Origin of the sequence: Inquilinus sp. CA228 (assembly GCF_052078665.1) — a bacterium.
In the GTDB taxonomy this organism is placed as follows: domain Bacteria; phylum Pseudomonadota; class Alphaproteobacteria; order DSM-16000; family Inquilinaceae; genus Inquilinus.
Genome location: NZ_JBQJIK010000071.1, coordinates 1 through 44471 on the forward strand (window position 1 = coordinate 1; position 44471 = coordinate 44471).

Sequence of the window (44471 nt, forward strand, 5' to 3'; positions counted from 1 at the left end):
TGGCAGCGTCGCCCAGAGCCCGGTCGGGGCCGGCGCGGACCGGATCACCGATTTCAGCCGCGCCCAGGCGGACAGGATCGACCTGTCGGCGATCGACGCGAACACCGCGGCTGCCGGCAACCAGGCCTTCGGCTTCATCGGCGCCGCCCTCTACACCGGCATCGCCGGGCAGCTGCGCTGCGCCTTCACCCAGCCCGGCATCACCACCATCGCCGGCGACGTCAACGGCGACAAGGTCTCCGACTTCCACATCACCCTGACCGGCACCATCGGGCTGGCCGCCGCGGACTTCGTGCTGTAGGCCTCAGCTCAGCCGGCGCAGCAGCGCGATCAGGGTCGTCCGCTCGGCCTCGTCCAGCGGCGCGAGGGTCTCTTCGGTGATGCGGAGCGCGTTCAGCACCATGCGTTCGGCCAGGGCCTGGCCGGCGGGGCTCAGGGCCACCTCCAGCCGGCGGCCATCCTCCGGGTCCGGGCGGGTCTCGATCAGCCCGCGCTTGCCCAGCCGGTCGACCACGCCCTTGATCGTCGCCGCGTCCATCGCGGTGCGGCGGCCGAGGCGGTTCTGCGAGCAGGGGCCGCGCTCCAACAGCTTGGCCAGCACCGCCCATTGCGTCGCCGTGAGGTCCTGCTCGCCGATGCCGGAGGCGAAGATCGCGGCGTGGCGCTGGCTGACCTGGCGCAGGATGAAGCCGATCTGGTCGTCGAGGATGTAGGAGCCCTGTCCGGCCCCGGGCCCGCGCGCGGCGGATGCGGTGGTGGTCATGGCCGGTTCCTATCACACCGCGAGATAGGCGTCGCGGATCTCAGGCTGCGCCTCCAGCTCGGCCATCGTGCCGCCAAAGCGGATGCGGCCGGTCTCGATGATGTAGGCACGGTCGCTGATCAGCCGGGCGAAATGCAGGTTCTGCTCGGACAGCAGCACGCTCAGGCCCTCGCGCTTCATCGCCAGGATGGCGTCGGCCATCTGCTCGACGATCTTCGGCGCCAGCCCTTCCGACGGCTCGTCCAGCAGCACCAGCGACGGGTTGCCCATCAGGGTGCGGGCGATGGTCAGCATCTGCTGCTCGCCGCCGCTTATCCGGCCGCCGGGGCGCCGGCGCATCTCGGCCAGGTTGGGGAACAGGGCGTACAGCCGCTCCGGCGTCCAGGTCGGCGCACCCGGCCGCGGCGGCTGCAGGCCGACCGCCAGGTTCTCCTCCACCGTCAGGTCGGTGAAGATCCGCCGATCCTCCGGCACATAGCCCAGGCCGGAGCGGGCGATCTCATGCGTCGGCCGGGCGGCGATGTCGGCGCCGCGGAACAGGATCCGGCCCTCGCGCCGCGGCACCAGCCCCATCAGCGCGCGGAAGGTGGTGGACTTGCCGGCGCCGTTACGGCCGAGGAAGGCGACGACCTCGCCTTCGCCGACCTCGAAGCCGACATCGAACAGGATGTGGGCCGGGCCGTAATGGGCGTTGAGTCCGGAGACCGAGAGCGTCATGCGGGCACCTCCTGGCGATGCCGGGCATCGTAGACCAGGCCGTCGCCGAGATAGACCGCGCGCACCTGCGGGTCGCGGCGCACCGCCTCGGGCGATCCCTCGGCGATCAGCGCGCCGCGGTTCAGCACCATGATCCGGTCGGCATGCTCGAACACCACATCCATGTCGTGCTCGGTGAACAGGACGCCGATCCGCCGCTGCCGGGCCACCTCCGCGGTCAGGCGCATCAGCGCCGCCCGCTCCCTCGGCGCCATGCCGGCGGTCGGCTCGTCCATCAGCAGCAGCTTCGGCGCGTTGGCCAGGGCGATCGACAGCTCCAGCCGCTTGACGTCGCCATAGGCCAGCTCGCCGCAGGCCCGCTCCGCCGCGTCGCCCAGCCCGACGAGGCCGAGCAACGCGTCGGCCTCGGCCCGATAGGCACGGCCGGCGAAGCTGAGCCCGAACCGGCGGTGATGGGACAGCAGCGCCATCTGCACGTTCTCGCGCACCGTCATCGAGGCGAAGGTGGCGGCGATCTGGAAGGTGCGGCCGACGCCCAGGCGCCAGACCCGGCGCGGCGCCAGGCCGGTGATGTTGCGCCCCTGCAGCCGGACGCGGCCGGCATCAGGGCGGATCTGGCCGTTCAGCATGTTGAAGCAGGTGCTCTTGCCAGCGCCGTTCGGGCCGATCAGCGCGAGAATTCCGCCGGCCTCGAGCGTGAAGTCGACGCCGCGCACCGCCTGCACGCCGGCATAGGATTTGGCCAGGCCCTCGACCTGCAGCAGAGGGGGGCTCATTCCGCGGCCTCCGCAGGCGCGGCGGCGGCCGAGACCGAGGGCTTTGGCTTTCGTCGGCGGCCGCGCAGCTCCTCGACAAAGCCGACCAGGCCCTTGGGGAAGGCCACCACCAGCAGCACGATGATGCCGCCCAGCACCAGCTTCGACAGGTCGGTCTGGCTGACCAGCCAGATCGCCAGCGCCTTGTAGACGATGGCGCCGACCACGGCGCCCGACGCGGTCTCGATGCCGCCCAGCAGCACCATGACCAGGCCGTCGATCGACAGCGGGATGCCGAGATTGTCCGGGAAGACGCTGCCCTTGAGGAAGGCGAACAGCGCCCCGGCCAGCCCGGCCATGGTGCCGGCGACCAGGAAGGCGACCCATTGCACGCCGGCCCGGCCGATGCCGATCGCCTCGGCCCGCTGGGTCGAATCCCGCACCCCGCGCAGGGCGAAGCCGAAGGGCGAGAAGGTCAGGATTCGCAGCAGGGCGATGCCGGCCGTGGCCACGGCCAGCGCCAGCCAGTAGAAGCTGGCCGGGTTCGCCGCCCAGGACGAGGGCCAGATCCCCAGCATGCCGTTGTCGCCGCCGGTGACCTCGACCCATTGCGTCGCCACCGACCAGGCGATCTGGGCGAAGGCCAGGGTCAGCATGGCGAAATAGACGCCCGACAGCCGCACGCAGAAGGCGCCGAACAGCGCCGCGCCGAGCAGGCCGAACAATGGCCCGGCCAGCAGCGCCGCCTCCATCGGCAGGCCCAGCGCCTTGACCGCGAAGGCCGCGCCATAGGTGCCGAGGCCGAAATAGGCGGCATGGCCGAAGGAGGCCAGGCCGCCGGTGGTCATCAGGAACTGCAGGCTGGCGGCGAACAGGGCGAAGATCGCGATCTCGGACGCCACCGCCAGGGTGTAGCCGCCGGCCACCGTCGGCAGCAGTGCCGCGGCCACGAGCGCGGCCAGCAGGGCGATGCGCTCGCCCGGAGCGAAGGGCCGCCATGGGCGGATGGCGATGCCGATGGTCGGCCGCGCCGCCGCCTCCGGCTTGCCCAGCAGGCCCCAGGGCCGCACCACCAGGACGCAGGCCATCACCAGGAACACCAGCACCAGCGAGATGGTGGGGAAGACCAGGATGCCGAAGGCGTTCAGCTCCGACACCAGCACCGCGGCGATGAAGGCGCCGGGCACGCTGCCCAGCCCGCCGATCACCACCACGACGAAGACCTCGACGATGATGCGCAGATCCATGGTGTGGGTGACCGCGTCGCGCGGGATCTGCAGCGCCCCGCCCAGGCCGGCCAGGAACACGCCGAGCGCGAAGACGCTGGTGAACAGCCATTTCTGGTTCACGCCCAGCGCCGCGATCATGTCGCGGTCCTGGGTCGCCGCCCGCACCAGCACGCCCCAGCGGGTGCGCCGGAACAAGAGCCACAGCAGGCCGAGCACCACGGGGCCGAGCACGATCAGGAACAGATCGTACAGCGGCAGCCTCTGGCCCAGGATCTCGACCGCGCCGCGCAGCCCGGGCGCGCGGCGGCCGACCAGGTCCTCCGGCCCCCAGATCAGGACCACCAGGTCCGCGACCATCAGGGTGACGCCGAAGGTGGCGAGCAGCTGGAAAAGCTCCGGCGCCCGATAGATCCGGCGCAGCAGCACGATCTCCAAGAGGGCGCCGAGCGCGGCCACGATCAGGGCCGCGACCACCAGCCCGCCCCAGAAGCCGAGCGTGCCGGTGAAGCGCTCGGTCAGGGTGTAGGCCAGGTACGCGCCCAGCATGTAGAAGGCGCCGTGCGCGAAGTTCACGATCCGCGTCACGCCGAAGATGATCGACAGACCCGACGCCACCAGGAACAGCGAGGCGGCGCTGGCGAGTCCGGTCAGGAACTGGGCGACGAGGAAATCCAAATGGTGCTCCCAACTCGCGTAGGTTGGGTTCGCGGAAGCGAACCCAACAGGACGGACCACTGTTGGGTTCGCCAGGGCGAACCCAACCTACGAGGGCGTTATTCCGCCGGCCGCAGCTTGGCGACCTCGGCGTCGGTCGGCAGGTACTGGGCGCCGTCGCGATACTGGAAGTCGGTCATCACGCCCTTGCCGTCCTCGACCGTGGTCTTGCCGACGAAGGCGCCGAGGGTCGACTGGTGGTCGATCTTGCGGAAGGTGATGGGGCCGAAGGGGCTGTCGACGCCGATGCCCTCGGCCGCCGCGATCATCTTGTCGGGGTCGGCGGACCCGGCCTTGGCCAGGATCGCCGCGATCGACTTCATGGTGGTGTAGCCGACGATCGAGCCGAGCCGGGGATAGTCGCTGTACTTGGCCTGATAGGCCTTCAGGAAGGCGTCATGCTCGGGTGACTTGATCGCGTACCAGGGATAGCCGGTGACGATCCAGCCCTCCGGCGTCTCGTCCTTCAGCGGGTCGAGATACTCGGGCTCGCCGGTCAGGAAGCTGACCACGGACCGGTCCTCGAACAGGCCGCGGGTGTTGCCCTCGCGCACGAACTTCACCAGGTCGGCGCCGAAGGTGACGTTCAGGATCGCCTCGGGCTTCGCCGCGGCGAGGGCCTGCGCCACTGCGCCGGCGTCGATCTTGCCCTGCGGCGGCCATTGCTCGTTCACCCATTCGATGTCCGGCCGCTTGGCCGACAGCAGCTGCTTGAACACCGCCACGGCCGACTGGCCGTATTCGTAGTTCGGCGCCACCGTCGCCCAGCGCTTGGCCGGCAGCTTCGCCGCCTCCTCGGCCAGCATCGCCGCCTGCATGTAGTTCGACGGGCGCAGCCGGAAGGTGTAGCGGTTGCCGTTGGCCCAGGTGACGGCGTCGGTCAGGGGCTCCGCCGCCATGAAGAACACCTTCTTCTGCTTGGCGAAGTCCGACACGGCGAGGCCGATGTTGGAGAAGAAGGTGCCGGCCAGGATGGTGACGCCCTCGGACGACACCAGCTCGTTGGCGGCGGTCACGGCATCGGCCGGCTTGCCGCCATCATCCTTGGAGATGACGACCAGCTTCTGGCCGTTCACCCCGCCGGCGGCGTTGATCTCCTCGATCGCCAGCTGCCAGCCCTTGCGGTAGGGCTCGGTGAAGGCCGGCAGGCCGGAATAGCTGTTGATCTCCCCGATCTTGATCTCCTGCGCCCCGGCGGCTGCCGGGGTGCCGAGCGCGGCGGCCAGCGCCAGCGCCGCCGCGACGTGAAATCCTGCCTTCATCCCTGTCTCCTTCGTGTCCTTGTCGGTCGGGCTGCCTTGTGGTTTGCCCGATTCAGCGGAGGCCGTCCTCTCCCTTGATCTCGCTCGTCTTCAGCCCGCCGACCCGGGGCAGGGGGCGGCCGCTGTCGGTCACCGCCACGGCGACCACGATCTCGCCGGCGCGCGGCGCATCGGCGATGCGCACCTCCATGCCGTCGAAATGGCTGCGGACATAGGCGGCGTCCTTGTGGCCCAGCGGGATGTCCAGCGCCACGCCCGGGCCGCCCCGCTTCTTCGAGGACGGGATCAGCGCCGCGCCCTTGCCCAGGACCTTGCGCACCGGCGTGCCCAGCTTCGGGTGCAGGATGGCGGCGGCATGCTCCAGCTCGCCGTTCTCGCCCACCGCCGCGGCCTTGCCGTAGCTCTCGGCGCGGGATCCCTCGATGCCCAGCGCCGCCACCGCCTTCTCGGCCAGCAGCGCGCCCAGTTCCTCGCCGATCTCGAACAGCTCGGTCAGGTCCTCGACATAGCGGCCGGCAAAGGGGTTCTCGATCACCGCCACCGCGGCGGCGCGGCGGGTCGGCGGGGAGACCGGCCGGCCCATCTCGGTCACCGTCTCCTCGACCACGGTGACGATCTTGCGGATCTTCGCGCTCATCGCAGGCCGTCCTCGCCCTTGATCTCGCTGGCCTTCAGCCCGCCGACGCGGGCGTGGATGCGGGCGCCGGTGGTCATCACCAGCACCAGCGCGATCTCGTCCGCCTTCGGGCCGTCCGGCACGCCGACCTCCATCGCGTCGAAATGGCTGCGGACATAGGAGGCGTCGATATGGGTCACCGGCACGTCCAGCCGGGTGCCCGGGCCCCCGACCTTCTTGGCCGAGGCGACGATCGCCTTGGCGCCGCCCAGCGCCTCGCGCATGGCGTAGCCGCCGGGGACATGCCACAGCGCGCCGTGCTCCAGCTCGCCGGCGGCGCCGACGATGGCGCCCTTGCCATAGCCTTCGATGGCCTTCGGGTCGCCGCCCAGGGCCGCGATCAACTGCTGCGCCATGGCCAGACCCAGCGGCTTCAAATCGTCCATGAAGCCCGCGATCTCCTCGACATAGCGGCCGGCGAACGGGTTGCGGATCACGGCGATGATGGCGCCCCGCCGCAGCGGCGTCGCGGCCGGCGGCCCGCCCTCGTGGAAGATCTCCTCGACGATGACCAGGCGCTTGCGGATCTCGACCTCAGGCATGGATCAGGCTCTTTGCTTGCGAAGATGGTGGCGGACTGCCCAGCCCCGCCGTCCGCGTCTCGCCGGCCAGGTGCAGGGCGGCGGCGCGGATCAGGCCGCAGGCGATCAGGGTGTCGGCCTTGGCCACGCCGGCCTCAAGGGCGGCGTCGATTTCGGCCGGATGCAGCGGGCCGACGCCGCGGGTCACCGGGCGGTCGCCCAGGTCGCTGTCGGGCTGCACCTCGCGCGCCGGGACGCGCTGGATCTCGGGATGGCCGGGCAGGTCGACGGCGTTGGCCACCACCGTGGCCGCGGCGTCGGCATCGGCGGCGCCGACGGCCAGGATGGTGACCGCATCGGCGATGCCGAGCGAGAAGCTGCGGCCGCGCCAGCCGCTGGTGGCGATGCCGCGGATCTCGTCCCCGGCCGCCAGCACGGTGGTGCCGAACAGTCCGGGCTGGTCGGGCCGGTCGACCAGGCCGACGGTGAAGCTCTGCCCCGGCGCCAGGTGCAGGGCGATGTCGCCGCCATTGTTGACATAGGCGCGGTCCAGCGGCGCCGCCGCGGTCATCGCCGCCAGCACCGCCTCGGCAACCGCGCCGGCCACCGCGGCCATCGGGGTGATGAAGCTCTCGGCGGCATAGGGGGCCACCGCGTCATGCATCCGCCGGGCGATCGGGCCCTGCAGCGAACAGACGTCAAGCCGGGCCGGGGCACGCAGCAGGGGCAGCTCGTCGCACAGCTCGTCCAGCAGGCCGGTGAAACGCCGCGCCGCCGCCGCATAGGCCGCCCGTACCGCCTCCGCCGCCCCGCTCGCCTCGACGATCAGGTCGATCGGCCCGTCCTGCAGATGCAGGCGCCGCCCGTCGGGCAGCAGCGCGATCTGCGGCAGGCGGGCCATCGGCGGGCCTCAGCCGTGCGACCGCTTCGCGCCTTCGGGCGCGAAGGGCCAGGGGTTGTCGCGATGTCCCGGCACCTGCCGCCGCGCCATGTCGACGCCGAGGGAGGAGAGGGGGCGGACATGGTCCATATGCCCCTCCAGCGCCTCGTAGTCGGACAGGCGCAGGGTGAACTCGATCGGCGCCACCAGGGCCGGGGTCGGGACATAGCCGAAGGCGTTCTCCGGCACCCGGGTCACGTCCACCATGAAGGTGATCCCCCCGCCGGGCCAGACATAGACCGGGGCGCCGCCGCAGGTGACATAGGTCAGCGCCTGCTTCACCGAGCGGGTCAGCCGCACCGGGTTCTCGGTGACGCCGGAGCGCAGCGAGCCGCCGGCGCCGCCCATGAACAGGACGGTGCACAAGGCCGGCTCGCAATTCTCCTCGATCCGCGCGATCGATTGCTGCAGCGGCGCCGGCAGCTCGCGCTGCACCGGCTTCAGCTCGTCATCGAGCTCGTAATAGGCGAAATGCTCGCCGGTGGTGCTGACCATCAGCATGGTCAGGCCGGGCCGCGCCGCCTTCGGGTTGAACGGCCCCAGGATCGACAGCGGGTCGGAGATGTCGGTGCCGCCCCAGCCGGTGCCGGGCTGCGCCACCTGGAAGTAGCGGCCGGGGGTGGAGCGGCGGCCCTTCATGTGGATGCCGGTCTCGGGGATGCCCAGCAGCTTGCCGGCCTGGTGTTCCGACAGCACGCCGGTGATGTGGTCGTCGACCACCACCACCTCGTCGACCTTGCCGTGCCACTGCTTGGCGAACATGCCGATGGTGGCGGAGCCGCAGCCGACCCGCATCCGCTCCTCCGCCGCGCCGTTGACGATCGGCGGCCGGCCGGCCTGGACGATCACGGTGGCGCCGTCGTCGATGGTCAGCTCGACCGCGCGGCCGTTGCTCAGCTCCAGCAGCGTGTCACAGGTGACGCGGCCTTCCTTCTTGCTGCCGCCGGTCAAATGGTGCACGCCGCCCAGCGACAGCATCTGCGACCCGTATTCGCCGGTGGTGACGTGGCCGACCGGCTCGCCCTGGGCCCGCACCAGGCTGCGCTCCGGCCCGAGATGGCGGTCGGTGTCGACCTTCACCTTGACGCCGCAATAGCTGAAGATGCCCTCGGTCACCACCGTGACCATGTCGACCCCGTCGACCTCGGCCGAGACGATGAAGGGGGCCGGCTTGTAGTCGGGATAGGTGGTGCCGGCGCCGATCGCGGTGACGAAGGTCTCCGGCCCGCGCACCAGCTTGCCGTCCCAGTCGCCGGTGCGGCTGAACGGCACCACGCTGCCGCCCTGCGCCAGGGTGCGGTCCAGCACCACATGCGGGTCGACCCGGACCAGTATGCCGTCATGGTTGGCGTAGCGGTCGCAGGCCCCGGCAGCGCCGGGCTTGATGTAGCACATCACCGGGCAGGCATCGCAGCGGATGCGGCCGTCCTCGGTCTTTTCCGTGGGCTGGGACATGTCAGTCCTTCTGTCCGGCCGCCAGGATCGCGGCGCGGATTCGGTCCGGCGTCGCCGGCACCCGGCGGATGCGCACGCCGGTGGCGTCGTGGATGGCGTTCAGGATGGCGGGGGCGGTCGGAATCAGCGCCTGCTCGCCGATGCCCTTGGCGCCGAACGGGCCGACCGGGGCGGCGTCCTCGATCAGGATCGATTCCACCGGCGGCATGTCGCCGGCCGAAGGGATCAGGTAGTCGTGCAGGTTCTCGCCGCGGCCGGGATGGAACTCCTCCATCAGCGCCAGGCCCAACCCCTGGGCGGCGCCGCCCTCGATCTGGCCCTCGACCAGGGTCGGGTTGATCGCCCGGCCGACGTCGTGCGCCGCAGTGATCTTCAAGACCCGGACAACGCCGAGCTCGAGGTCGACCTCGATCTCGGCCATATGGGCGCCGAAGCCGTAGACGGCGTAGGGCACGCCCTGGCCGTCTGCATCCAGCGGGCTGGTCGGCGGGTCGAAGGTGGCTTCGGCGGCCAGGACATAGCCACGCTCGTCCGGCGGCAGCGCGGCCAGGTCGAGGGTGCGGGCGTGCTCGCCCTCGGTGACGGTGACACGCCCATCGGCGAAGGCGATCGCGGCGCCCTCGCCGGCATTGGCCAGGCGCAGCAGGGCGCGGCGCAGGTCGCGGCCCGCCAGCTCCGCCGCCTTGCCGGTGACGAAGGTCTGGCGCGAAGCCGAGGTCTTGCCGCAGTCCGGCGTCAGGTCGGTGTCGGCCGAGACCAGGTCGAAGCGGTCGATCGGCGCGCCCAGCGCGTCGGCGCAGATCTGGGTGACGACGGTGTTGGAGCCCTGGCCGATATCGACCGCGCCCTGGTGCAGCGCGATCCGTCCGTCCGGCTTCAGCCCGATGCGGATGGTCGACGGGTTGGGCAGCGAGGTGTTGCCGCAGCCATACCACATGCCGGCGACACCGGCGCCGCGGCGCAGCGGGCCGGTGGCGGAGTTGTTGAAGGCGGCGGCCTCGTCCCGCGCCCGGCGCCAATGCGGCCGCAGCGATTCCAGGCAGGCGCGGATGCCGGTGCCTTCGCCCAGCACCTGGCCGGTCACGGTCGGCTGGTCGGGCCGCAGGGCGTTGGCGATGCGGAACTCCAGCCGGTCGATCCCCAGCCGGTCGGCCAGCTCATCGTAGAGCTGCTCCTGCGCCACCCCGGCCTGGGGCACGCCGAAGCCGCGGAAGGCGCCGGCCGGCACCAGATGGGTGTGCACGGCGCGGGTCAGCGCACGGTAATGCGGCACGTAATAGGGGCCGGAGGCGTGCACCGGCACCCGGTTGGCCACGGTCGGGCCCCAGGAGGAATAGGCGCCGGTGTTGAAGTCGCCGGTGAAATCCAGCGCGGCCAGCTTGCCGTCCCTCGTCGCGCCGACCCGGGCGCGGATGCGCGACGGGTGGCGCTTGGTCGTGGTCATGATCGATTCGCTGCGGGAATAGACCATCCGCACCGGCCGCTTCAGATGCCAGGCCGCGATCGCGATGAAGGGCTGGATCGACAGGTCGAGCTTGGAGCCGAAGCCGCCGCCGACCGCGGTCGGGATGATCCGCACCGCCTCCGGCGCGATGCCGAGGATCTTGGCGACGTCGTCGCGGTCCATATAGGGCGCCTGGGTGCAGGCCTGGATCTCGATCCGGTCGCCGACCCGGCGGGCGAAGCCGGCCTCGGGCTCGATATAGGCGTGCTCGACAAAGCCGGTCTCGAACTCGCCCTCGACCACCACATCTGCCGCCTCCAGCGCCGCCTCGACATCGCCGCGGACGACCCGGCCGCGCACCAGGATGTTGCCGGCGCGGTCGGCATGGACCAGGTCGGCGCCCTCGGCCAGCGCCGTGTCGATCGTGGTGTGGGCCGGCAGCGGTTCCCAGGTCACCGGGAAATCCGACAGCTCAAGCGACTCGATCGCCCAGCTCTCGCCGACCACGGCCGCCACCGCCTCGCCGCGGAACCGCGCCTCGGTCTCGGCGAAGGCCGGCTGGTCGGCGAAGGGGCCGATCACGCCGAAGCGGTTCTCGCCCGGCACGTCCCTGGCCGTGAACACGCGGACCACGCCGGGATGGGCGGCGACGAAGCCGTCGATGTCGCCGAAGGCGAAGCCGGCGCGGTGATGCGGGCTGCGGATGGCGCGCAGCGACAAGGCGCCGGACGGGGTCTCGTCGGCGCCGAACACGTCGCGGCCCTCGACCTTGCGGCGGCCGTCCAGCCGGTCGATCCGGGCGCCGACGGCGCGGCCGGCCGCCGGCCCCTCGGCCGCCGCGGGCTCCACGCGGGCGTCGAGGATAGCGGCGACGATCTTGCGGTAGCCGGTGCAGCGGCACAGCACGCCGCCGATCGCGTCCATCACCTCGGCCTCGCTGGGTTCCGGAGTCCGGTCCAGCAGGGCGGCGGCGGCCACCAGCATGCCGGGGGTGCAGATACCGCACTGGGCGGCGCCGTGGCGCAGGAAGGCGGATTGCAGCCGGGACGCCGTGGGCGACTGCGCCGGCAGCCCCTCGATGGTGGTGACCCGGCGGCCCTCGACCTGGCCGGACGCGACCAGGCAGCCGCAGACCGGGGCGTCGTCCAGCAGCACGGTGCAGGCGCCGCAATCGCCGGCGTCGCAGCCGACCTTGGTGCCGGTCAGGCCCAGATCGTCGCGCAGCAGGCGGGTCAACCGGCCGGCGGGGTCGGCCGGCACCTGCACCGGGCGGCCGTTCAAGGTGAAGCCGAGCACGGGGCGGGCATCCAGCATCTCAGATCTCCGCCGCAGCGCCGAGGGCGCACGCGTCGAGCGCGCGGCGCACCAGGGTCAGGGCCGCATCCAGGCGGTAAGCGGCGCTGGCGCGGACATCGCCGATCGGCGACAGCGGCGCCAGATGCTCCGCCCGGGCCAGCGCGCCGAGGCCGGGCCGTGCGGGGGCGCCGACAAGGTCCTGCTCCAGCGCCGTCAGACGCTGGGCGACGGCGGAGCAGGAGCCGACGGCGATCCGCGCCTGGCTGACCCTTCCGTCGGCGCGGGCTTCGACCACCGCCGCCACCATGGCGATCGAGATCACCAGATAGCGGCGGGCGCCGAGCTTGAGGAAGGCCGAGGCACCGGCATCGATCGTCCGCGGCACGATCACGGCGGTGACGATCTCGTCGTCGCGCCGGGCGGTGCGGCGGTTGCCGGAAATGAACTCGGACAGCGGCAGGGAGCGCGTGCCGGCGCGGGACCGCAACTCCACCGCGGCGTCCAGCGCCAGCAGCGGCGGCACGCCGTCGGCGGCGGGGGAGGCGTTGCACAGGTTGCCGGCGATGGTGCCCAGATTCTGGATCTGGACCGAGCCGACCTCCCGCGCCGCCGCCTTCAGCGCGTCGAAGCAGCGCGGCAGCGGGGTGGCGATGATGGTGCTCCAGCTGGTGCGGGCGCCGATGCGGATGCGGTCGTCGCCGAGGACGATGCCGTCCAGCTCCGCCAGCCGCGAGATGTCGATGATCGGCCCGGCCAGCGGCCGGTCTCCCGCCGCCGGAAAGATGTCCGTTCCGCCCGCCAGGATGCGGCCGCCCGGCGCCGAAAGCGCCGCCACCGCCTCATCCAGCGTGCCTGGCCGGAGGTACATAGGGGAACTCCCTGGCCTGATCCCGTTCCGACGACCCGCCGTTCTCCGGCGGATATTTCGTTCGTATACAAACGATCTTCATCCGCGCCGGCAAGGCTGTCAAGGCGGGATCGGAGAGGGGAGGGGGGCGTAGGTTGGGTTCGCGCAGCGAACCCAACGCGATGGTGCCTGTTGGGTTCGCGATTCCGCGAACCCAACCTACGGCTGCGGCACCAACTCGATCCGCTGTTCCGCCGCGCCTTCCACCGCCGCGCGGTTGTAGAGCAGCGGGACCTGCTCGCCACGAGCCCACAACGGAGCCAGGTCGCGATAGTGCGGGGAGCGCGGGTCGCCGGACTGGCCGGGGGCGTTGATGCAGGTGCTGCGGTCCCAGTCGCCGACATCCATGACGATGCGGACCGAGGCGCCGTGGATGACCCGGAAGTCGTCCGGCCGGTAGGCGGCGTGCATGACGGTGGAGCCGCTGCCGCCCTTGGGCAGCGGGCCGACGTCGAGATCGCCGCGGCGGTCGGGCGCCACCGCGCTGGCCGGATGCTCGAAATAGCCCTGGTGCAGGTCGCCCCAGCGCCAGGCCGACGGATCGACACCCAGGCGGCGTGTCGCGTCGCGCACGGCCTCGCCCAGCGTCTCCAGCAGCAGCGCGTCGCGCGCCGCTTCCGGATCGGCGCCGAAGCGCGCGTCCGGCGATTCCAGCGCCGCCAGGATGCCGGCGACGTCGCCTGGCGCCAGCAGCCGGCGGATCGCCGGGTCGGGCACCAGCCGGGCGAACAGCGCCGGCTTCAGGTGCTTCGTCCACCACAGCTCGAACAGCGCCGCGGCGGCGGAGCCAACGTCGAGCCGGGAGTCCCAGTTGCGCAGCAGGTCCAGCCCGCGCGCCGCGTCCCGTGCCTCGAGCGGCGCCAGCAGGCGCTGCATCCGCCGCGCCGGGACCGACAGCGTGTCGGCCTGCAGCACCCGGGACTGGGCCAAGGTATGGCGGTCCTGCCCGGCCAGCACCTCGCGGATGCGCACGGCCCGGCTGTCCTCCAGCCATTCGAAGCCGACCGGCCGGTCGTCATGCGGCCAGTCCGGCGGCAGGTTCAGCTCGTTGGCGGTGGCGACGAAGCCTTCCGGCGGGTCGGCGCACAGCGGCATCAGCGCCGGGTCCATCATGCCGTCCCATTCGTGGCTGCCATCGCCCGGCTCCGGCGCCAGGCCGCGCCAGTTCGGCCGCCGCGGCACATGGCCCGCCGGCAGCCAGGCGATGGTGCCCGAAGTGTCGGCATAGACCTGGTTCACCGACGGCGTGCCCCAGCGCCGCATCGCCGCCCGGAACTCGGCCAGGCTGCGGCTGCGCATGCCGGACAGGCTGGCGAGATAGGCGGCCGAGCCCGGCTCGAACCAGACCGACCGCACCGCCACCGCGCTGCGCCGGGCCGGGTCGGCATGGACCACGGGCCCGTGCCGGGTGAAGCGCAGGCTTCGCACCTGCTCCGGCGCGCCCTTGACGGCGAAGCGCTCCTCCACCGTCCGCATCCGCTCCCAGCCTTCGCCGTAGCGGTAGGAGTCGGGGTCGTCCGGCCGGGTCTCGTAGAGATACACATCCTCCTGGTCGGCGCCGAAGATGGTCAGGCTGAAGGCGGCGGTGCCGTTATGGCCCATCATGATGCCGGGCACGCTCGGCTCGCCGGCGCCGATCGCGTCGAAGCCCGGCGCGGTCAGGTGGACCAGGTAGCGCAGCGACGGCACGGCGTGGGTGCGGTGCGGGTCGGTGGCCAGGATCGGCCGGCCGGTCGCGGTGCGGCTGCCATGCACCGCCCAGTTGTTCGACCCGTCAGGTTCCTGCGCCCGCAGCACCTCGCCGAGATCGGTGGCCACCCGCCACAGCGGCGCCTCGTCCAAAGTCGCGGCCAGTCGCTCCGGCGGGAAAGTCACCGGCGCCATGGCCAGGCGGAACAGTTGCAGCGCGTCCGGCGGCACCGCCTCGGGGTCGAAGCCCGGCACCGGCCCGACCTCGACCGGCGGCTCGACCGCCTTGCGCAGCCGGTCGGTGGCGGCGTCGGCCCCGGCCAGCACATGCGCCCGCGCCAGCTCCGACAGCGCGTTGCGGGTCAGGCCGTGGCTGCGGATGCGGACCACATCCTCCGGCTGCCAGCGCGCCGGCCGGGTGCCGAACAGCCGGAACTCCTGCGGCAGCCGGTCCGGCTCGCGCTCGGTCAGCCCGACATAGGCGTTGATGCCGGCGGCGAAGCGGGTGCAGATCGCCGCCGCATCCTCGGCGTAGGCAGCCCATTCCGCCGCCATGTCGCCGCGGTAGAGGAAGTGGCGGCTGGCGATGTCCTGGGTCAGGTAGCCGGGGCCGAAATCGGCGGCCAGCAGGCCCAGGCCGCGCTTGCGCCACAGGTCGATCTGCCACAGCCGGTCGCGGGCGGCGTTGAAGCCCTGCAGGAAGAACAGGTCGTCCTGGCTGGCCGCGGTCAGATGCGGGATGCCCCAGCGGTCGACCAGGATCTCGGCCGGGGCGGTCAGGCCCGGAACGGCGATGGTGTCGGTCATTCCGGGCCTCTCGCTTATTCCGCGGCCTGCAGCAGCTTGCGGCCGGGCCAGATCTTGACGCCGGCCCGGGCGTATTGCGGCGGCAGGGTCAGCTCGGCGCCGAGCGCCTCGGCCGCATGCCAGCCCCAGCGCGGATCGTCCAGCACGGCGCGGGCCAGCGCCACCTGGTCGGCATCGCCGCGGGTGATGATGCCCTCCGCCTGGTGCGGGTCGACGATCATGCCGACGGCGCGGGTGGCCAGCCCGCTCTGCTGCCGGATCTCGCGGGCCAGCGGCACCTGGTAGCCGGGGCCGACCGGGATGCGGGCCCGGGCGGCGTTGCCGCCGGAGCTGGCGCAGAGGAAGTCGAAGCCGATCGCCTTCAGCTCGGTCGCGAGGACCGCGGCCTCGTCGACGCCGAAGCCGCCCTCGACCCATTCCGAGGCGCTGACCCGGACTCCCAGTGCGATCCCGGCCGGCACCGCGTCACGGACCGCGCGCGCCACCGCCAGCGGGAAGGCGCGCCGCCGCTCGGCGTCGCCGCCCCAGCGGTCGTCGCGCCGGTTCGACAGCGGCGACAGGAAGCTGTGCATCAGATAGCCATGGGCCATGTGCAGCTCGATGGCGTCGAAGCCCAGCCGCACGGCACGGTGGGCCGCGGCGACGAAGGCGGCCTTCACCCGCTCCAGCCCGGCCTCGTCCAGCGCCTCGGGCGTGTGCCAGCCGGAATCGAAGGGCAAAGCGGAGGGGCCGACGGTCGGCCAGGGATCCTGGTCGGGGCCGAGGGCGCGGCCGCCCTCCCAGGGGCGCTGGCACGAAGCCTTGCGGCCGGCATGGGCCAGCTGGATGCCGAAGCGGGTGCCGGGCAAGGCGACCGCGCGGGCGGCGGCCAAACCGCGGGCGATCGCCCGTTCATTGGCATCGGAATAGAGGCCGAGGCAGCCATGGGTGATGCGGCCGCGGCGCTCGACGCCGGTCGCCTCCACCACCACCAGCGCGGCGCCGGACATGGCAAGGTTCATCCAATGCTGCAGGTGCCAGTCGGTGGCGCTGCCGTCATCGGCGGAATACTGGCACATCGGTGCCACCACGATCCGGTTGGGCAGCGAGACCGGGCCGAGGGCAAGCGGGGAGAACAGGGCGGACATGGGGGATCGCTCGATCGGTTACGGGGCGCGAAGCTCGACGGCGTCGGACGAGATGTTATGTCAGATCTTTCGATCCGCACCAGCCATCGGCGCAGGGCAGGCCCGACCGGCTTGCTGGTATCAGTTGGGGCGGGTGCGCTGCGCCAGGGCGGGCGGCGGCGGGGCGGTCGGACCGAAGGCGCGCAGGAAGGTGCGCACGGCATTGGTGACCCCGACATCGATCTCGGCCTCCGCCGGCTTGGTGCCGAGCATGTGGGAGATGTGGAAATCGGCATGGATCAGGGCCAGGAACTGGCGTGCCGCCAGGTCCGGATCCTCGATCCGCAGATATCCGGCATGGGCCAGCCTGGCGAAGCGTGCGGCGATCGCGGCCCAGGCGGTGCCGGGCCCGTGCTCGCGCCAGGCGGCGAACAGCGCCGGATAGCGTTCGCCCTCCGACTGGATCAGCTTGCGCAGCGCCCCGCCGTCGCGGTTGTACAGGCAGTTGCGCACCAGCCGGCCGGCGAAGGCGGTCATCTCCGCCTCCAGGTCCCGGGGCCGGTCGGGGAAGGTGGTCAGGGTCGAGAACAGGCCGGCATTGCAGCGCTCGGTCATCTCCCGCACCACGGCGACGAACAGCGCCTCCTTGTCGCCATGGTGGTTGTAGATGGTCTGGCGCGACACCCCGGCCTCGGCCGCGATCAGGTCGATGCTGGCGCCGGCGAATCCATCGCGGCAGAACACGGCCGCGGCCGCGTCCAGCACCGAGGCGTGCTTGGCGACCTGGCCGCGCCGGGGCGGCACCGGCCGCCCGATCTGTTCCGACTCCTGCATGTCCCCACCATAAGGGGGCTTGACGGTTTGGACAATACTGTCCAAAGTTTTGGACAGAGAGTCGCAGCGATCGCCCGCAGAGGCGATGCGCGGCTCGCTTTCATCATCCGCCCGGACCATCCCCGTCCGCCGGCCTCCGATTCCGGAAGACCGCTCATGTCCTCGTCGCTGCTGCGCTATGCGATCGTGCTCGGCCTGCTCACCGCCATGGGGCCCTTCGCGATCGACATGTACCTGCCGGCGCTGCCGGAGATCGGCCGCAGCCTCGGGGCGGGCACCGAGGCGGTGCAGGCCAGCCTGATGGCCTTCTTCATCTCGCTCGGCGTCGGCCAGCTGGTCTTCGGGCCGCTCTCCGACATGTTCGGACGCAAGCTGCCGCTCTATATCGGCCTGGCCGTGTTCCTGGCCGGCAGCATCGGCTGCGTCTTCGCGCCGGACATCGAGACGCTGATCGCCTTCCGCTTCGTGCAGGGGCTCGGCGCCTGCGCCGGCATGGTGATCCCGCGCGCCGTGGTGCGCGACCTGCACACCGGCACCGAGGCGGCACGGCTGATGTCGCTCTTGATGCTGGTGTTCAGCGTCTCGCCGATCCTGGCGCCGCTGATCGGCAGCTTCGTGATCGAGGCGGCGGGCTGGCGCGGCGTGTTCTGGGTGGTGACGGTCCTGGCCGCGCTCGGCATCCTGCTGCTGGCGTTCTGCCTCGGCGAGACCCGGCCGCGCGCCCATCGGGTGGAGAGCAGCATCGCCGGCGCGCTGTCGGCCTACCGGTCGCTGCTGACCGACCGGCAGTTCCTCGGCCTGACCTTCATCGGCGCCTTCGGCATCGCCAGCTTCTTCGCCTATCTGGCCAATTCCTCCTTCGTGCTGATCGAGCATTACGGCCTGTCGCCGCGGCTCTACAGCGTGTTCTTCTCGATCAACGCCGTGTCCTTCATCGGCGTGTCGCAATGCACCGCCTGGCTGGCGGCGCGCTTCGGCTTCGGCCGGATCGTCCGGGTCGCGGTCACCGGCTATGCCGCGGCCATGGTGGTGCTGCTGGCCGTCACCCTGGCCGGGATCGACCAGCTGGCCGTGCTGGCCGCGCTGCTGTTCGTCGGCTACGGCTTCCTCGGCCTCGTCATCCCGACCACCTCGGTGCTGGCGCTGGAGGAGCACGGCGCCGTCGCCGGCACCGCCTCGGCCCTGATGGGCACGCTGCAATTCGTCACCGGCGCGGTGGTGATTGCGGTCATAGGCCCGTTCTTCGACGGCACCTCGCTGCCGATGGTGGCAGGCATCACCGCCTGCGCTGTCATCGCCTTCGTGCTGGCCCAGATGACCCTGGGCCGGAAGCGGCCGGTCGAGGTGCCGGCGCAGTAGGGCATGGGGGCTCGGCCCCTCGGCGGCCCGCCGGTTATGCGGCCTTCCCGGTCCTCGCGGCGCGCGGGCTGTCCCCGAGCGCGATGTGCTCGTCGCCCCAGGCCTTGAGCGCGCTGATAACGGGCGCGAGGCTCTGGCCATGCGCGGTCAGGCGGTATTCGACCTTCGGCGGGATCTCAGGATAGATCTTCCGTGAAATGAAGCCGGCTGTCTCCAGCTCACGCAGCTGGGTCGTCAGCATGCGCTGCGTCACATTCGGCAGCCGCCGCCTGATCTCGTTGAAGCGGAGCACCTCCTCCTTGAACAGGTGATACAGCACGACGCCCTTCCACTTGCCGCCGATGAGGGCGAGCGCGCCTTCGACGACGCAGCCCGGGCTGCAATCGAGGCTCTGGTGCCGGATGCGGGGCATGGTCTCTCTCTTTCGACAGTATCATTTTCGACACTATAAGCGATATATGTGTGTTCTTGTTGGAATCATTCATAGATGACATATCGTCTCCCAGCAACGGAGGGAGACCGGACATGCGCGATGTCGCCCACAGATCTCCGGGCCTGATCGGCGACAGGCTGGGCCTGGCGGACGTCCTTCGGCCGAACCCCGCGCCCATGCCCTGATCCGGGGACGGCAGGTCTCGAAGCCGGCCCCTTCAGCAATCACCTCCGACGGAAGCCCGCATCGGCGATCCACCGCGATCGCCGATCGAGGGAAGCCGTGTGCCCGTGATCCTTCTCAACCACGATGCGGAGACGGCGATGATGAACATGACCCGCGGAATACTGCTGGCATCGGCGATGGCAATGTCCCTGTCGGCGCCGCTGCAGGCTCAGGAGGCCCCGGCGCCGATCGAGGCGGAAGTCTTCGCCGAATTGCCGGAGGCCGTCGGCAACATCACCTTCACGGCCGACGACCGGGTGATCTTCAGCCATCACCCCTTCTTCGGCCATGACGTGCGCGTGGCGGAGCTGAACGGCGACAGGCGCAGCTACACGCCCTTTCCCAACGCCGCATGGAACAAGCAGCGCGAAGGCACGGACCAGTATCTCGACAGCGTGCTCGGCCTGCGGGCGGATGAGAACGGCGTCGTCTGGATGCTGGACATGGGCCAGCGCACTCCTCTGACGCCCAAGCTCGTCGGCTGGGACACCAGGGCCGGCAGGCTCGCCCGGATCTACTACATCCCGGCGCCGGCCTCGCTGCCGGAATCGCAGCACAACGACTTCGTCGTCGATCTGAAGAATCGCAAATTCTACATCGCCGACGAAGGCATCGGTCCGGGGGGCGACGGCACGAAGGCGGCATTGGTCGTCGTGGACATGGATACGGGCGCGGCGAGGCGGCTGCTGCAGGGTCATGTCAGCACCCTGCCGGAGGCCGTGCCGATCACGGTCGACGGCAACGTACTCACCGTGCCGGGCAAGGATGGGGCGCCGAGCCCGATCAGGGTGGGCGCCGACGGCATCGCCGCCGACAAGACCTTCGAATGGCTCTACTTCGCGCCGCTCAGCGGCGGCAGCCTCTACCGCGTCAGGATCGCCGACCTGAACGACGAGAGCCTGCCCGACGCCGGCCTGGGCGAACGCGTGGAGCGCTACGCGGCCAAGCCCAACAATGGCGGCCTGTCCATCGACGATGAGGGCAATCTCTACCTGACCGAGGTCGAAGCGAACGCCGTCGGCGTCATCCCCGCCGGAACGCGCCAGTACCGTCGCTTTGCGCAGAATGAGCGCCTGCTCTGGCCGGACGGCGTCAGCTACGGCCCCAGCGGCTTCATGTACGTCTCCGCCGCCCAGATCGCCCAGGCGGCGATCTTCAACCAGGGCCGGGCGCTGAACCGGCCTCCCTACTTCATCTTCAGGTTCAAGCCGCTCGCGCCGGGGCGCGTCGGCCACTGACTCGGGGCAGACGAGACGATCAGGCGTTCACACCACCGTCGACGGCGATGGACGCGCCGGTCACCCACCGGCCGCCCTCGCCTGCGAGATGGGCGACCATCGCGGCGACGTCCGACGCCTCGCCGTAATGGCCGAGGGCGATGCCCTGGCGCTGGCCGTCCGCGCCGGGCCCGTCCGCCGGGTTCATGTCGGTGTCGGTCGGGCCGGGATGGATGATGTTGGCGGTGATGCCGCGCGGGCCGAGATCCCGCGCCAGGCCGCGGGTCAGCCCGGTCAGCGCCGCCTTGGTCATGACGTAGAGCGTCATGTTCGGCGCGCCGGCATAGTCGGCGAGGCAGGACCCGATCGAGATGATCCGCCCGCCCTGGCCCAGATGCCGGGCCGCCGCCTGGGCCGCCAGGAAGCTGGAGCGCACATGGATCGCCAGGGTGCGGTCCAGCTCGTCCTCGCTGACCTCCTCGAACGGGCCATAGGGGAAGATCCCGGCATTGTTGATCAGGATGTCGATCTGGCCGAGGTCGGCCACGGTCCGCTCCACCGCCGCCTGCACCGCCTTGCCGTCGGTGGCGTCGGCGGCGATCGCCAGGCCGCGCCGGCCGGCCGCCTCGATCCGCCCGACCACGGCTTGCGCCTTGTCGGGCGAGGCGGAATAGGTCAGCGCCACATCGGCGCCGTCCCGCGCCAGCCGCTCCGCGATCGCGGCGCCGATGCCGCGGCTGCCGCCGGTGACCAGCGCGACCTTTCCGGACAATCCGGACATGGCAATCCCCATTTATGTGTTGATCGATACATAAATGCATATCCCGCTTGCCGGCGCCTGTCCAGTGAATTATGTATTGCTTGACACAGAAAGGATCCGCGATGGCCGAACGGGGCCGTCCCCGCAGCTTCGACCGGGCTGCCGCCCTGCACCGGGCGATGGAGGTGTTCTGGGCGCGCGGCTATGACGGCGCGTCGATGGCCGACCTCACCGCCGCGATGGGCATCAACTCCCCCAGCCTCTACGCGGCCTTCGGCTGCAAGGAGGTGCTGTTCCGCGAGGCGCTCGAGCTCTACGAGTCGGGCGAGGGCGGCTCGGCGTCCCGGTCGCTGCAGGAGGCGCCGACGGCGCGGGCCGGCGTCGAGGCGATGCTGTGCGAGAACGCGACGGCCTACACCGCGCCGGGGCGACCGCCCGGCTGCATGATCGTGCTGGCCTCCGCCGTCGGCATCCCGGCCAGCCCGGAGGTCCGCGACTATCTGCAGGCGGCCGGGCGGCGGTCGGTGGCGCAGATCAAGGCGCGGCTGGACCGCGGCCTGGCCGAGGGCGATGTCCCGGACGGGGCCGACACCCAGGCCATCGCCGCCTATTTCGCCACAGTGCTGAACGGCCTGACCATCCAGGCCCGCAACGGCGCCGACTGCCCGGCGCTGCAGGCCGTGGTCGACAGCGCCATGGCCGGCTGGCACGCGCTGACGGCACCGCGGGAAAGAGCCGGTTGACAGCGCGACGGCGGGGCCTCGACAGTTCGCCATCGAATCTCCGGACAGAGGCTGGCATGGGGCAGGGCAGGGTGAGCGGACGCGCGCCGGCGATCCGGCTGTGACCGGCGCCGTCGAGACGCTGGACGCGCCGCGGTCGGGCGCAGACTCCGGCGCGCTGCTGTCGGTGCGTGACCTGACCGTCACCTTCGACACGCCCGCGGGTCCCTTCGCGGCGGTGCAGTCGCTCGGCTTCGATCTCGCCCCCGGCCGCACCCTCGCCATCGTCGGCGAATCCGGCTCGGGAAAATCGGTCACGGCGCTGTCGCTGATGCGGCTGGTGCGCCATGTCGGCGGCGCCATCACCGGCGGCTCGATCCGGTTCCGGCCGGAAAGCGGGGCGCCGATCGACCTGGTGCAGGCGCCGGAGAACCGGCTGCGCGAGATCCGCGGCAACGACATCGCCATGATCTTCCAGGAGCCGATGACGTCGCTGAACCCGGTCTTCACCATCGGCAACCAGATCGTCGAGGCGCTGGTGCTGCACCAGAATCTCGGCCTGCGCGAGGCGCGGCGGGAGGCAGAGGCGCTGCTGCGCCGGGTGCGGCTGCCGGATGCCGGGGCGATGCTGGGCCGCTATCCGCACCAGCTGTCGGGCGGCATGCGCCAGCGGGTGATGATCGCCATGGCGCTGTGCTGCCGGCCGCGCCTGCTGATCGCCGACGAGCCGACCACGGCGCTGGACGTCACCATCCAGGCCCAGATCCTGACCCTGATCCGCGAGCTGCAGCGCGACCTCGGCATGGCCGTGCTGTTCATCACCCACGACATGGGCGTGGTGGCGGAGATGGCGGACGAGGTGCTGGTGATGTGGCGCGGCCGCAAGGTCGAGCAGGCGCCGGTGCGCGACATCTTCCGGGCGGCGCAGCACCCCTACACCAAGGCGCTGCTGTCGGCGGTGCCGCGGCTGGGCAGCCTGGCCGGCGAGAACCTGCCGAAGCGCACGCCCCTGATCGTGCTCGACGGCGACACGCCGCGCAGCGTCGGCGAGACCCGAGTGCAGGACACCGCCGACACCGCGGCGCCGCTGCTATCGGTCGACCGGCTGACCACCCGCTTCGACGTCAAGAAGACCATGCTCGGCCGCGTCACCCACCGGGTCCATGCGGTGGAGGAGGTCAGCTTCGAAGTCTATCCCGGCGAGACGCTGGCGCTGGTCGGGGAGTCGGGCAGCGGCAAGTCGACCATCGGCAAGACCCTGCAGCAGCTGGTGGCGCCGACCTCCGGCTCGATCCGCTTCGAAGGGCAGGACGTGCTGGCGATGGGGGTGGCGGAGCGGCGGCGGCTGCGCCAGAAGATCCAGTACGTGTTCCAGGACCCCTTCGCCGCGCTCGACCCGCGCAAGACCGTCGGGTTCTCGATCGCCGAGCCGATCGTCACCCACGGGCTGGCGGCGGACCGTGCCGCGGTGACCCGGCGGGTGCACGAGCTGCTGGAGCGGGTGGGTTTGCCGGCGGCCCGGGCCGGGCGCTACCCGCATGAATTCTCCGGCGGCCAGCGCCAGCGCATCTGCATCGCCCGGGCGCTGGCCAGCGACCCGAAGCTGATCATCGCCGATGAATCCGTCTCCGCCCTCGACGTCTCGATCCAGGCCCAGATCGTCGACCTGCTGATGGAGCTGCAGGCACGGCAGCGCCTGTCCTATCTGTTCATCACCCACGACATGGCGGTGGTGGAGAAGATCAGCCATCGCGTCGCGGTGCTGTATCTCGGCCAGATCGTCGAGATCGGGCCGCGCCGGGCGGTGTTCGAGACGCCGCGCCACCCCTACACGAAACGGCTGCTGGCGGCGGTGCCGGTGGCCGATCCGGAGCGGGCGGCGCAGCGCCCGGCGCTGGAGGGCGAGATCCCGAGCCCGGTGCGCGCGGTCGGCGACGAGCCGGCGATCCACCGGCTGCAGCCGGTCGGGCCCAACCATTTCGCGGCGGCCGAGGCATGAGCCGCCATCACAACAGAACAGGGAAGGCGATGATGCTTAAAGGAACCCTCGGCAGGCATGCTCTCGGACTGGCTCTGGCGACGGCGCTGCTGCCCGCCGCGGCGTCGCAGGCCCAGGCGGCGGGGACGCTGACCGTCGCGCTGCGGCAGGACCCCGGCAGCTGGGACCCGATCGACACCTTCCTGGTGGCGTGGGGATCGGTCGGCAGCCAGATCTTTGACGGGCTGGTGATGCGCGGCCCCGACCTCAAGCTGGTGCCCGGCCTGGCGACGAGCTGGGAGTTCCTGGACGACGCCAACCGCATCCGCTTCCATTTGCGCGAGGGCGTCACCTTCCAGAACGGCGAGGCCTTCGACGCCGCCGCGGTGAAGTTCACCTTCGACCGGCTGCTCGGTGCCGAGGGCGCCAAGGGCCCGCAGCAGTCGAACTACAATTCGATCGACCATGTCGCGGTGGTCGACGACCACACGGTCGACTTCGTGATGAAGCGGCCGGACCCGGTGCTGCTGACCAAGCTGGCCGGCTACGGCGCCATGATCGTGCCGCCGAAATACCTCGCCGAGAAGGGCGACGACGCCTTCAACAGCGCGCCGATCGGCACCGGCCCGTTCAAGGTCGTGTCCTACGAGCCGAAGGTCGGCCTGACGCTCGAGGCCAACCCCAGCTACTGGGGCGGGGCGCCGAAGATCGACAAGCTGGTCTACCGCTTCATCGCCGAATCCTCGACCCGGGTGGCCGAGCTGCAGGCCGGCCGGGTCGATGTCGCGACCCAGGTCGAGGTCGCCCAGGTGCCGGTGATCGAGCAGGACCAGAAGCTGCAGATCGTCAGCGTGCCGGGCCCGACCGTCTACGCCATGCGGTTCAACACCAAGGACCCGCTGACCTCGAACGAAGCGGTGCGCAAGGCCATCATCATGGCGGTCGACCGCGACACCATCGTCAAGACCGTGCTCGCCGGCCAGGCCGAGCCGATCGTCAGCTTCCAGAGCCGGCTGTCCTTCGGCTATCCGCCCGAGCTGAAGCCGCTGCCCTTCGATCCGGCCGGCGCCAAGGCGCTGCTGGCCCAGGCCGGGGTGCGGCCGGGCACGCCGCTGCAGCTCGACTTCCGCGGCGACAACGCCACCCTGCGCGAGGTGCTGCAGGCGGTGGCCGGCTACCTGCAGATGGTCGGCTTCAAGGCGACGCTGAAGCCCTATGAGAGCAATGTCTTCCTCAACGACATCGTGCCGAACGGCAAGACCGGCCCGCTGTTCCAGGAGGGCTGGGGCGGCTGGACCTTCGACTACGACAACACCGCCTATCTGATGTACCACACCGGCGAGAAGTGGAACCCATACGACAGCATCCCCGAGCTGGACGCGATGCTGGAGGCGCAGCGCAAGACCTACGACCCGGCCGAGCGCGAGAAGACGCTGCAGCAGATCGCCGGCTACGTCGCCGACAAGGCGATGGAGCTGCCGCTGTACAACTCGAACACCATCTACGGCGTCAGCCGGCGGGTGCAGAACGCCCAACTGCCCTCCGACGAGCGGATGCGCTTCGTCGACGCAACCGTCGAATGATCGGCTTCGTCGCCAAGCGGGTGGCGCTCGCGGTGTTCGTCGTGCTGGTGGTGACGCTGCTGGTCTCCTGGGCGATCCGGCTGACCGGCGATCCGGCGGTGATGCTGGCCCAGGGCGCCGGCAGCGTGACCGAGGAGGATCTGCAGCGGATCCGCATCGCCCTCGGCCTCGACCGGCCGTTCCTGGTCCAGTATCTCGGCTTCCTGCAGGGCCTCCTGACCGGGGATCTCGGCCGCAGCTTCCTCGGCGGCACCCCGGTCACCCTGCTGGTTGGCAGGGCGCTGCCGGCGACGCTGCTGCTGGCCTTCGTCTCGCTCTTCGCCTCGATCCTGCTGTCGATCCCGCTCGGCATCCACGCCGCCGTGCACAAGGGCCGGGCGGTCGACCAGTTGATCCGCATCCTGTCGCTGGTCGGGCTGTCCTTCCCGAACTTCTGGCTGGCCATGATGATGGTGCTGGTGTTCTCCATCGCGCTGGGCTGGCTGCCGCCGAGCGGGATGGAGGACGCATCCAGCCTGGTGATGCCGGCCGCCACCATGGCGATCATCCTCACAGCCACCAATGTCCGGCTGGTGCGCACCGCGATGCTGGAGACGCTGTCGGCGCAATACGTCATGGTGGCGCGCAGCAAGGGCCTGCGCGAGCGGGTGGTGCTGTACAAGCACGCGCTGCGCAACTGCGCCATCCCGCTGATCACCTATATCGGGCTGCAGTTCGGCGGGCTGGTCGGCGGCATCGTGGTGGTCGAGCAGGTCTTCGCCTGGCCCGGCATGGGGTCGCTGGCCTTCGACGCCATCGCCGCCCGCGACTATCCGGTGCTGCAGGCGGTGATCACGGTGCTGGCGATCCTGATCGTCGTCATCAACCTCGCGGTCGACATCGCCTATGGGCTGGTCGACCCGCGCATCCGCACCGAGTAGCCCATGGCCGTGATCGAAGACCGCCGGCCCTGGTCGCGCCGCCTGCGCAACCTGGAATTCATCCTCGGCGCGGCGCTGACCGGCATGATGGTGCTGGCGGTGCTGTGCGCCGGCCTGCTGTTTCCCGATGGCGGCGAGGGGTTCGACCTGACCGCCCGACTTCTGCCGCCATTCCACGGCTGGGCGCATCCGCTCGGCACCGACCCGGTCGGCCGCGACGTGCTGGCCCGGGTGGTGACCGGCGGCGGCATCTCGCTGACCGTCGGCTTCGCCTCGGTGGCCGGCGCGGTGGTGCTGGGCACCCTGGCCGGCCTCGTCGCCGGCTACTACCGCGGCCTGTGGGACCTGGTCCTGATGCGCTGCGCCGACGTGCAGCAGGCGCTGCCCTTCATCCTGATCGCGCTGACCTTCATCGCCATCCTCGGCGGCGGCCTGGACCGGCTGATCTTCTTCATGATCATCTCGCAATGGGTGCAGTACGCCCGGCTGGTCCGCGGCTCGGTGCTGTCCCTGCGCGAGCGGGAATTCGTGCAGGCCGCCGCGGCGATCGGCGTGCGCGACCACCGCATCATCCTCGACCACCTGCTGCCCAATGTGATGGGGCCGATCGTCATCCTGATGACGCTCAACGTGGCCAACAACATCCTGCTGGAAAGCAGCCTGACCTTCCTCGGCCTCGGCGTCGACCCGCTGATCCCCAGCTGGGGCGGCATGCTGGCCGACGGCCGCACCTATGTGCAGACGGCCTGGTGGATCAGCGTCTTCCCCGGCCTCGCCATCATGCTCACCGTGCTCGGCCTGAACCTCCTCGGCGACTGGCTGCGCGACGTCCTCGACCCGACCGGAAAGATCTGATCATGACCGTTCTCCTGGACCGCGAGGCGCCGCGGACCCTCGACGCCCTGCTGCGCGACCTGTCCAACGGCCAGCAGGGCGCGGCGGTGGAGGCCTGGCTGTTCGAGGGCGAGACGGTGCGCCGCGAGGCCGAGACAGCCCTGGCCACGGCCGGCGTCTCGGCCCGGCTGCGCAGCGCCTACAAGCCGCTGCTGCATGCGTTCCTGGAGGAGATCGAGACGGAGGGTCTGGCGGTCGCGACCATCCGCTACCCGGTCCATCCCGCCGCCGCGCCCGACCGCTTCCTGCTCGAGGCCTATCCGTTGAAGGCACTGCTGCAGGATGTCGAGCTGCGCTTCGAGCCGGGCGACGAGACGCTGCGCTACCGCGTGGCCCTGGCCTGGCGCGACGGCCGCACCGCGACGGTGGAGGTCTTCGCCCCGAACCATCTCGGCCTCGACCATCTCGGCGCCGCCTGCCTGTCGCCGACCGGCTGGCGGCGTGTCACCGGCCGGCCCGACGGCCAGCCCGACCTGGACGAGCGGCTGGAGACCGAGGTCGAGGGCCTGTTCCGCGCCGTGGTCGAGACCGTCCAGGCCCATCCCTGGGGCAGCGACGAGCCGTATTTCGAGCGGCTGTCGATCACGGTCGAGGCGCCGGCGATCGAGCGGGCGCTGCCGTTCCACGAGGAGGCCGTCAGCCTGCACGAGGCGCTGCACGAGGACCTCTACTTCACGCTGCTCGAGCTGTTCCAGCGCCATTCCGCCCGCCCGCTCGGCGACCGCAGGCTGCAGCCTGGCCAGATCGTGCCGGAGATCCGGGCCGGCGCTCCCCGGGTGCGGGTCGAGACCGTCCCCTTCGGCGACCTGTCCGACGAGGCCGGCGACTGGCCGGAGCAGCCGCTGGACACGGCCGAGGCGCCGCTGTCGATCGTCCAGGTGCATCGCATGGTGGCGGCGCTGGGCGGGCAGCCGATCCTGGCGCGGTCGCGGCAGGGAAGGGCGGTGCCGGGGCTGATCCGGCCGGGGTCGCGCCCGGCCATCGTGGTCACCGGCGGCCAGCACGCCAACGAGACCACCGGCCCGGTCGGCGCCCTGCGTGCCGCGCAGGTGCTGCTGCAGGACCCGGAGACCCATCTCGCCCTGGTCCCGCTGGAGAACCCGGACGGCTACGCCCTGCACCAGCGCCTGTGCCGGGACAATCCGCGGCACATGCATCACGCGGCGCGCTACACCGCGCTGGGCGACGACCTGGAGTATCGCGAGGGCGACGGGCTGTATGAGCGCGCGGCGCGCAGCGAGGCGATCGCGCGCACCGGGGCGCAGCTGCATGTCAACCTGCACGGCTATCCGGCGCATGAATGGACCCGGCCCTTCACCGGCTACCTGCCACGCGGCTTCGAGATGTGGACCATCCCGAAGGGCTTCTTCCTGATCCTGCGCCACCATCCGGGCTGGGAGGAGCCGGGGATGGCGCTGATCGAGGCGATCACCCGCCGCCTCGCCCGGATCGAGCCGCTGCTGCAGCTGAACCGGATGCAGTTGGCCGCCTATGGCGCCCATGCCGGGGCCGGGCCGTTCACCGTGATCAACGGCATCCCCTGCCTGATCGGCCCGGACGAGCGCCACGTCCCGCCCCTGACCCTGATCACCGAATATCCGGACGAGACCATCTACGGCGACCGCTTCGCCTTGGGCCATCAGGTCCAGATGGAGACGGTGCTGGCGGCGGTGGAGCACCATGCGGGGGTGGTGGCGTGAGGCTTGCTGAGTCGAGCACGGTCGGTCGGCTCTGAGATTGCCTCTCCCGCTTGGCGGGAGAGGTCGGGCTCGCGCAGCGAGACCGGGTGAGGGCTGGCCCAGGCCTCGACAAAGAGCCCTCACCCGGAGCCGCTTCGCGTCTCCGACCTCTCCCGTAAACGGGAGAGGCAACGCAAAGAGCAGGGCCGTTCTTCTTCACGTCCTTGTGATCGACACCCCGCCATCGACCAGCAGTGCCGCTCCCGTGGTGAAGCTGGAGGCGTCGGAGGCGAGGTAGAGCGCCGACCGCGCCATCTCCTCCGGGCTGGCCAGGCGCTTCATCGGGTAGAGGCCGGTGATGAAGTCGCGCTCCGCCTGTGTCTTGGCGAACTCCCGGTACATCTCCGTTTCAGTGCCGCCCGGCAGCAGCGCGTTGACGCGGATGCCGCGGCCGCCGAACTCGACCGCCAGCGCCTGCACCAGCCCGATCAGGCCCGACTTGCTGGCGGCATAGGCGGCGACGCCGGGGAAGCCGACCGTGTAGCCGACGAAGGTCGAGGTGAAGATCAGCGACCCGCCGCCGCGCCGCAGCATCGCCGGGATCTGGTGCCGCGCCGCCAGGAAGGCGCTGGTCAGGTTGGTCTCGACCGTCTCCCGCCAGGCCGCGGGTGTCACCTCCGGAGTCGGCGCCATCGGCCCGACCATGCCGGCATTGTTGAAGGCGATGTCGAGGCCGCCGAACCGCTCCTCCGCCAGCGCCACCAGCGCGGGGGCATAGCTTTCGTCGGTGACGTCGCCGGCCAGCGCCGCGGCCCGGCCGCCGGCCTCCGCGATCTCCCCGACCAGCGCGTCGAGCTCCGCCTGACGCTGGGCCCCCGCCATCACGGCCGCGCCCTCGCGCGCGAACAGCACCGCCGCGGCCCGGCCGATGCCGGAGCTGGCCCCGGCGACGATCGCCACCTTGCCCGCCAATGCACCCATCTCGTTTCTCCTTCCGTCGTTCGACACGGGGGAGGATGGCAGCGGCGCGGCGCGGCCTCACTCCGGTTCTTGCCGCCAATCCGACAGAGGCCACATATGGGCAAGGCTTCCCAATCACGGAGGTGCCGGATGCGAGCTCTCCCTCTCAAGCGCTGGAGGCAGGCCGGGCTCACCGCGATGCTGATGCTGGTGCTGCTCATGCCGCACCAGGCCATGGCGTGGCTGCGCGACGGCCATATGGCCACGGCGACGCTGGCCTATGACATGCTGGAGCAGCGCGACCCGGAGGCGATCGCCGTGATTCTCCGGCTGATGCGGGCGCATCCGGACCGGGCCCGCTTCGACGCCCAGCTCGGCGGCCTGTCCGGCCGCGCCGGCGATCGCCGGATGTTCGAGCTGATGGCGATCTGGCCGGATGCCGTGCGGAACACCCCCTACGATCACCCGAGCTGGCACACGAGCCAGCGGATCGTGTCCTCGGCCCGCAGCGTGATCCCCTTCGCCTTCGGCGGCGCCCAGTCGGAGTTCGGGCGCAATCTTGCGGTCGCGCATGACGCCACGGCCTCGGATTCGGACCGGGCGGTCGCGCTCTGCTGGGTGATGCACATCGTCGGCGACATGCACCAGCCGCTGCACACGGCGATGTGGATGTCGTGGCGATTCCCGATCACCGATGCCGGCGGACAATGGGCCTGGGTCCGTCGCTCGCCGGGTGCCGAGCCCGAGCGCCTCCACCGGTTCTGGGACGCCGCGGGCCATCCGGACGCGCTCACCCTCACGCCGCCGGGATCGCTCGAGGCCAAGCTGGAGCCGGACCCGCCGGCCGACGTGGAGACGCTGTCACCGGACCCGGAGACCGCCTTCGCCCATTGGGTGGCCCATACCCGCGAGCTCGCCTATGAGGTCGCCTATGCGCGCGGGAGGCTGAGGGCGGGCAAATCGGCCAGCTCCGCCCGCGTTCTCCCGCCCGACTATGTCGAACGGGCCCAAGCGGTCAGCCGCGTCCAGCTCACCGCCGCCGGGCGCCGGATCGGGGCGCTGCTGTCGGGCCTGCGCTGACGGGCGAGGTCAGGCGGCGTCGCTTCGTTCGGCAGCCTGGAACAGCCTGCCGCCGATGGTGCGGGCGGTGTCCAGATGGGCGCTCGGGTCCTGCGTGTCCGAGGGCAGCAGGAACTCCGAGGTGACGACGCGCGCACCGCAATAGTCGAAGATGCCGTGGTCGATCTGCGTCTTCATGGCGCCGGAATAGCCGTGCCGCTCATAGGTCCGCTGGCCGGCGCCGCCGAGGGCGACGAGATGGACCGGCAGGCGGCCCAGCTTCTTCTCCAGCCTGCCGCCGGGGATCTCGTCATAGGCCCAGCCATTGGCGAAGACCCGGTCGATCCAGCCCTTGAGCAGCCCCGGCATCGACCACCAATAGACCGGATACACCAGCACCAGCGCGTCGGCGCGGTCGATCCGCGCCTGCTCGGCCAGCACATCGGCGGAGGGCGCCGCCTGCTTGAGATGGACGGCGTGGTCGTTTGCGGTGAAGCGCGGGTCGAAACCCTCCGCCATGAGGTCGGCGATCTCGACGGAATGGCCCGACACGCCCCCCGACACGCCCTGGGCGAGACGGGCGGCCACGGCGTGGGTCAGCGATCTGGGATCGGGATGCGCGACGACGACGAGCGCGTGCATGCCGGCAGCTCCTGGTGATTGCGGGGAAGGGGAAGGTCTTATATACTTTTAGTAAGTTACTTTTGGTACATAAGCATGTCAAGCACCGGAACGAGAGAAACCGATCCCCGGCCGCGCCGCCGCCTGTCTCGGGACGAGCGGCATCGCCAGCTCATGGACGTCGCCTGGGGGTTGGTGCGGGAGGAGGGGACGGACGCGCTGACGCTCGGCCGGCTGGCCGAGCAGGCCGGCATCACCAAGCCGGTGGTCTACGACCATTTCGGCACGCGCACCGGCCTGCTGACGGCGCTGTACCGGGAGTTCGACGACCGCCAGACGGCCCTGCTGCAGGCCGCGCTGCGGACCGGCGAACCGACCCTGGCCGGCCGGGCGGCGGTGATCGCCTCCGCCTATCTCGACTGCGTGCTGGCCCAGGGCCGCGAGATCCCGGGCGTGGTCGCGGCGCTGACCAGCTCGCCGGAGCTGGAGCGGGTCAAGCGTGAGTGCGACGCAGCGTTCCGGGAGACCTGCCGCAGCGCGCTCGCCTCCTTCGCGCCGGCCGGCGCCATCGCCCACGCCGGCCTCTGGGCGATGCTCGGCGCCGCCGAAGCCCTGTCCGCCGCTGCGGCGAAGGGCGACCTCACCGCCGCCGAGGCGCAGGCGGAATTGGCCGAGACCATCGTCGCCATGGTCGCCCGCAGCCGGGGCTGACGGCGGGGCCGGCCGGCTAGGCGAAGGCGGCCCAGAAGGCCTCGGCGGTTTCGCTCTGCCGCGAGACGGGGCGGAACAGCCGGATCTCGATCGGAACGTGATGCTCCGCGCCGCCGGCCTCGACCAGCAGGCCGGCGGCGATGTCCTCTTCCGCCAGGGTCTGCGGCAGCCAGGCGAGACCGTCCCCGCTCCGGGCCATGGATTGCAGCGTGGCGGCGAGACGCGAGGTGAAGACCGGCTGCAGCGCCGGCGCGCCGCCTGCCGCCTCCCAGGTCCCCGCCAGGATCCGGCCGAGCCCCGACTGGTCGCTGTAGCCGAGATAGCGGGGCGGCGCCGCGCCCGCGAGAGGCCAGCGCGGCGCCCCGTCGTCATCGGGCGCGCTGAGCGGCACCATCACGTCTTGCCCGACCACAATGCTCCGGAACTGGCGCCTGTCGAAGCGCGTGGCCATGCTCGGGTGGAAGTGGCACAGCAGGAACGTCACGTCGCCGCGGATCATCATCTGTTCGCAAGCCTGCAGGCTGTCCGAGACCAGGTTGAGGCTGCCGAGGCGGGCGGCCGCGTCGTTCCGGCGGATCCATTTGGGGAAGAAGGTGAAGGACAAGACGTGGGTGGCCGCGATCGACAGGGGCGGCGCGCCCTTCCGCGCGGCCTCCAGCGTGTCGCGGCGCAGCTGGTGCAGGGCTCGCACGAGGATCTCGGCCTGCGCCCGGAACTGCTCGCCGGCCGGGGTCAGGGCGACCTGATGCGTGGTGCGGAGGAACAACGGCGTGCCGATCCAGTCCTCCAGGGCGCGGATTCTGCGGCTGAAGGCGGGCTGGGTCACATGGCGCTGCGCGGCCCCCTGCGAGAAGCTCAGCGTCTCCGCCAGGGCCAGATAGTCCTCCAGCCAGTTCAGGTCCATCGGTTATGCCGATCCGTTATAAGCAATCTCGGCATTAGCATTGGCGATGCCGGCCGTCGAGCCATACGTCTCTTGGCAGGAAAGCACCGCCTTCGCGGGTCTCCGCAAGACATGGACTCCCGGAGCAGCCGCTCGGCTGACACGGCGGCGCATGTCCTGCATCCCGTCAAGGATCGACCAAAAACCCGGGGAAGAGGCGAAAGTGTGAGGAATCCGAACAAGAAGCGATTTCTGAGCGAGTTGTACGTCCAGGTGGTCATCGGCATCGTCGTCGGTGCCGGGATCGGCATTTTCTGGCCGGATATCGGGGCGTCGCTGCAGCCGGCCGCGGACGGGTTCATCAAGCTGATCAAGATGCTGCTCGGGCCGATCGTCTTCGGCACCGTCGTCGTCGGCATCGCCAAGATGAACGACATCAAGGATGTCGGGCGGATCGGCGCGAAGGCGCTGATCTATTTCGAGATCGCTTCCACGCTCGCGCTGCTGATCGGCCTGATCGTCGCCAACGTCATGCGGCCCGGCGCCGGCATGAACATCGACGCCGGCCAGATCGACGCGTCCTCCATCTCCTCCTACGTCAAGGCGGCACAGGGGAACCACGGCGTCGTAACCTTCTTCCTCGACATCATCCCGACGACGATCGTCAACGCCTTCGCCCAGGGCGCCATGCTGCAGATCATCCTGATCTCCGTGCTGATGGGGATCGCGATGGTGAGGCTCGGCGAACGGGGCAAGCCGCTGGTCGACCTGATCGACGTGCTGCTGCAGGGGCTGTTCCGGATCGTCGCCATGGTGATGCGCCTGGCGCCGCTCGGCGCCGGCGCGGGCATGGCCTTCACGATCGGCAAATACGGCATCGCCACGATCTGGTCGCTCGGCTACCTGATGCTCTGCGTCTATGTGACCACGATCATCTTCATCGCCGTGGTCCTGGCGTCCGTCGCCTGGTGGTCGGGCTTCCCGCTCACCCAGTTCTTCCGCTACTTCAAGGATGAGATCCTGATCGTCCTCGGCACCTGCTCGACCGAGGCGGTGATGCCGCAGATGCTGAAGAAGCTCGAACAGCTGGGCTGCGACAGGACGGTGGTCGGCATGGTGCTGCCCACCGGCTACACCTTCAATGCCGACGGCACCTCGATCTACCTGACCATGGCGGCGCTGTTCGTCGCCCAGGCCACCAACACCGACCTGTCGCTGGCGGACGAGCTGCTGCTGCTCGGCGTGTTCCTGCTGACCTCGAAGGGGTCCGCGGGCGTCGCCGGGGCGGGTTTCGTCACCCTGGCCGCGTCACTCTCCACCATCCACACCGTGCCGGTGGCCGGCCTCGTCCTGCTGCTCGGCGTCGACCGCTTCATGAATGAGGCGCGGGCGGTGACCAACCTGATCGGCAACGGCGTCGCGACCATCGCCATCGCCAAATGGGAAGGCGCCTTCGACCAGGCTCGGGCGCGGGAGGTCATGCAGGCCCATCGCGAGGGCAGGGTGCTCGCGGATGAGGAGCCGGAGACCCGTCCGGACATCCGCCCGCCAGAGATCCGGACACCGGCCGGCGCCCTGCGCTGAGGCCGAGCCGTTTCCACCGCTGCGACACGAAAGGAAAAGCATGCGCATCGTCGACGTCGTCGAGGTCACCAAGCCGATCGCCTCCCCGATCCGCAACGCCTATATCGACTTCTCCAAGATGACCGCCAGCCTGGTGGCCGTGGTCACGGATGTCGTGCGCGACGGCCGCCGGGTGGTCGGCTATGGCTTCAACTCGAACGGGCGCTACGGCCAGGGCGGCCTGATCCGCGAGCGCTTCCGCGACCGGATCCTGGCGGCCGACCCGGCCGGCCTGCTCGACGACGAGGGCGGCAATCTCGACCCGCACCGGATCTGGGCGGCGATGATGGCGAATGAGAAGCCCGGCGGGCATGGCGAGCGCTCGGTCGCCGTCGGCACGCTCGACATGGCGGTGTGGGACGCGGTCGCCAAGATCGCCGGCCAGCCGCTGTTCCGCCTGCTGGCGCAGCGCAAGGGCCGCGAGGCCAACCCGCGCGTGTTCGTCTATGCCGCCGGCGGCTACTACTACCCCGGCAAGGACAATTCGGCCTTGCGGGCGGAGATGCGCGGCTATCTCGACCGCGGCTACACCGTGGTCAAGATGAAGATCGGCGGCGCCCCGATCGCCGAGGATCGCGGCCGCATCGAGGCCGTGCTGGCGGAGATCGGCAGCGGGGCACGGCTGGCGGTCGACGCCAATGGCCGCTTCGACCTCGAGACCGCCATCGCCTATGCCAGGATGCTGCGCGACTATCCGCTGTTCTGGTACGAGGAGGCCGGCGACCCGCTGGACTATGCGCTGCTGGCGGCGCTGTCGGAGTTCTATCCGGGGCCGATGGCGACCGGCGAGAACCTGTTCTCGCATCAGGATGCGCGCAACCTGCTGCGCTATGGCGGGATGCGGCCGGACCGCGACTGGCTGCAGTTCGACTGCGCCCTGTCCTACGGTCTGGTGGAGTATCTCCGCACCCTCGATGTGCTGGCGCAACTCGGCTGGTCGCCGTCGCGCTGCATCCCGCATGGCGGGCACCAGATGTCGTTGAACATCGCCGCCGGCCTCGGCCTCGGCGGCAATGAGAGCTACCCGGACCTGTTCCAACCCTATGGTGGCTTCCCGGACGGGGTGCGGGTCGAGGCCGGCCACATCGTGATGCCCGACCTGCCGGGCATCGGCTTCGAGGGCAAGTCCGACCTGATCAAGGTCATGCGCGACCTGGCGGAGTAGGGCGGCCTGCCTCCTCCCTGACCCGCGGGGGAGGAGGGGCCTCCATCCTCAGCGCCCCGCGGCGTAGGCCTGCATCAGCCGCGGCGTGGCGGCGGCGTGCAGCAGGCCGTCGGGGTCGCGGGCGGCGGCGACCAGGCGGCCGACGGTCCAGGCCGGCGCCTCCTCCAGCGCGTGGCCGCGGCGGCGCAGTTCGGCCAGCACCTCGGGCCCGAAGCTCTCCTCAGCCAGCAGATGGCCGGGCTTGCGCTCGCGGGGGTAGAAGGAGCTCGGGAAATGCGCCGTGTGGAACATCGGCTGCTCGATCGCTTCCTGCAGGTTCAGCCCGTGATGGACATGGCGCAGGAACAGCTGCAGCTGCCACTGCTCCTGCTGGTCGCCGCCGGGCGACCCGAACACCATGTACGGCTTGCCATCGCGCAGCGCGAGCGAGGGGGTCAGGGTGGTGCGCGGCCGCTTGCCGGGCTCCAGGCTGGTCGGCAGGTCCGGCTCCAGCCAGAACATCTGGCAGCGGCTGTTCAGCATGAAGCCGAGCTCCGGGATCACCGGCGAGGATTGCAGCCAGCCGCCCGACGGCATCGCCGCCACCATGTTGCCCCAGCGGTCGACCGCGTCGATGTGGACGGTGTCGCCGCGCCGGGCCGACAGCATGTCGGCCATGGTCGGCTCGCTCGCCGCCAGCGTTTCCAGGCTGGTGCTGCTGACCTTGGACAGCCGCTCCAGCACCGCCATCACCCGGTCCACTTGCGCCTCGTAGCCGGGCACCCGGCCGGGCCGCAGCTCACGCGAGGCGGTGGCGCCGATCAGGCCGCGGCGGGCGTCGTTGTAGGCGTCGGACAGCAGCGCCTCGACCGGCACGTCGACGAAATCCGGGTCGCCGTAATAGGCCTCGCGGTCGGCGAAGGCGAGCTTCATCGCCTCGGCCACCGTGTGCACGAAATCGGCGCTGGCCGGGCCCATCGAGGCGATGTCGATGTCCTTCAGCAGGGCCAGCGTCTGCAGGAACACCGGCCCCTGGCCCCAGGGCCGGGTCTTGGCCAGGGTGTGGCCGTGATAGTCGTAGGTCAGCGGCGGCTCGTAGAGCGGGGCCCAGCCCGCCAGGTCGGCGCCGGTGATGACGCCGCGATGCCGCCGGCCGCTCTCGTCCATCACCTCGGTGGTGCGGGCGAACCGGTCGATCGCCTCGGCCACGAAGCCGCGATAGAAGGCGGCATAGGCCGCGTCGGCCTGGCGCTCGCGGTCGCCGCCGGCGGCCTCGGCCTCGCGGATGATCCGCCTCCAGGTCTCGGCCAGGGCCGGGTTGCGGAACAGCTGCTTCGCCTTCGGCGCCGCCCCGCCCGGCAGGAACACCGCGGCGGAGGTCGGCCATTCGGTCTCGAAGAAGTCCTTCAGGCCGGCGATGGTGTCGGCCACGCGCGGCAGCACCGGGTGGCCGCCCTCGAGATAGTGGATCGCCGGCTCCAGCACGTCGCGCACGGTCAGCAAGCCGTAATCGCGCAGCAGCACCATCCAGGCGCCGAAAGAACCGGGGATGACGGTGGCCAGCAGCCCGTTGCCGGGGATCAGCTCCAGCCCCTCGCCCTTGTAATGGGCGATGGTGGCGCCGGCCGGGGCCCGGCCCTGGCCGCACAGCACCTCGGTCCGGCCGGTCTGGGCCGAATGGAACACCACCGGCACGTCGCCGCCGGGGCCGACCAGGTGCGGCTCCACCACCTGCAGCACGAAGGCGGTGGCGACGCAGGCGTCGAAGGCGTTGCCGCCGCGCTCCAGCATGGCCATGCCGGCGGCGCTGCCGAGCCAGTGGGTCGAGGTGACCATGCCGAAGGTGCCGAGCAGTTCGGGGCGGGTGGTGAACATCTTGGGTCTCTCAGCTTTCGCGGGGGTCCAGGGCGTCGCGCAATCCGTCGCCCAGCAGGTTGAAGCCCAGCACGACCAGGAAGATCGCGCCGCCCGGGGAGATCGACATCCAGGGCGCCTGGGTCATGAAGTTCTTGGCGGTGTTCAGCATCGAGCCCCAGGACGGGCTCGGCGGCTGCTGGCCGAGGCCGAGGAAGGACAGGCTGGCCTCGGCGATGATGGCGGTGGCGATGGTCAGCGTCGCCTGCACGATCAGCGGCGGCATCACGTTCGGCAGGATGTAGCGGATGATGATCCAGCGATGCGGCAGGCCGATCGAATGGGCGCCCTCGACATAGTCCTCGGTCTTCACGCTCAGCACCTGGCCGCGGGTCAGGCGGATGAAGATCGGCATCGCCGACAGGCCGATCGCGATCATGGCGTTGGACAGGCTGGGGCCGAGGAAGGCGGCCAGCGCGATCGCCAGGATCAGGAACGGGATGGCCAGCATCGCCTCGGTGGCGCGCGAGATGGCGCCGTCGACCAGCCCGCCGTAATAGCCGGCGATCAGCCCGAACGGCACGCCGACCGCCAGCGCGATGGCGACCGAGATCACCCCGGCCATCAGCGAGGACCGGGCACCGTAGGCGAGGCGGGTGTAGATGTCGCGGCCGAGATCGTCGGTGCCCAGCCAATGCGCGGCCGACGGCGCCTTGCGGATCGCCGTGAAGCTGGTCTGCAGCGGGTCCTGCGGCGTCACCAGCGGCGCCAGGATGGCGAGCAGGACGAAGGCCAGCACCAGCACGGCGCCGACCACCGCGCTCTTGTTGCGCAGGAATTTCTGCAGGCCGCGGCTGCGCCGCTTCCGGGCGGGGGCTTCGGTGCCGAGAGCACCCTGAACGACTGCGGGCGCGGTCATGACGGGTACCTCAGCCGCGGGTTGATCAGGATGTACAGCACGTCGGCCAGCAGGTTCATGGCGATGAAGCCGATCGCGGTGCACAGCACCACGCCCTGGACCACGGCATAGTCACGGTTGAACACGGCGTCGACGATCAGCTTGCCGAAGCCGGGGATGGTGAAGACCTGCTCGGTCAGCACGGCGCCGGCCAGCAGCTCGCCGAACAGCAGCGTCACCAGGGTGACGATCGGCACCAGCGCGTTGCGGAAGGCGTGCTTCAGCACCACGGCGGGGCCCAGGAGGCCCTTGGCCCGGGCGGTGCGGATGTAGTCCGACCGCAGCACGCCGAGCATGGCCGACCGCGTGTGCCGCATCAGCGTCGCCGCCAGCGCGTTGCCGAGCACGAAGGACGGCATCAGCATGGTCTTGAGGCTGAGCCACAGGTCCTGCGACGGCGACACATAGCCGGAGGCGGGCAAGAGCCGCCACTCCACCGAGACCAGCAGGATCAGCATGATGCCGAGCCAGAAGTTCGGGATCGACAGGCCGGAGAGGGCGAAGATATTGGCGCCGTAGTCGACGGCGGTGCCCTTGTACACCGCCGCCAGGATGCCGGCAGGGATGCCGATCAGCAGGGCGAAGACCATGGCCATGGCGGCCAGCTGGATGGTCACCGGCAGCTTCTGGGCGATCAGCTCGGTCACCGGCGCGTCGGTGCGCAGCGAGATGCCGAAATCGCCCTGCACCACCTGGCCGATCCAGGCGAAGTACTGCACCGGGATCGGGTCGTTCAGCCGGTACTTGTCGCGCAGATATTCCAGGACCGCGGGGTCGCGCTCCTCCCCCGCCATGGTCAGCACCGGGTCGCCCGGCAGCAGCTTCTGCAAGGCGAAGACCAGCATCGACACCAGGATGATGGTCGGCAGCGCCACCATCATCCGCCGCAGGATGATCCGGGTCATGGGCGGGCCCTCCCCGCCACGCCAGATCTATCCTCCCCCCGCGGGAGGGGGAGGGGGGAGGATTGAAGGAGCATGGCGGGAGAGAGCACCAGCATCCTCAGCCCTCGATGCTCATGCCCTTGAGGCGGATCATGCCGTCGGGATAGGCGGTGAAGCCTTTCACCTTCTGCGACAGCACGAACGGCCAGGGCTGGTAGTAGGTGTAGATGATCGGCAGCTCGTCCTCGAGGATGGCCTGGGCCTGGTCGTACAGCTCCTTGCGCTTGGCCGGGTCCGGCGTCTGCCGGGCGGCGTCGAGCGCCTTGTCGACCTCGGGGTTGCAGTACTTGCCGTCGTTCAGGCTGCCCTTGCAGGTGACGAAGGCGTGGATGTTGCCGTCCGGGTCGACGCGGCCGGACCAGCCGACCTGCTCGGCCTGGAAATTGCCCTGCTGAGTTTCCTTCATCATCGCCGCGAATTCGGTGGCGCGCAGCGTGATGTCGAAGCCGGCCTCGGACGCCATCGCCTGGATCAGCTCGGCGATCTGCTGCGCCGTGGTGCCGGTGCCGAACACCAGCTCGAACGACACCCGCTCGTGCCCGGCCTCCTTCAGCAACTGCTTGGCCTTCTCCAGGTCGCGGGCGCGCACCGGGAACTTGTCGCTGTGATAGGGGCTGGCCTCGGGGAAGGGCTGCTGCGCCGGCGGGTAGATGCCGGCCCCGACCACCTGGTTGATCGCGTCGCGGTCGATCGCCAGCTCCAGCGCCTGGCGCACCCGCTTGTCCTGGCCCAGCGGGTTCTTCGACCGGTCGCCGTTGCCGGTGTTGATGGTGATGCCCTGGTAGCCGATGCCGGTGACCGGCATGAACACCAGCTCCGGATCGGACTTCACCGCCTCGACGTCGGACGGGGCCAGCCGCTCCAGCATGTCCAGGTCGCCGGCCTTCAGATTGGCCAGGCGCACCGTGGTGTCCGGGATCGGCTGGAACACCACCTTGTCGATCTTGTAGTTCGCGGCGTCCCAGTAGCCGGCGTATTTCTGCAGCACGATGCGGTCGTTCTGCACCCGCTCGACGAAGCTGTAGGGGCCGGAGCAGACCGGCTTCTGGCCGAAGCTGTCGCCGGCGAAGGCCTTCGGCGCCAGCATCATGCCGGCGCGGTCGGACAGCTGGGCCAGCAGCGTGGCGTCGGGCCGCGACAGTTTGATCGCCACCGTCTTTGGGTCGACCGCGACGACGTCGGCGACCGAGGCCAGCTCGCTCTTGCGCAGGCTGTCGGGCAGGGTGCGGGCGCGGTCGAGATTGGCCTTCACCGCCGTGGCGTCGATCGGCTCGCCGTCCTGGAAGGTGGCGCCCTCACGCAGGGTGAAGGTCAGGGTCAGGTTGTCGTCGCTCCAGGCCCAGCTGGTCGCCAGCTTCGGCACGAAGCCGAGCTCGGGGTTGATGTCGACCAGCTTGTCGCAGAGCGAGGCGAAGACGATGCGGCCGACGAAGGTGCGGGCCCGGTGCGGATCCAGCACGTCGGGATCCTCATTGAGGCCGACCCGCAGCGTGGTCTGGCCATAGGCCGTGCCGCTGAGCAGCAGCCCGGCGAGAAGGGCGAGAACTGGGCGTGCGCGCATGGAATGAGCCTCCTGTTCGGTTTCTTATGGATGGGCCGCGGCCTGGCGGGCGCGGTAGAGAGCGAGCCGCGTCGCCAGGTTGGGCGGCGTCGGCGGTGCGGCCAGGGCGCCGGCCCCGGCATCCTGGATCTCGCGCCAGAAATGGCAGGCGACGCTGCGCCCCGGCGCGGCCTCCTCCGCCTGCGGCCGGATCTCGGAGCAGATCGGCTTGGCGTGCGGGCAGCGGGTGTGGAAGCGGCAGCCGGGCGGCGGCGCGGTCGGGCTGGGCACGTCACCCTGCAGCAGCGTCTTGGGCCGGCGCCCGGCCGGGCTGGGCACCGGGATCGCCCGCATCAGCGCCTGGGTGTAGGGGTGCAGCGGCGCGTCGAACAGCGCGTCGACCGGCGCCTCCTCGACGATCTCGCCGAGATACATCACCGCCACCCGGTCGCTCATGTGCCGGATCACGGCGAGGTCGTGGGCGACGATCACCAGGGTCAGGCCGAAGCGCTCCTTCAGCTCCTCCAGCAGGTTGATCACCTGCGCCTGGATCGAGACGTCCAGCGCCGAGACCGGCTCGTCGCCGACGATCAGCACCGGCTGCCCGGCAAGCGCCCGGGCGATGCCGATGCGCTGGCGCTGGCCGCCGGAGAACTCGTGCGGGTAGCGGCCGGCATGCTCCGGCAGCAGGCCGACGATGCGCAGCAGCTCCGCCACCTTGTCGCGCCGCTCCGTCCCGCCGCCCAGGCCGTGCAGCCAGATCGGCTCGCCGACGATGTCGCCGACCGTCATGCGCGGGTTCAGCGAGGCGTAGGGGTCCTGAAAGATGATCTGCAGCTCGCGCCGCAGCGCCCGCATCTCCTTCGGCGGCAGCGCCGTCAGGTCGCGGCCGCGATACATCACCTGGCCGGCGGTCGGCTCGATCAGCCGCAGCAGCAGCCGGCCGAGGGTCGACTTGCCGCAGCCGGATTCGCCGACCACGGCGAAGGTCTCGCCCGGCCGGATCGCCAGCGACACGCCGTCGACCGCATGCACCAGCGGCGAGCCGCCGAACAGGCTGCGGCCGCCGCCGAAGCGCTTGACCAAGCCCCTGCCTTCGAGGAGTGCGGCGTCGCTCATGCGGCGCCTCCGGCATGCTGCTCCAGGGGAGCGAACCAGCAGGCGGCGTGGTGGTCGGGCCCGACGAGCTTCGCCGGCGGCGCCTCGGCGGTGCAGCGCGGCTCGGCGAAGGGGCAGCGCGGGGCGAAGCGGCAGCCCGGCGGCATACGGTCGGCCGGCGGCACCGTGCCGGGGATGGTGGCCAAGCGCCCCTCGCGCCGGCCGAGCGACGGCACCGACCCCATCAGCCCGATGGTGTAGGGGTGCTGCGGGTCCTCGAAGATGGCGTCGACCGGCCCGGATTCGACGATCCGCCCGGCATACATCACCGCGACATGGTCGGCGACCTCCGCCACCACGCCGAGGTCATGGGTGATCAGGATCATGGCGGTGCCGGTCTCGTCCTGCAGCCGCCGGACCAGGGCCAGGATCTGGGCCTGGATGGTGACGTCCAGCGCCGTGGTCGGCTCGTCGGCGATCAGCAGCTGCGGGTCGTTGGCCAGCGCCATGGCGATCATGGCGCGCTGGCGCATGCCGCCCGACAGCTGGTGCGGATAGGCGTCCAACCGCTTCTCCGGTGCCGGGATGCGCACCCGGCGCAGCATCTCCAGCGCCCGGCCGCGCGCCTCGGCCTTGCCCACCGCCCTGTGCCGGCGAATGCCCTCGGCGATCTGGTCGCCGATGGTGAAGGCCGGGTTCAGGCTGGTCATCGGCTCCTGGAAGATCATCGCCATCCGGCTGCCGCGCAGGTCGGCGCGCTGCCGGTCAGTCAGCTTGAACAGGTCGCGGCCCTCGAACCGGGCGGTGCCGGAGGTGATGTTCGCCACCGGCGGCAGCAGGCCCATCAGCCCGAGCGCGGTGATGCTCTTGCCGCAGCCGGATTCGCCGACGATGCACAAAGTCTCGCCGCGGGCGACGGAGAAGGACACGCCCTCGACCAGGTTGGCGCCGAGCGATAGCGACAGGGCGAAATCCTGCACCTCTAGCACGGTCTCGCGCGCCGGCTCCGCGGCGACAGCCGGGGCAGGAGCGATGCGGACGTCAGAGACCGAGGCCATCGGCCGCCTCCGCGCTGTCGCCTTGGCGGGCGGTCCGCTCCTGCACCGCATCCTGCGGCGCCGGCTCGCCATGCATCGCCGCTTCGAGATTGGCCTGCAGCGCCAGCAGGTGGCGCCGCATCGCCGCCTCGGCCCCGGCGCCGTCGTGCCGGGCGATCGCGGCGACGATGCCGGAATGCTGGCTGGTATAGGCGCGCAGGCGGATGCGGTTGCGCGCGGCCTCGCGCAGCCGGCGCCAGGACGGCGACTGGCGGATCTTGTCGATGCAGTCGAACAGTGCCAGCAGCAGGCCGTTGCCGGCGGTCTCGGCGATGTGGCGGTGGAAGGCGCTGTCCCACAGCTCGTGGCCGTCGCTGTCCATGCTGGCCGCGGTCTTGCGCTCGATCCGGCGCAGCGCGGCGATGCTGTCGGGCGAGGCCTTCAGCGCCGCCAGCCGGGCCAGCGCCGGCTCGATCTGCAGCCGGGCCTCCATCACCTCCAGCGGGCTGGTGCGGTCGGCCAGCGAGGCGATCAGATGCGGCTGCACCGGCGGCCGCTGGCCGGCGAAGGTGCCCTTGCCCTGGTGGCGCCAGATCCGGCCCTCGGCCTCCAGCACCTCCAGCGCCCGGCGCACGGCGCGGCGGCCGACTCCGATCCGGGCGGCCAGGTCGCGCTCGGTCGGCAACTGCCATTCGGCGCGGTCGCCCTCTGCGTCCAGCAGCGCGCGCAGCCGCTCCAGCGCCACGCTGGAATTGGACACGCCGCGCGTTTCGGATGAAACCACTTCAGCCATTGGTCTCCCAAAGGCTGCGTCCGCCGTTCCGGCTCCGAGCCATCTGCCAATCCCTGTTGCGCTTGAGGACGCCCGGCCAAGCGGTCCTGAGGACCGATCATGACACGCAACGCCGCTTCGTCTTGCCGAACAGCCAAGCGCAAAGGGAACCAATTTGCAAATGGTTTCCTGGGTGGTCGCGTCAACTCGTAGGTTGGGTTCGCGGTTGCGAACCCAACATGGCCAATGATGGTGCGGCGGCGGCATGTTGGGTTCGCCAACGCGAACCCAACCTACGGTGTGCCGAGCATGATCGACAGCTTGGAGGTGGAAGTCCTCTGTCCAGCCTGATGGCGGTGAAGGACTAGCGAAGCGCAAGGGC

39 protein-coding genes are annotated in these 44471 nt (G+C 70.7%); 13 read left to right on the forward strand and 26 right to left on the reverse strand.

All coding sequences use genetic code 11. The annotated features are described in order from the left end of the window. Positions 1-301, forward strand: a 301-nt coding sequence (locus ACTOWL_RS28645; RefSeq protein WP_441324692.1) for a M10 family metallopeptidase C-terminal domain-containing protein, incomplete at its 5' end; no start/stop codon positions are given. Positions 302-304: 3 nt separating this feature from the next. On the opposite strand, the gene ACTOWL_RS28650 is transcribed toward ACTOWL_RS28645, so the two are convergent. The 14 genes from ACTOWL_RS28650 to ACTOWL_RS28715 form a co-directional block, all read right to left on the reverse strand. Further along, positions 305-763 (reverse strand): MarR family winged helix-turn-helix transcriptional regulator, encoded by a 459-nt coding sequence (locus ACTOWL_RS28650; protein ID WP_441324693.1) that lies wholly within the window; start codon positions 761-763, stop codon positions 305-307. Between the two features lie 12 nt (positions 764-775). Then, positions 776-1480: an ABC transporter ATP-binding protein gene (locus tag ACTOWL_RS28655; RefSeq protein WP_441324694.1), complete on the reverse strand. Its 705-nt coding sequence runs from the start codon at positions 1478-1480 to the stop codon at positions 776-778. After that, positions 1477-2256, reverse strand: coding sequence for an ABC transporter ATP-binding protein (locus tag ACTOWL_RS28660; protein ID WP_441324695.1), 780 nt, complete (start codon positions 2254-2256; stop codon positions 1477-1479). The genes ACTOWL_RS28655 and ACTOWL_RS28660 overlap by 4 nt, the downstream gene beginning before the upstream one ends. Continuing rightward, complete coding sequence (locus tag ACTOWL_RS28665) at positions 2253-4139, reverse strand: ABC transporter permease (protein WP_441324696.1); 1887 nt, start codon at positions 4137-4139, stop codon at positions 2253-2255. Before ACTOWL_RS28665 ends, ACTOWL_RS28660 begins: the two co-directional genes overlap by 4 nt. 98 nt (positions 4140-4237) lie before the next feature. Further along, the gene (locus ACTOWL_RS28670; RefSeq protein WP_441324697.1) at positions 4238-5440 is read right to left on the reverse strand and encodes an ABC transporter substrate-binding protein; all 1203 of its coding nucleotides are present in this window, start codon (positions 5438-5440) and stop codon (positions 4238-4240) included. Between the two features lie 52 nt (positions 5441-5492). Then, positions 5493-6077, reverse strand: a complete 585-nt coding sequence (locus tag ACTOWL_RS28675) for an amino acid synthesis family protein (RefSeq protein WP_441324698.1) — start codon at positions 6075-6077, stop codon at positions 5493-5495. Beyond that, positions 6074-6658, reverse strand: coding sequence for an amino acid synthesis family protein (locus tag ACTOWL_RS28680; RefSeq protein WP_441324699.1), 585 nt, complete (start codon positions 6656-6658; stop codon positions 6074-6076). Before ACTOWL_RS28680 ends, ACTOWL_RS28675 begins: the two co-directional genes overlap by 4 nt. Then, the gene (locus tag ACTOWL_RS28685) at positions 6651-7538 is read right to left on the reverse strand and encodes a UPF0280 family protein (protein WP_441324700.1); all 888 of its coding nucleotides are present in this window, start codon (positions 7536-7538) and stop codon (positions 6651-6653) included. Before ACTOWL_RS28685 ends, ACTOWL_RS28680 begins: the two co-directional genes overlap by 8 nt. Positions 7539-7547: 9 nt before the next feature. Then, on the reverse strand, positions 7548-9032 hold the full coding sequence (locus tag ACTOWL_RS28690; RefSeq protein WP_441324701.1) for a 6-hydroxynicotinate reductase: 1485 nt from the start codon (positions 9030-9032) through the stop codon (positions 7548-7550). Position 9033: 1 nt separating this feature from the next. Continuing rightward, positions 9034-11790, reverse strand: coding sequence for a molybdopterin-dependent oxidoreductase (locus ACTOWL_RS28695; protein ID WP_441324702.1), 2757 nt, complete (start codon positions 11788-11790; stop codon positions 9034-9036). 1 nt (position 11791) lies between these two features. Next, positions 11792-12640: an FAD binding domain-containing protein gene (locus tag ACTOWL_RS28700; RefSeq protein WP_441324703.1), complete on the reverse strand. Its 849-nt coding sequence runs from the start codon at positions 12638-12640 to the stop codon at positions 11792-11794. A 198-nt stretch (positions 12641-12838) separates the two neighbouring features. After that, entirely contained in the window at positions 12839-15175 is a 2337-nt protein-coding gene (locus ACTOWL_RS28705) for a penicillin acylase family protein (protein ID WP_441324704.1), read from the reverse strand. A 14-nt stretch (positions 15176-15189) separates the two neighbouring features. Then, positions 15190-16302 carry an NADH:flavin oxidoreductase/NADH oxidase gene (locus tag ACTOWL_RS28710; protein ID WP_441324705.1) on the reverse strand — a complete coding sequence of 371 codons (1113 nt, stop codon included), beginning with the start codon at positions 16300-16302 and terminating at the stop codon, positions 15190-15192. A 120-nt stretch (positions 16303-16422) separates the two neighbouring features. After that, on the reverse strand, positions 16423-17115 hold the full coding sequence (locus ACTOWL_RS28715; protein WP_441324706.1) for a TetR/AcrR family transcriptional regulator: 693 nt from the start codon (positions 17113-17115) through the stop codon (positions 16423-16425). A 156-nt stretch (positions 17116-17271) separates the two neighbouring features. On the opposite strand from ACTOWL_RS28715, the gene ACTOWL_RS28720 reads away from it, so the two are divergent. Next, on the forward strand, positions 17272-18474 hold the full coding sequence (locus ACTOWL_RS28720) for a multidrug effflux MFS transporter (protein ID WP_441324707.1): 1203 nt from the start codon (positions 17272-17274) through the stop codon (positions 18472-18474). Between the two features lie 34 nt (positions 18475-18508). On the opposite strand, the gene ACTOWL_RS28725 is transcribed toward ACTOWL_RS28720, so the two are convergent. Beyond that, on the reverse strand, positions 18509-18886 hold the full coding sequence (locus ACTOWL_RS28725) for a winged helix-turn-helix transcriptional regulator (RefSeq protein WP_441324708.1): 378 nt from the start codon (positions 18884-18886) through the stop codon (positions 18509-18511). 311 nt (positions 18887-19197) lie between these two features. Between ACTOWL_RS28725 and ACTOWL_RS28730 the strand changes: the two genes are divergently transcribed. Next, entirely contained in the window at positions 19198-20370 is a 1173-nt protein-coding gene (locus ACTOWL_RS28730) for an L-dopachrome tautomerase-related protein (RefSeq protein ID WP_441324709.1), read from the forward strand. A 19-nt stretch (positions 20371-20389) separates the two neighbouring features. Here ACTOWL_RS28730 and ACTOWL_RS28735 read toward each other — a convergent pair whose 3' ends face one another. Then, complete coding sequence (locus ACTOWL_RS28735) at positions 20390-21130, reverse strand: SDR family NAD(P)-dependent oxidoreductase (protein WP_441324710.1); 741 nt, start codon at positions 21128-21130, stop codon at positions 20390-20392. Between the two features lie 101 nt (positions 21131-21231). Between ACTOWL_RS28735 and ACTOWL_RS28740 the strand changes: the two genes are divergently transcribed. From ACTOWL_RS28740 to ACTOWL_RS28765, 6 genes are all read left to right on the forward strand, one after another. Beyond that, complete coding sequence (locus ACTOWL_RS28740) at positions 21232-21852, forward strand: TetR/AcrR family transcriptional regulator (RefSeq protein WP_441324711.1); 621 nt, start codon at positions 21232-21234, stop codon at positions 21850-21852. Between the two features lie 100 nt (positions 21853-21952). Further along, positions 21953-23830 (forward strand): ABC transporter ATP-binding protein, encoded by a 1878-nt coding sequence (locus ACTOWL_RS28745; protein WP_441324712.1) that lies wholly within the window; start codon positions 21953-21955, stop codon positions 23828-23830. A gap of 32 nt (positions 23831-23862) precedes the next feature. Then, complete coding sequence (locus tag ACTOWL_RS28750; RefSeq protein WP_441324713.1) at positions 23863-25392, forward strand: ABC transporter substrate-binding protein; 1530 nt, start codon at positions 23863-23865, stop codon at positions 25390-25392. Then, positions 25389-26312, forward strand: a complete 924-nt coding sequence (locus ACTOWL_RS28755) for an ABC transporter permease (protein ID WP_441324714.1) — start codon at positions 25389-25391, stop codon at positions 26310-26312. The genes ACTOWL_RS28750 and ACTOWL_RS28755 overlap by 4 nt, the downstream gene beginning before the upstream one ends. Positions 26313-26315: 3 nt before the next feature. After that, positions 26316-27167 (forward strand): ABC transporter permease, encoded by an 852-nt coding sequence (locus ACTOWL_RS28760; RefSeq protein WP_441324715.1) that lies wholly within the window; start codon positions 26316-26318, stop codon positions 27165-27167. Between the two features lie 2 nt (positions 27168-27169). Beyond that, on the forward strand, positions 27170-28906 hold the full coding sequence (locus ACTOWL_RS28765; protein ID WP_441324716.1) for a M14 family zinc carboxypeptidase: 1737 nt from the start codon (positions 27170-27172) through the stop codon (positions 28904-28906). 195 nt (positions 28907-29101) lie between these two features. On the opposite strand, the gene ACTOWL_RS28770 is transcribed toward ACTOWL_RS28765, so the two are convergent. After that, on the reverse strand, positions 29102-29866 hold the full coding sequence (locus tag ACTOWL_RS28770) for an SDR family oxidoreductase (protein ID WP_441324717.1): 765 nt from the start codon (positions 29864-29866) through the stop codon (positions 29102-29104). 129 nt (positions 29867-29995) lie between these two features. Here ACTOWL_RS28770 and ACTOWL_RS28775 point away from each other — a divergent pair, with 129 nt between their 5' ends. Continuing rightward, positions 29996-30925, forward strand: a complete 930-nt coding sequence (locus tag ACTOWL_RS28775) for a S1/P1 nuclease (RefSeq protein WP_441324718.1) — start codon at positions 29996-29998, stop codon at positions 30923-30925. A gap of 9 nt (positions 30926-30934) precedes the next feature. Here ACTOWL_RS28775 and ACTOWL_RS28780 read toward each other — a convergent pair whose 3' ends face one another. Beyond that, positions 30935-31546: an NAD(P)H-dependent oxidoreductase gene (locus ACTOWL_RS28780; RefSeq protein ID WP_441324719.1), complete on the reverse strand. Its 612-nt coding sequence runs from the start codon at positions 31544-31546 to the stop codon at positions 30935-30937. Between the two features lie 153 nt (positions 31547-31699). Between ACTOWL_RS28780 and ACTOWL_RS28785 the strand changes: the two genes are divergently transcribed. Then, positions 31700-32236, forward strand: coding sequence for a TetR/AcrR family transcriptional regulator (locus tag ACTOWL_RS28785; protein WP_441324720.1), 537 nt, complete (start codon positions 31700-31702; stop codon positions 32234-32236). A gap of 16 nt (positions 32237-32252) precedes the next feature. Here the strand turns inward: ACTOWL_RS28785 and ACTOWL_RS28790 are convergent, their stop codons facing one another. After that, positions 32253-33140: a LysR family transcriptional regulator gene (locus tag ACTOWL_RS28790; protein ID WP_441324721.1), complete on the reverse strand. Its 888-nt coding sequence runs from the start codon at positions 33138-33140 to the stop codon at positions 32253-32255. Between the two features lie 204 nt (positions 33141-33344). Here ACTOWL_RS28790 and dctA point away from each other — a divergent pair, with 204 nt between their 5' ends. Next, positions 33345-34703, forward strand: a complete 1359-nt coding sequence (gene dctA, locus ACTOWL_RS28795) for a C4-dicarboxylate transporter DctA (protein ID WP_441324722.1) — start codon at positions 33345-33347, stop codon at positions 34701-34703. Between the two features lie 40 nt (positions 34704-34743). Further along, positions 34744-35907: a mandelate racemase/muconate lactonizing enzyme family protein gene (locus ACTOWL_RS28800; protein WP_441324723.1), complete on the forward strand. Its 1164-nt coding sequence runs from the start codon at positions 34744-34746 to the stop codon at positions 35905-35907. 48 nt (positions 35908-35955) lie between these two features. Here the strand turns inward: ACTOWL_RS28800 and ACTOWL_RS28805 are convergent, their stop codons facing one another. From ACTOWL_RS28805 to ACTOWL_RS28835, 7 genes are all read right to left on the reverse strand, one after another. Continuing rightward, positions 35956-37761: a gamma-glutamyltransferase family protein gene (locus ACTOWL_RS28805; protein ID WP_441324724.1), complete on the reverse strand. Its 1806-nt coding sequence runs from the start codon at positions 37759-37761 to the stop codon at positions 35956-35958. A gap of 10 nt (positions 37762-37771) precedes the next feature. Further along, the gene (locus ACTOWL_RS28810; protein WP_441324725.1) at positions 37772-38659 is read right to left on the reverse strand and encodes an ABC transporter permease; all 888 of its coding nucleotides are present in this window, start codon (positions 38657-38659) and stop codon (positions 37772-37774) included. Then, the gene (locus tag ACTOWL_RS28815; RefSeq protein WP_441324726.1) at positions 38656-39603 is read right to left on the reverse strand and encodes an ABC transporter permease; all 948 of its coding nucleotides are present in this window, start codon (positions 39601-39603) and stop codon (positions 38656-38658) included. The genes ACTOWL_RS28810 and ACTOWL_RS28815 overlap by 4 nt, the downstream gene beginning before the upstream one ends. A gap of 97 nt (positions 39604-39700) precedes the next feature. Next, positions 39701-41203 carry an ABC transporter substrate-binding protein gene (locus ACTOWL_RS28820; protein WP_441324727.1) on the reverse strand — a complete coding sequence of 501 codons (1503 nt, stop codon included), beginning with the start codon at positions 41201-41203 and terminating at the stop codon, positions 39701-39703. A gap of 24 nt (positions 41204-41227) precedes the next feature. Next, positions 41228-42301 (reverse strand): ABC transporter ATP-binding protein, encoded by a 1074-nt coding sequence (locus tag ACTOWL_RS28825; RefSeq protein WP_441324728.1) that lies wholly within the window; start codon positions 42299-42301, stop codon positions 41228-41230. Beyond that, positions 42298-43338, reverse strand: coding sequence for an ABC transporter ATP-binding protein (locus ACTOWL_RS28830; protein ID WP_441324729.1), 1041 nt, complete (start codon positions 43336-43338; stop codon positions 42298-42300). The genes ACTOWL_RS28825 and ACTOWL_RS28830 overlap by 4 nt, the downstream gene beginning before the upstream one ends. Beyond that, positions 43322-44077, reverse strand: a complete 756-nt coding sequence (locus tag ACTOWL_RS28835; RefSeq protein ID WP_441324730.1) for a FadR/GntR family transcriptional regulator — start codon at positions 44075-44077, stop codon at positions 43322-43324. Before ACTOWL_RS28835 ends, ACTOWL_RS28830 begins: the two co-directional genes overlap by 17 nt. Between the last annotated feature and the right edge of the window lie 394 nt (positions 44078-44471).

Excerpts from the sequence above, each read along its gene's own strand:
- ACTOWL_RS28765 (WP_441324716.1), top strand. The coding sequence starts at position 27,170 with ATGACCGTTCTCCTGGACCGCGAGGCGCCGCGGACCCTCGACGCCCTG.
- ACTOWL_RS28660 (WP_441324695.1), bottom strand. The coding sequence starts at position 2,256 with ATGAGCCCCCCTCTGCTGCAGGTCGAGGGCCTGGCCAAATCCTATGCC.
- ACTOWL_RS28715 (WP_441324706.1), bottom strand. The coding sequence starts at position 17,115 with ATGCAGGAGTCGGAACAGATCGGGCGGCCGGTGCCGCCCCGGCGCGGC.
- ACTOWL_RS28820 (WP_441324727.1), bottom strand. The coding sequence starts at position 41,203 with ATGCGCGCACGCCCAGTTCTCGCCCTTCTCGCCGGGCTGCTGCTCAGC.
- ACTOWL_RS28700 (WP_441324703.1), bottom strand. The coding sequence starts at position 12,640 with ATGTACCTCCGGCCAGGCACGCTGGATGAGGCGGTGGCGGCGCTTTCG.
- ACTOWL_RS28695 (WP_441324702.1), bottom strand. The coding sequence starts at position 11,790 with ATGCTGGATGCCCGCCCCGTGCTCGGCTTCACCTTGAACGGCCGCCCG.
- ACTOWL_RS28670 (WP_441324697.1), bottom strand. The coding sequence starts at position 5,440 with ATGAAGGCAGGATTTCACGTCGCGGCGGCGCTGGCGCTGGCCGCCGCG.
- ACTOWL_RS28735 (WP_441324710.1), bottom strand. The coding sequence starts at position 21,130 with ATGTCCGGATTGTCCGGAAAGGTCGCGCTGGTCACCGGCGGCAGCCGC.
- ACTOWL_RS28705 (WP_441324704.1), bottom strand. The coding sequence starts at position 15,175 with ATGACCGACACCATCGCCGTTCCGGGCCTGACCGCCCCGGCCGAGATC.
- ACTOWL_RS28750 (WP_441324713.1), top strand. The coding sequence starts at position 23,863 with ATGCTTAAAGGAACCCTCGGCAGGCATGCTCTCGGACTGGCTCTGGCG.
- ACTOWL_RS28650 (WP_441324693.1), bottom strand. The coding sequence starts at position 763 with ATGACCACCACCGCATCCGCCGCGCGCGGGCCCGGGGCCGGACAGGGC.
- ACTOWL_RS28675 (WP_441324698.1), bottom strand. The coding sequence starts at position 6,077 with ATGAGCGCGAAGATCCGCAAGATCGTCACCGTGGTCGAGGAGACGGTG.
- ACTOWL_RS28710 (WP_441324705.1), bottom strand. The coding sequence starts at position 16,302 with ATGTCCGCCCTGTTCTCCCCGCTTGCCCTCGGCCCGGTCTCGCTGCCC.
- ACTOWL_RS28785 (WP_441324720.1), top strand. The coding sequence starts at position 31,700 with ATGGACGTCGCCTGGGGGTTGGTGCGGGAGGAGGGGACGGACGCGCTG.
- ACTOWL_RS28680 (WP_441324699.1), bottom strand. The coding sequence starts at position 6,658 with ATGCCTGAGGTCGAGATCCGCAAGCGCCTGGTCATCGTCGAGGAGATC.
- ACTOWL_RS28815 (WP_441324726.1), bottom strand. The coding sequence starts at position 39,603 with ATGACCCGGATCATCCTGCGGCGGATGATGGTGGCGCTGCCGACCATC.
- ACTOWL_RS28825 (WP_441324728.1), bottom strand. The coding sequence starts at position 42,301 with ATGAGCGACGCCGCACTCCTCGAAGGCAGGGGCTTGGTCAAGCGCTTC.
- ACTOWL_RS28775 (WP_441324718.1), top strand. The coding sequence starts at position 29,996 with ATGCGAGCTCTCCCTCTCAAGCGCTGGAGGCAGGCCGGGCTCACCGCG.
- ACTOWL_RS28655 (WP_441324694.1), bottom strand. The coding sequence starts at position 1,480 with ATGACGCTCTCGGTCTCCGGACTCAACGCCCATTACGGCCCGGCCCAC.
- ACTOWL_RS28780 (WP_441324719.1), bottom strand. The coding sequence starts at position 31,546 with ATGCACGCGCTCGTCGTCGTCGCGCATCCCGATCCCAGATCGCTGACC.
- ACTOWL_RS28740 (WP_441324711.1), top strand. The coding sequence starts at position 21,232 with ATGGCCGAACGGGGCCGTCCCCGCAGCTTCGACCGGGCTGCCGCCCTG.
- ACTOWL_RS28830 (WP_441324729.1), bottom strand. The coding sequence starts at position 43,338 with ATGGCCTCGGTCTCTGACGTCCGCATCGCTCCTGCCCCGGCTGTCGCC.
- ACTOWL_RS28790 (WP_441324721.1), bottom strand. The coding sequence starts at position 33,140 with ATGGACCTGAACTGGCTGGAGGACTATCTGGCCCTGGCGGAGACGCTG.
- ACTOWL_RS28690 (WP_441324701.1), bottom strand. The coding sequence starts at position 9,032 with ATGTCCCAGCCCACGGAAAAGACCGAGGACGGCCGCATCCGCTGCGAT.
- ACTOWL_RS28685 (WP_441324700.1), bottom strand. The coding sequence starts at position 7,538 with ATGGCCCGCCTGCCGCAGATCGCGCTGCTGCCCGACGGGCGGCGCCTG.
- ACTOWL_RS28725 (WP_441324708.1), bottom strand. The coding sequence starts at position 18,886 with ATGCCCCGCATCCGGCACCAGAGCCTCGATTGCAGCCCGGGCTGCGTC.
- ACTOWL_RS28760 (WP_441324715.1), top strand. The coding sequence starts at position 26,316 with ATGGCCGTGATCGAAGACCGCCGGCCCTGGTCGCGCCGCCTGCGCAAC.
- ACTOWL_RS28800 (WP_441324723.1), top strand. The coding sequence starts at position 34,744 with ATGCGCATCGTCGACGTCGTCGAGGTCACCAAGCCGATCGCCTCCCCG.
- ACTOWL_RS28755 (WP_441324714.1), top strand. The coding sequence starts at position 25,389 with ATGATCGGCTTCGTCGCCAAGCGGGTGGCGCTCGCGGTGTTCGTCGTG.
- ACTOWL_RS28805 (WP_441324724.1), bottom strand. The coding sequence starts at position 37,761 with ATGTTCACCACCCGCCCCGAACTGCTCGGCACCTTCGGCATGGTCACC.
- ACTOWL_RS28770 (WP_441324717.1), bottom strand. The coding sequence starts at position 29,866 with ATGGGTGCATTGGCGGGCAAGGTGGCGATCGTCGCCGGGGCCAGCTCC.
- ACTOWL_RS28810 (WP_441324725.1), bottom strand. The coding sequence starts at position 38,659 with ATGACCGCGCCCGCAGTCGTTCAGGGTGCTCTCGGCACCGAAGCCCCC.
- ACTOWL_RS28720 (WP_441324707.1), top strand. The coding sequence starts at position 17,272 with ATGTCCTCGTCGCTGCTGCGCTATGCGATCGTGCTCGGCCTGCTCACC.